Origin of the sequence: Pseudodesulfovibrio karagichevae (assembly GCF_041414475.1) — a bacterium.
Lineage (GTDB): Bacteria > Desulfobacterota > Desulfovibrionia > Desulfovibrionales > Desulfovibrionaceae > Pseudodesulfovibrio > Pseudodesulfovibrio karagichevae.
In genome coordinates this window covers 111,515-155,497 of record NZ_JBGLYH010000003.1, presented here as the reverse complement: position 1 = coordinate 155,497, position 43,983 = coordinate 111,515, and the positions used below count along the sequence as shown (strand labels likewise).

Below are 43,983 nucleotides of genomic sequence, written 5' to 3'. Positions count from 1 at the left end.
CCATGGCGAAAACGGCAACGGATAGTCTAGACATATTACTTACTCCAATTATTCCGGCTTGATGACCTTACGCGGTTTGCTCCCATCCTGGGGGCCGAGGATGCCGTCCATTTCCATCTGTTCAATGAACCGGGCCGCACGGTTGAATCCGATGCGCAGCCTGCGCTGCAACAGGGAAATGGACGCCTTGCCCTGGGAAAGCACGAACTGTACCGCTTCGTCGTACACCGGGTCGCCCGAGGCCCCGGCTACCCCGCCGGAGCCCGCGTCATTGCCCGCATTGGGGCTCCAGTCGCTGAAATCGAGCTCGAATTCCTGGGGCACGGCGTTTTTCCAGAAATCGACCACATGCGCAATTTCCGTCTCGTCCACGTACGCGCCGTGCATCCGCTTGAGCTTGCCGCCGCTCGGCTTGAAGAGCATGTCGCCCTTGCCCAGCAGCCGCTCCGCGCCCACGGCGTCGAGAATGGTTCGGGAGTCGAACTTGGAGGTCACGAAAAAGGAGATGCGCGTGGGAAAGTTGGCCTTGATCAGGCCGGTGACCACGTCCACGCTGGGCCGCTGGGTGGCCAGGACCAAGTGGATGCCCGCGGCGCGCGCCAGCTGGGCCAACCGCACGATGCACTGCTCCACGTCCTTGGCCGCGGTCATCATCAGGTCGGCGAGCTCGTCGATGATGATGACCAGGTACGGCATGTGCTTCATGTTCTCGAATTCCTCGGGAACATTGTCGCCCATTTCCTCCAGCTTCTTGTTGTATCCCTCGATGTTGCGCACGCCCAGTTGGGCCATCTTCTCGTAGCGGCAGTCCATCTCGAAGACCGCCCATTCCAGGGCGCTCTTGGCCATATTCATGTCCGTGACCACGGGATGAACCAGGTGCGGCAGGTCCGCATACGGGGCCAGCTCAATGCGCTTGGGGTCCACCAGGAGGAGCTTCACGTCCTCGGGTCCGGCCTTGTACAGCAGGGAGAGCAGGAACCCATTGATGCCCACGGACTTGCCCGCGCCGGTGGCGCCGGCCACCAGCAGGTGCGGCATGCGCGCCAGGTCGGCCACCTGGGTGGCCCCCTGGATGTCCTTGCCCAGCGCCAGGGTCAGCGGGGACTTGGACCCGGTGAATTCCTTGGATTCCAGGATTTCGCGCAGATAGACCATCTCCCGCTCGATGTTCGGGATCTCGACGCCAACGCTGTCCTTGCCCGGGATGGGTGCTTCGATGCGCACGGATTCCGCGCGCAGGGCCAGGGCGATGTCGTCGGTCAGTCCCTCGATCTTGGAAACCTTGATGCCGGGCGCCGGCTTGAACTCGAACATGGTCACCACCGGACCGGGCACCACCCGCTGCATCTCGCCCTGGACGTTGAAATCGTTCAGACATTCCTTCAACCGGTCGGCCAGGGGCTGCAACACGGCCGGGGTCTGGGAGGTCTTCTGGGCGGGCGGCGCGGTGAGCAGCGCCGGACTGGGCAAACCGCCCGGCCCCGCCGGAATCTTGGCCGCCGCCGGTTTGGCCGGGGCGGGCTTGGGCTTGGGCTGGGCCGGTCTGGGAGTCTTGACCGGACGGCCATCCTCCCCGGCGTCGAGATCCACGAACTGGAGGCCCATTTCCTCTTCGGCCGGTTCCGGCTCCATCTCCCCGGCCAGGGCCTTGGCCGCGCGGCGCTCGGCCCGCTTTTCGGCCCGTTTCTCGGCCCGGTGCTCGGCCCGCACGACCGCCCCTTCGCGGTAGATACCCCACCAACGGGCCAGCAGCGCCCAGACCGAGGCCCAGGTGAAGCCGATCACGGCCTGCAGGGAGATGATGGTCACGAACAGCCAGAGCAGGAACGTGCCCACGGGCCGCAGGTACGGCATGGTATATTTAGTGATGATGGACCGGCCGAAGAAGCCGGAGCCGATGAGGCCGTAGGCGTCCTCGGGCACGGTGAAAAACCACGGATGCATGGCCCAGGCCTCGAAGGCGACGACCAGGCCGATGATCCCGAGCCAGCGCAGGGGGGATATCTTCAGCCGGGCCACGAACCGGGCCAGACCGAGGTAGAGGAAGTACAGGGGCCAGAACACGGCCCCCATGCCGAACATTTCCACCAGAAAACCGGCGCAATAGGCTCCGGCGTAGCCAACCACGTTCTGGACCTTCCGCCCGGCGGTGACGGCCTGATTGAAGCTCGGATCACCGGGGCTGAAGGAAAGGATGCTTAAAAAAAGAAAAGCGGAGAGAAAGAGAAAGAACAGCCCGATGAACTCGTTGCCGCGTCCTTTCCGCATCTCCGTCTTGACCGTGGTTTTCCGTTGTCTCGCCATTGAGCCTCACTTGATAAAAAAGGTCCTGGGCGGCAACCCGCCCACGACCTTTTTTACGCAATTTACACAAGGTGTTGCAAGTCCGCTTTATTCGCGACCAAGGTACTCTCCGCTCCGGGTGTCCACCTTGATGACGTCGCCTTCGTTGATGAAGAGCGGAACGTTGACCTTCAGGCCGGTTTCCATGGTGGCGGGCTTGGTGGCGTTGGACACGCGGTCGCCCTGGATGCCGGGGTCGGTCTGGGCGACCTTCAGGCTGACGTTGGCGGGCAGGTCCACGCCGATGAGCTCGCCGTTGTACAGGAGCACCTTCACGGTGTCGCCTTCCTTGATGAAGCCGCCCTCCGATCCCACGTTGCCGGCGGGCACGTGCATCTGCTCGTAGGTCTCGAGATCCATGAACACGAAATTCTCGCCTTCCCGGAAGATATACTGCATCTCGGTCACGGCCATGTCCGGCTTTTCGACCTTCTCGCCGGAGCGGAAGGTCTTGTCCAGCACCTGGCCAGTCAGCATCTGGCGCAGCTTGGTGCGCACCATGGCGCCGCCCTTGCCGGGCTTGAAATGCTGGAACTCGATAATCTCGAAGGGCTTGCCGTCAATCTCGATCTTCAGGCCTGTCCTGAAATCCTTGGTTGAAATCATATATTGTCTCCAAATGGTTTCCGGGATTTCCCCGGGTATTTTTCAGTGGAATCAGCCCCGGAGCCGCTGGTACAGCGCCTGGACACCGAGGGCATAACCCAGAATCCCGAATCCGGCAATGACGCCGATGCACCTCTCGCCCATCAGGGACTTCTGGCGCAGGGGCTGGTCCGTGCGCGCCCAGATGTTGCTGATATGCACCTCCACGCAAGGGACGCCGATCCAGGCCAGGCAATCGGCCAAGGCGAGCGAGGTGTGGGTGTAGGCCCCGGCGTTGAAGACCACGCCGTCCACGCCCTCTTCACGGGCCTGTTCCAGCCGGTCGATGAGCGCGCCCTCGGAGTTGGACTGGAAATGCTCCAGCGCGACCTCCGCGCCCTTGCCGCCCATGACTTGGGAGAGGAGCTCGGGCATGTCGTCCATTGTCCTCGAACCGTATATCTCGGGCTGGCGGGTGCCGATGTGGCCGAGATTGGGGCCGTTCATGATCAGAATTTTGAGCTTGTCCATGCGTCTTCCCTTGTGCGCCGGGATAGTGTATTTCCCGCTCTCCTTGACGCGCCCCACGAAAAAAAGAACACTGGGGGCGTTCGAAAACCAATTGCCTAAACGGTACCTCTTTATGAACCGAACCATCGAGTTAGTCAAAACAATATACGAAATCAAGCAGCTTGAGGACTTTGACGAGCCCCAGATCGCCCTTGCGGGCCGGTCCAACGTGGGCAAGTCGTCGCTGGTCAACCGGCTGGCCGGGCGCAAGGCCCTGGCCAAAATCAGCTCCAAGCCCGGCAAGACGCGCAGCCTCAACTACTACCGGGTCCAGCCGGACGGCTACTTCCTGGTGGACCTGCCGGGCTACGGCTACGCCAAGTGCTCCAAACAGGAACGGCTCAAGTGGGCCAAGCTCATCGAGGCCTACATGAAGGACAACAAGCGCCTCAAGGCCGTGGCCGTGCTCCTGGACGCCAGGCTCTCCCCGCAAAAAATCGACCTGGAACTGACCAGCTACGTGCGCGGCCTGGGCATTCCGGTCATTCCCATCCTGACCAAGGCGGACAAGCCCAAACAGCGCGAACTGGCCCAGCTCCAAAAGCAGTGGCAGGACATCCTGCAGCAGGACCGCGCGCCGGTGCTCTTTTCCAGCAAGACCGGCAGGGGCGAGGAAAAGCTGTGGGACAGGCTCGGCGAATACGCCGGGCAGTGATCACGCCCGTCTGGGGATCAATCCCTCGACCGCGGTAAGGATCGCGGTCTTGAAGCCCGGCATGGCCACCCAGGCCAGACGCAGACAGGCCACCCCGCCCATGATCCCGTTGCCGAGCCAGGCCGCCATGATCGGCGGCAGCACGCCCTTTTCCCCGGCGGTCTCCCCGACCACGTGGACCCCGTACTGTACGAAAATGAGGATAAGCGACAGGCCGATATTGGCGTAGACGTTCTCCGAGAAGGTCACCAGCGTCAGGGCCAGCACCGCCATGACCACCATGGAGAAGGCGTAGGCCAGCTTGCCGTGCCAGATGGTCTGCAGCATCTCCACGTTGGAGCCCGATTCCTGGAGCCGTTTTATGGCCTTGGACAGTTCGAGCAGCGGCAATTGCGCGGTGTCGCCCTTGAGCTCCACGGCGGCGTAGGCGCTCAGGTTCTGGCGCACCGACAGGAACTGGGACGTCCGGTCCACGGTGATGAACGTTCGGGTGTCCAGTTCGTGCACGTCCAGAAGCCCCCACCCGTGGTCGTCGATGAGCGCCTTCTTGGCGGTCAGGATGCGGATGAGCTCCTGGTTGTCCGTGGTGAACTCGTAGACCGTGATGTCGCTCGCCCGGCTCTTGCTCGGCTGGGCCTCCTTGGCCAGGACGATGAACGGCCCGTCCCGGAACCACAGGTCGTGGATGGTCAGCGCGTCCAGCTGCTTCTTGCGGACGTCTTCCTTCCAGATGCGGTTGGCCTCCTGCTCGCCGAACACCCCGAGAAACTGGGAGAAAATCAGCTGTCCGGCGCTCCAGACCAGGGCGTAGATGACGAAGAAACGGATGAACCAGGCAAAGGCCACGCCCCCGGCGCGCAGGGCGAGCATCTCCCTGGACCGGTTCAGCACCCCGAGCTGGATGACCATGGCCAGGAGAAAGACCGCCGGCATGAGCTGCGACACGATGAGCGGAATCTTGACGACGAAATAGAACAGGATAGTCTGCGCGCCCAGCCCGGCCCGGATGAAGTCGTCCAGCCGGTCGAAGATGTCGGACAACAGGTACAGACTGGTGCCCACGGTCAGGCAGATGGCCATGAGATAAAGATTCTGCCGGATCAGATACCGGCTCAGGACGCCGATGATCTTCATGCCCCGGCCTCCCTTTTGCGCCCGGGCAGGCGCATGTGCATGAGCCAGTGGACAATGGAGGGCGTGCGCTCGAGGTTGGCGTAGCGCATGCCGAACAGGGCCACGAACACAAACAGGATGTCCGGTGCCCACATGCCGTATTCAGGCGAAATCGTACCCGATTCACCCATGCTCACGCCGATGGAGAACATGGTGTAGTAGACCATGAACAGCCCCATGGCCAGGAGCAGGCCGTACTGCTGCTTCAACCCCCGGAAGACCGAGGCGATGGGGATGGCGAACATGCCCAGGATGAAGCAGCCCAGGGGCAGGGTCAGCCGCTTGTAGAACTCGGTGTCCACCTTGCGGAAGAAGCGCTCGTTCTCATGCGGCACCAGGCTGTGGTCCTTGCGGATGTCCCACAACTGGAAAAACGGCATGTCCTTGGCCTTCTGCTCCACGAAGTTAAAGCCGGTCAACAACTTGCCCAGGTCGAGCTTGATGGAATACTTGCCGAACTTGAGGATGTTCAGTTCGTCGCCGCTCTGCCGGAAGATGCGCCCGTTGTGGAACACCACGTGGATTTCGGCCTGCCGGGGCCTGGAGACGACCTCGGCCTCCGGGGCGACCACAACCACCGAGGTGCCCTTGATGGAGTCGTCGCGGACAAAGGCGAACTTCAGTTCGCCCTTCTCGTTGTCCACCTGGTGGGCGTAGAAGGTGATCCCCGGAAATTCCTTATTGAACACGCCAGGTTGTAGGGCGAACTTCGAGTGGGTCTTGGCGAAGTAATAGAGCTTGGTCTTGAACATGTCCATGCCCCAGGCCAGCCCCCAGAAGGAGATGAAGAAGGCGAACAGCGTGCACAGGGAGCAAAAGAGCACGGGCGCGGGGAGCATGCGGTACAGGCTGACCCCGCTCGCCTTGAGGGCCACCAGTTCGTTGTCCGTGCTCATGCGCAGGAAGGTCAGAAAGACGCTGAGCATGGTGGCGATGGGCGTGATCAGCAGCAGGAAAAAGGGCGTCAGGTAGAAGAACAGCTGCAGGATGTTCAGGAATCCGATGTTCTGGGAAAGGAACAGGGAGCGCAACTGCAGCATCCTGCCCACCAGGATGAGGCCCAGGAGACAGGAGACGGTCAAGCCGAAGAGCTTGAGCAGTTCCAGGAAAAGCTGACGATTGAGAAGTTTCACCGGGAGGAATCAGCCCTTGTTTTCCTTGAAGAAACGCAGAAGGAACTCCATGTCCCTGGGACCGAGGTTGAAGCGGACGCCCGCCTCTTCGATGAGCACGGGGAGTGCCCTCTCGTCTCCATTGTCCCGCATCTCGCAGATCCAGGCCACGGCTTTGCGGGTCAATTCGCTCTGAGGCATTATGGTCGTCATGGATCGCTCCTGGGGTTGAACATGTTTCCAGCGAAAGGGAATACACCAGCTTCCGAGGGGTTGCAAGACGGCATCAGTTGGTCTAGACCCTAGCGTATTGCGCGTCCGAACCCCATTCAGCTCCTGAGGATCATATGGCACCGTGGTATGTTGCGATCATTCTCGGCATTGTCGAAGGCCTGACCGAGTTCCTGCCCATCTCGAGCACCGGCCACCTGATCATCGCCGGGCACCTCCTGGATTTCACCGGCCCCAAGGCCGACACCTTCGAGATCGTCATCCAGCTCGGGGCCATCCTGGCCGTGGTGGTCCTGTACTGGGACCGTTTCGTGGGCCTGATCTTCCCGGACAAGGAGCGCAAGTTCTCGGGCGTGTACGGCCTGTGGCTCCTGTTCCTGACCTCCCTGCCCGCCTCCGTGCTCGGCCTGCTGACCCACCACTACATCAAGGAATACCTCTTCTCGCCCTTCACCGTGGCCGTGGCCCTGGCCGTGGGCGCGGTGCTCATCTTCGCGGTCGAGGCCAAGGACTTCAAAAAGACCACCCTGACCCTGGACGAGATCACCCCCAGGACCGCGTTCGGCATCGGCCTGTTCCAGTGCCTGGCGCTGTGGCCGGGCTTTTCCCGGTCCGCGTCCACCATCATGGGCGGCATGCTCCTGGGCGCCAAGCGCACCGTGGCCGCCGAGTACTCCTTCATTGCGGCCGTGCCCATCATGTTCGCCGCCACGGGCTACGACTTCCTCAAGAACTACACCCTGTTCCAGACAGACGACCTGATCTTCCTGCTCATCGGCTTCGTGGTCTCCTTCATCGCGGCCTGGCTGGCGGTCAAAGGGTTCATCGTTCTGCTCGGACGCCTGACCCTGCGCCCTTTCGCCGTATACCGCATCGTCCTGGCGGCCCTGATTCTCCTGTTTTTGTAATATGTTCCATTTTTCAGACCGAACGGGAAATTTACACTTGCCAAGCCCGGAAAGACGGTCTATAGACTGTCCTCGCTTCGGCGAAACAAACGTGGCGAGGTAGCTCAGTTGGTTAGAGCATGCGGCTCATATCCGCAGAGTCGGAGGTTCAAGTCCTCTCCTCGCTACCACGGTAACTCCTGGAAGTCCTTAAAATCATTACGGTTTTAAGGACTTTCTTTTTGCCTTTTTTCGGGGTTTTGGATCAGTCTTCGCGAACTGGTACAAATTGGTGGTACAAATCGCCAAGCTTGTGCCCTGCGGAGTTCAAGAATTTTGCCCCGAAACGGCCTCCCTCAAAACGTCCTGCGTAGAGGCTCCGTCTACTACTTCCGTTTGGTCGTGCCCGATGACCTGAGGGACGTTTTCAACCGGCGCGAATTCCGCTACTCCCTCCGTACATGCTACCTGCGAGACGCCAAGGCCAAGGCCCGGGCCTTGGCCGCTACCGCATGGGAATACTTCAACAAGGTAAGGTCTGGAACCATGGGACATATCTCCGACGAGGAATTACAACGCCTTCTGATTGGAAGCATGCGGGAACGGCTTGATATTGAGGAGAAAACACGAATCTCGACGAATCGCCACGACTACCCGCCAGAATATCATGATGAAATCATCGGCAAGCTGCAAAAAATCCTCGCACGAGGAGAATACACGATTTCTGAGGGCAGCACGGAAGAATTCATTGAGTGGGCCGGACTGGACGTTGAACCGGAATCCTTCGACTACAAAAAACTTCTCCGGGACGTCCTGAAACGAGACATTGAATTGTGGCGCATCTACCAGCAGCGAGACCAAGGGAATTACCAGTACGAAAAGGACTACTTTCGCGATTTTACAACGCCGCAAGTCCCTGTTCCATCCACTGGTCCAACTGGCCCCCTGCTCTCCGAAGCTTTGGCAGCATTCCTTGAGGGCAATAACCAGTGGAAAGCCACGTCCTACAAGGAATATAAGACGGTTGCCGAGCTTCTCCCGGCGATCCTTGGAGACATGCCTGTGTCTCAAGTCGATCATGAGGCCATGAGGACGTATGTTGCAAAATTGAGAACTCTCCCGAAACGCAACAAAAAGCCTTACAATAAAATGAGTTGGGATCAACGCCTTGCCTGTGACGTTCCCTCGCAAGACCTCGTAACAGATGGGACGATCCAGAACTACATGGTCAACACAGGGACGTTCTTCAACTGGTGTGAAGATCAGGGATATGAAGTGGTTCCCAATGTCACCAGACGGAAGTTCAAGCTCACGAAGACCAAACGGGCCGCAACAGAACCGTTCACACCTGACGACTTGCACACGATTTTCCATTGTCGCCAGTATGTTAACGACAGTTGGCCCAAACCCTATCAGTTCTGGATGCCCATTCTCGGACTCGCCACCGGCGCACGGATCGAGGAGTTAGCCCAGTTGAATCTGGACGATGTGAAATTCCACGAAGACGTCTGGTACATCATGATCACCGACGAAGGCGAAGGACAAGACGCTAAGACGGAATCAAGCATCCGCCCTATTCCGCTGTGGCCGTTCGTGACAGAGGAATTGAAGTTCCCTGAGTATGTTGAACACCTCCGCAGGAAAGGAGAAACACGCCTATTCCCGGACCTGCCCCCGGTCACGATCAAGAACCCCAATGGAGACGACCAGCTCAAATTCGGGAAGAAGGCTAGTGACTGGTTTTCGGCCCGGAAAAGTGAGTGGGGACTCAAGCCGGAAAACCCGAAACGCCGCAAGGTCTTTCACTCCTTCCGCGCCACTCTCGCCAGCATCTGCAAACATATGGGAATCGAAGACCGCATGGCTGAACAGTTTCACGGTCACTCTTCGGGCAAATTCTCCATGACCTACGATTACTATGCGGAGCGGTTCCACGCGAAGGAGCTTTACGAAGCCATCGCAAGCAAGCTGGAATTCCCCGTTGATCTGGAACACCTCAAGAAATCAAAATATTGCAAGTAACTGACTGTGAACATAAATCAACTCTTCAACCAAATGATGAAATCTCATGCATCTGCAAATTCGCATTGAACAGGCACTCTACATCGGCCTTGTTGACTGCACTCTGATCGACCCCGAGCGGAACGTGTATTACTCGGCCTCTCTGGGCGAAACGATCACCCTGAACGAAGACGGGAAGACTTGCTCTGTTGTGAAGAATTAGCCCTAATTCTGGCTGGAAGTGCTGCCCCGGTGCCTCATAGTGGGTACCGGGGTTTCTGATTTTTTATGCGGGGCGGTGCCGGATTTGGTGGTGATTGATTTGCGGAGGGGGAGTCAGGTCGTGACTTCGTTAACGAAGATCGGGCTGATCTTGAAGAGCCAACCGGACATCTAGTCGAGCGGGAGCATGATAGTTGCTTTGGCTCCGCTTGTGTGCTGCACATTGATATCAATGAGCAGGTGGGAAAAGGACTCATCCTTCTTGAGTCGCTTCTGCTGCATCTGGGTATTGATTCCGATTGCCTCACAGATGTGCCTGATGGACACGTACTTTTCCTCACCTTCCAGCACGGCCACCAGAATCGGGGGACCGAAAACCATCACCTCTTCGTGGCGGATCGCCGCTGGGAAGTTGGTCTGCTCGACCGGGAGGCCGTCTTCGCCCAACTTGACGAGCAGTTTGCTGTCACTGATCTGGACGAGGCCGGTTTCACGAATCTTCTGAATGCACCAGAGGTGGAAGTCGGGCGACAGGTACATTGCGTAGGCGATGCCCAGATCGCCGTGGGCGTAGGTGCCGCCACGCTGGTTGCCGCCGCGATAGATTTTCACGAGAGCGGAATTGCCGAAGGCAGGATTCTGCCCTCGGAGCTTTTCTCCAAGGGTGTCAACCAGTCGCTTGGTGTCGGCATTGGCAAGCCAGTTTTTGGGCCGGTTGCGGCTCTCACCACCACACGCCCTCCACATGTTGGTCATGTTGACCATGCCGTCATTCACCTTGATGACGGTGCCTTCGTAGACTCCGTCCTTGCGGATGGCCGGGGCGATCGCTAGTCCTTCAAATTTTGATCCTAAGACGTTTTCGGGACTAGGTGGCGATCTACCATCGCCGTGCTACGAAATCGTTTACGGGGCAATTCTGAGCGAATTTCGAGCATACTGGCGGCAGCCCTGAATCCATTTTTGTGCTGGAATGCTGATCGGGGTTTGTTGTGCTTCTCTGGGAGCAATTTATTATGTAGCTGGGATAATCTGTCTTCTTGTGTGGAAGACATTTTGTACGCTGGGTCTTGTCTGTTTCCTGTTCCCAGAAAAACATTCGAAGACGAACGGTGCGAAGCACCATCGGCACGAAGTGCCGACAACAATCTGCCTTCGTTCACAAAATCACTCCAGAATTCCAAAAGGTATCACAAGCGTCTTTTTTCTTCTTATAATTTATTTATATTTTTCATTTACTTTTTCATTTTATATTCAAGATATTATTCTAGTATAATAAATAACTATTATATAGACGCTTGTGATACCCTCTTTAACGCACCTTAATCGCAGGTTCTTGCTTTCACGATCCGAACATGGTTCCAGTGCCGTTTCACTGTGGCAATCCCAAACCCAGAACGCTCAGCAACTGCCTTTTGAGTCGGCTTTCTGCCTTCCTCTCGGAGGGATTCAATCGCCAGTTCGATCGCTGGGATCGTGCCGCGTTCAACCTCGCGTTTCCGTTGCGCCCCTCTGGCCTTGCCAGCTTTTGCCGGGGAAGACACCTTGTTGAAATTTGCGATCGCGCAATACGCCGAGACTAAATCCCCAGGGTAGAACGAACGGTTACATCCACCAAGTACATCGGTATATCCCAGCAGTGGATTCGGAAACGAGTCCGTCAGCCTCTTTGCCCCTGTAAGCCTTCGAAAATTGTCTTGGCACCGCTCGTACTGATCCCAGTGCGCCGAGGCCTCTACGGGGCGATTCTGGGCGATTTCAAGGGGATGCCGCAAGACAATCTCACCGGCAACTTCACCGCCTCGTGCTTCGACTTCTGCCAGCAGATACACGAAGTACACCTCTCCACCTTCGTGGAGTTTGATGGTCGGCACAGGCACACAGGGCTGAGTCGGTTGGGCCGATTCGTCGTACACGAGAATGAAGGCTCGATGGACAGGGCCGACGTTAGCTTCCAGCATGGTCCCCTCGGCCAGTTCTTCGGCGTCAAAGACCTGCTCAAGGCTGTGCTGTACTGCCAACATGAAATGTTGTTTCACATTGTCGATCATGGGGATTCCTTGAGAAAAGCCCCGGCATGCCGGGTAACATGCCGGGGCTTGTGGAGCTGGTTAGTTGGTCGGAACGTTGCGGATTTTCGCGGCCTCGGTTTTGAGATGCTTGGCATGCTCAGGGTCAAGACGTTCAATGCGTTCCTGCTCGGTGGGATTGATCACAATCCACGGGTTAATGCCTCCAAACGCACTGGAAGTCTTCATGCCCTTTTTGCGCATGACTTCAAAGGCCTTAGCCGGGTCTTGTTTGTAGAGTTGTCCCAATTGAGTCAGGTTCATGTTCTCGGCCTCAACCGTGGCCTTTTGCTCTTTGACTTGGGCCTTTTGGCGTCCAACCTCCATGAGCTTGTCAATGGTCTGGATTTGACCGGAGAGCCTGTTCACGTCTCCCATGGTTGATTTGAGATGAATCCGGGTATCGGCTGCATCCAATTTGACCTTGGAGACTTCAGCAGCGAGTTTGGTGATCATTGCCTTCAGTTCGGCGATTTGGGTTTCCATTTACGACTCCTTAAATATGAGTTTGACCGCCTCTTCGTACATGGCGGATCGGTTTTCGGGGTGTTTGCGCAAGAGCGCGTTCATGAGAGCCTCGACTTTGCCGAGGTCCATTTCATCGGGGACGAGTATCAATCTGAGGATTCCACCCAGCAGAAGGACTCTGCCGGTGTTGATTTGGGTTATGAGGGTTGCCTCATCGTCTGGGAGGTGGGCTTTCAGCGAATTGCGGTGGATATCGACGGGGTCGAAATCATCGATGCTCTGAAAGAAATCACTATCTTTGTGACTTACCTGCCAGACGAATTGAGGGGGACGGAGGTTCTCGTTAATCTCCGTGAATTGCCTTTGCAGCCGCTTCAACGTCTGTGTCGTCTCCGACAACGCGTCCCTCCTTGAGAGCCTGAATATCAGCCTCTAGTTTTTCGATTGCGGCGGTACTTTTGAGCTTCTCCATCATCGAGAACATTTCGCGCAGGACGTAGGTGTATTTGGACCCGTCTTGCACCGGGATTTCGTCATTTCGCATGAGGCGATAGATTTTTCCGACCTCTGCCGCTACGTTGTCCAAAGTGGACAGGTCGGGCCTGTAACGCGTTTTCTTCGTAGTCATATATTGCTCCTGTCGCTGGATCGTGGCTTTACCGGGGTAGGGGGTCGAAATATTTTGGCGACAAGCGATGCCGCTCCTTGATGGCCCTCATTCCACAGGGGGGAGTCAGGTATGATTGTCTGATGGCTCTAGGCTCCTCAGTCGAGCGAACCATGCGGGATGACAACCAAGCTCCAGCCCGATCAGCATGTTTTATTGGATGGGGATCGCTAGTCGTTCGGAATCTTCAACAGTTCGCGAAGTGCTCGTTCAGGGGATGGCACATCGAGACCAGAGAGCTTGGCGATGATCAAATCTTGAAGGTCCATCGGTTTATCGATGGCGAAGCACCGAAGCCCGCTTTCCCAACGCGGCAGCACCACGGTTAGAGCGGCTAACATGAGACGGCTGAACGGTGCGCCGATCTGCTCAGCTATTTTCGCTACTCTGTCGAAGATTTCTGTGGGCAAAGAGATGTGTTTGCTTTTGGTGTCGGTCATTCTTGTTTCTCCTAGAGGTTGATCTGTTGTACTTTCATTCCGAACGCTAAGGCGACCTTGGCACCTCTTGCCGGGTCGCTCTGTGTGATGGAATCGAGCGTGTGTTGGAAATCCATGACGATCAGATTCAGGAGAGCGGATCGAGAGATGCTGTAGGTCTCCGAGAAACCGTCGAGAAACGAAATCGTGTCTGGCCTGAGGACGTATGTCCGTGGCTTGGATTTGTGTTCACTGGTCATGTGAACCTCCTTGCGTATTTATGGGTTAAATATGGTGGGCCAAATGAAGAAGGGCGCAGCCCTCAATGGACTACGCCCTTCCAACCCGGAATCCCGAATCACCCGATCGAGAAAAAGGAGTATCGCGCCTATAATACGTATACAATCGAGCGACGAATTTTTACACGGAGAATTCTTGCCGACTGGAGTTATCCCTGTGCTGGCGTGGCTTTCGAGACGACAAATTTATTTTTTCGAGACGCGATTTTAGCCCACAATCCACACCTTGCTCGACCTCATCACAAGTACCAGCTTCGGACATTGATCGAGGTGAAGGCATTGACGCGCCCCCACTGTATATAACGCACGAGCAACCACTTTTTTTCACGGACTGCAAAAGCAAGAAGCCCTAGAACCATTGCGGCTCTAGGGCTAAAAGAGATTTTGCATTGCAATTTTCAGGCGGTTTCATCCTGAGTCTCGGTCATGTCCAGCGCCTCTCGATATGTCTTTGCGATCATTAACCGCACGACTTCTGATTGCGACGTATTCGGAGACTCAACCTCCACCTTGTCCATGATCTTCTGGAACTGGTATGCTGCCGCTCTGTCCAGCGTCACTTTGAGAGTACGCCCACCCGCTTCCTTGACACTCTCTCGATACTTCTTTTGACGTGCAGCGGCCTTTTGCCTCTGCTCCCGTTTGGTCAGTTTTGCCACACTATTACCTCCGTTACGGATCACGCGCTAATTGACGTTATGCATCACACCATTATCCACGTTACGCATCACACAACTACTAGCGTTACGGATTACGGTCAAGAATACGTTACGGATTACGGTCAACAACGCGTTACGGATTACGCTTGACAAATACTCCAAACAGAGCTTATCAAATTCCCTAACGAACGTAAGCGAATTTGGTAACAGCCAATAAGGACGATTCCCATGAACGGCAACTTCATATCCTACCTCCGAGTCAGCACACAGAAGCAAGGCCGTTCCGGTCTTGGCATTGAGGCTCAACGCGAAGCCGTGAACAACTATCTCAACGGAGGCAACTGGGAGCTTCTTGGAGAGTTTGTGGAAGTCGAATCCGGCAAGAAGGATGACCGCAAGGAGCTTGCCAAAGCTCTTGAACGTTGCAAGCTCACGGGGGCCACTCTCGTTATCGCCAAGCTCGACCGGCTTTCTCGTGACGCACACTTTCTGCTCGGCCTTGAAAAGAGCCGTGTGAGCTTTGTCTGCGTTGATATGCCGGATGCAAACAACTTCACCGTAGGCATCATGGCACTCGTCGCCCAGCAGGAACGCGAGATGATCTCCAAACGGACTAGGGAGGCTCTGGCAGCAGCGAAGGCTCGTGGCGTCAAGCTGGGCTGTCCTAACGGGGCTGCTCACCTTCGACACTACGGCAACGAGCTTGGAGTGAGGGCGATCAAAGAAAATGCCGATGCACGAGCCGAGTCATTGAGAGCGACCGTGGAGGACATCCAGAGAAATGGCGTTGTGTCCTTCACCGGGATCGCGAAGGAACTGAACTCTCAGAAGATCAAGACCGCCCGTGGCGGCAAGTGGCACCCTTCCAGCGTGAAGAGATTACTGGAGCGGTTGATATAACGGAGCTGTATCCAAAGCAAAGGCCTTGGTGGACATGTAATCGTGTCCACCAAGGCTTTGTCGTTATATAACGCGCTACAATTTATTCTTCAACAACTGCATACTTGATTGCCGCCTCATCAACTTGGATTACACTGATCTTTGTTGACTTGAACCGAATGAATTTTGCGCCTATTGGGTATGTCAAATTCTGGTAGTAAGCTGGGCGAGCCATATCATCTGGTGTGTACTCCCTATAGAGGAAGTTTATCGAATCAGATGACATACCGGTATAAACGATTTCGTAATTTATGAAACCCGATGTCGTATCAATTTCTTTCTTCGTTTCTTTGGCAAAAGTCGTATTGACAGGCATTATTCCTATCTTTCCGTCGCCAACAGCCACTCCAGTATTGTAAATAAACGCACTGCCACCATGATAGTGTCCATCTTCGCCAACAGGTATAAGAAGCTGATTGTTCCATGTAGACTGGAGCAAAGTAAACGTCCTCATCTTATCATCTGTCACCATCCCGACTATGGGAATCGGCACACCCTCTTTCCCCTTAAGAAAAGTATACTGATTAAATGTAATTGAAAAGTCATACGAGGGCACTAAAGAGTTCGTCTGAATGGTCTTCTCGTAGTAGTCTTTCACTCTAACTATGGCTTCGCCGACATTTGCTGTTATCGACTTATTTAGTTCGTAATTCTTGATGAACACATGATTTTGTTTTGAATGATCTGAAACAACTGGGTCCATAGGAAACGTCTTTGGAGCGCATCCGTATACAGACAGAAACATAGCAATTAGCACAAGTAACTGATAAACAAGCCGAGGCATACAGACTCCTTTAAATAGACATTTAACTAGTATATTTATAAATAAATGTAACAGATGGACACGGAGCATAAATCGCAATTAATAGTTCGCTCCACGGCCACCAATTGCAACAGCATCTACGATGCCATAGTTAAGTTTGCATCAAATATTTCGCGTGCCCTTGCAGCGTGGATATCGCGAACAACCCCAAAATTTACCGTAACGCCCTGAACGTTGCCGCATTGAGGAACCACAACGCGGGCAGGTGGGGGCACTCGATGCGACAACTGTTCGTGGTGGCGTAGGTGCTGTGGCCTGGGATATTTGGGAAGATAGCGGCGTGAAGCTGATCGGTGGTGTCATCATCAGCGAGACGGTTGATGTCGGAATCGAAGCACCCAACTCGTGCAGGTCTTGTTCGGCTTGGGCGCGAACAAGAAGAGCGTCGGTCAGCGCCTTGTCGCTTCTGGCCTTGGTGGGCAATGCGTCTAGCCGGGCCTTGGCGTTTCGCAGGGCCCCCAGCCCGTTGCGAATCGTGGATTCCAGCTTCGCCTTTTCTGCCGCGAACCGTCCGCGTATCGCCCTTTGGTCGGCAACATCCTGAGCGTTCGGCGTCCGGTCATACTTAAACCGGGACTCATGTCCCCGCCGCCATGCCAGCAGCTTGCCGGTCATCACGTCACCGAACCCCGGCACTCGCAGCACGGCGGAACGGTTCACATCGGCGGCAGTCTCGATTCCGAAGGATATCAGCGTGGCCGTTTTCGCCGGACCGATACCGGAGATATTCGCGCGTCGGACGGAGAAACGGTCAAGATAGGCCTGTCGCTGGCGTGACTCCCGGTTGGATTTCATCACCATGAGTTCGTGGGCAAGCGCGTCGTCATGACCTTTGTAGGCGCGGATTGCGGCATCCAAATCGCCGCGCACCTTCACAACCTCAGTCATGCCGTTACGCTTAACAAAGGCATTCAACTCGCGCTGTACCCTGTTATCGGCATTCTTGAAGGCCTGTTGAAACGGGCCGGGGTCAACTTCACGGTTGGAGAAGATGAGCCACCCCCAGATTGCCAGCCCGATCCACACAAACCACGCCGGGGCGACGGAGATGAAACCAGTGACTGCGCCGCCCATCATCAACAAGCCCATGAAAGCACGCCCGCGCTTTCCGTTCCTAGCTTCGCTCAGTGCATTGCTGGCACCGCGCGGCGTAGCCGCAGCGGGAAGCAAGTCCGCGACCGTTGGGAAGCGAAATGCCAGAATCTCACGGATAGCCTGTTCTGTGCCCTGCGCATCAGTCGGGATATTCGTTTCCACGGCGGTCAGGTCCGGGAACATATCAAAGCAGCTGTTGGCGGTCAGCTTACACCAGATACACCCACCGGCGGCGCTGGGATAGTAGTGTGTCTTGACCTTGCTACAGTGGTTCAGTGAGCCTTTCAGAGCATTGAGGGCATGGATCCAGTCCTGCGCTCTCGGGCGCGCGTCCGGTGCCAGTCCGAATGCGTTCTCGAATGCACGGGAGACAGCATCAGGAAACATGTCGAGTGTCAGCGCACCGGGTGGCGGCGTTGTCTGTGTTGCCGCCTGCCGGATGAGCGAAAAGGCAAATCGGTTCTGGGCGATGGCTTCACCCATGGAAATGTCCGGCCCATTGTAGCACCCAGCGTAGGGGTGACGGCCCATGAAAAGAAGGTGGAAGATCGCAACCGCCAGCCCGAAATTGTCGTGCTCTATGGTGCGCTCTACGTTTTCGAAGCGAATTCCGTGCAGTTCTGGCGGAGTGAATTCAGGAACGCCAACAACACAAGGGTAGGTCTTACCATTTCGCCGAAACTGAAAGCTGTCGGCATCAATGAGGGCAACTGTGGCGTCCTGCGCCACAAGCACGCCGGAATGGTTCAAATCGCCGATGACACATCCCGTCTGGTGCACCTTTCCAACGGCGCGCGCGACGTTCAATGCAGCATGGACGAGAAACCGATAATCCGACTTCGGGAAATGATGCTGGCGGGATTTCGGGCTGTAGAGTTCATGTAGCTCACGGTGTGTTGGCACCAGCCGCATAGCGAACCCAAGGAATTCACCAGTCGTCGATGTTGCCACCTCCACAGGATACGCTACCAGAGTCGTCGCTTGACCAAGCCCCTCGGCGACCATGGCCCGTATTTTACCCTCGCGGCTGTCTCGCTTGTTCGGCTTGTAAAGCTTGACCGCCAGATCAGACTTCTCACTCAGGCGAAAGACGTCACCTTCGTTTCCACCTCCCAGCCTTTCTCCAACAGTGAACCGTGCCTTTCCTATGACTACGCTCGGCACGGTTAGCCCCCGGATATTAGGATGAGCGTCTTGTCATCATCCGTGCGTTCGCAGACCGATGAACCGGCGAGATATGTGGCGAGCTTTGCCGATAGTTCGACAAGGCGGCCCTCACCCGATGCGGCATCCACCGGTCGAAACATGGGGTCGAAGAACCGGGCGTGCGCACTCTGTTCCAGATGCGACAACGCCAGATCGCCGACACCATCGGAGAACAGTGCGAATGCATCGTGTTTGCGTGGGTGGCGGGTGATGTTCAGGCGCGGTTCGGGATCATCGGTCAAAAAGTAGGTGGTGGACGCATATTCGCCGTTCTCGGGCCAACACAGCGCCTCCCATTCGGTGTCTTTCCGACCGACAACGGCGCTATCGCCGATGTGGAGCGTTACAGCCTCATTCGGCGTGACAACGATTGCCGCCAACGTCGCGGCGAATTGCCGGGGTGTAGATTCTCGCCGGGTAGCTATTGCCGATATTCGATCCCGCAGTTCATCAATCCAATCCGCCAATACTTCATTGGACGGCATGTCTGGATTGACGCGAACCCATTCTCGGAATCGAACCGAAAGGAAGCGGCAAGTAAGCCATGCGCCGTATGCACCAAATTTGGCGCTGCCTGCGCCATCCGAAACAACAGCAAAAATACCGCCGTTTTCGAATGCGGCAACAGTGTAGGCATCTTGCAGCCTGCCATTATTCTGAATGTGCGACGTTCCGATTACGGACGCGGACGCCCACCGCCAAGCCACAATTTCACTCTGCAACAGCCCAGCCGTTCGGGGCGGCTGGGTTTTCGAGTGGGACGGCATCACCAGGGTTGGACTGAGAGACAGCGCTTAGGGAGCTGGACAGCCACTGGAATAGCTCCTTGAAGGCCAACCCTTTCAGCTTGAGCGGCTGGCGTGTGGCGATCTGTCCAAGAACGTTCATATCCGCCTGGTCCACCCCTACAGCATAAAACATGAATTCCTTGCTCTCTTCGCCTTGGTGCACCCGTCGCTTAGCCTCTTCCCAACTATCGGTCGGGGCACCATCGGTAATAAGGAACACCCACGGGCGGTAATATTTAACACCATTCTCGCGGTAGCGATCTTTACGCTGACGGAGCATGGTGAGCCCAGTCACAATCGCTTCGCCCATCGGCGTCGCATTGTCCGCCACCAGTATTTCGGGATAGAAGTGATCCACTGTAGCGAAGTCGGATTTGACCTCAACTGGCCCAAAAGTGACCACAGCTAATTCCACGCGTTTTGCGGCCACGGTGTCGTTCATGAGTTCTTGGCGCAAAGTAGCTAACCCTTCATTTAATTCCGAAATTGGCTTGCCGCTCATGGAATAGGATGTATCTAATAGGAGTATTACAGGGCATCTCTGCTCTGGGTTTTCCGCGAATTCCGCATCGCTGAATGGTTGTTGATCAAATTCACTCATGGAAATGACGCCCCCTTCACCCAGTTAATTTTAGTTTTGTGTTGCAGTGTCAATTTTACAGTAATTTTAGACGTTCCTTTTTAGTGTGCCCTTTGTCGCTACTCTCGTCAATCGTAACCGTCCGGAGAAATAACCTTTCCTTACATTTTCTGTTTTCTCCTGTTTGCCAGACGCTTCATCAGAACACTGATACCTTCCGGGGCGATATTTTCAGGTTCAGGAGATCAGGAACCAGATTGAGAACGGCGAGGAGAAAAGGGGCTGGCCGAGGAGTACGGGATCAGCCGCCAGCCCTTGTATCGGGTGATGAAGCTGTGACAGCATCTGCCTGACACGAATTAAGGCCTTGGTGGACAGAGCATCCATCAAGGTCTTTTTTGATGCCAAATGGACACACATGACCGCTCATGACTTTGTCGAGTTGAGGCATACCCTAGATGGACGGAGCTTGCTTATAAGGTGGGGGCCACGCATCTGGTAAAGGAATCAAAATATTGATAAGGGAGTTGAAAACATCATGTAATAGGGGGCGATAGTGGAGAAAGAGCCACAACGCACAATCAGAGAAGTCATGGTTGAAGGGGATCGAGGGAACCTGTTGCGCGTTGAAGACCTCCAGGCCATGTCTCCCTACGAGTGGGGAATACTTCGGGACAGCATATCTAACCGGCATACTGGCGGTGAAGGCATATCGATGTTGTGCATGAAGTGTAAACACCCAGTATACATCCGGGCTTACAACTCTTTTGGGATGACTCTTCCCGGCTTTGTGCATTTCGATGGAAGCCCGACTTGGTGTCAATGGTATCAGGGAAAAAACAGAACCCCAGACAGCCTAAAGGCACAACAGTATAACGGCCAACAAGAGTCTCCAGAACATGAGATGTTATGCGACAAGATTGGAGAGCTTGCAGCACTGGACAAACGGTACATTCGACATGCTATCAACAAATATCATAAACCAAAGCATAATGAAAACGCCAGAAAGCCAGACGTATATGTTGAATGGGAAGAATATGGGCCATTCGTAATCGAGCTACAGTTGTCCAGCACATTCCAGACAGAGATATCTGGAAGATGCACGTACTATTCAAAAGAGAGAATACCTCTCATATGGGTTTTGCATAATATACATGAATATGTCAGCATTCCACAATCTGTTAAAGACGTCGTTAGACGACACCGAAATAATGCTTTTGTGATCGACAGAGACTCCATACGAGGATCATACGACAAAAATACGCTGGTATTTAAGCGATATCTGCTAAGCGGGGATTCTTTTGACTCCCCGGAACTTGTTACAATTGATTCACTGACAGTACCAGAGAAGCAAACACTTCCCTACCACGAAGACCATTTAGCTCCAGCACTGAGAGCCAAAATCGACGACCGCCGATTGCCTTTCTTCACTTTTTTCAAGCAATGGAAAAAGAAATCGACACACCCGAAAGACATCAAGCGCATTCTGGATACACTCAAGGAACAAGTACCAGAAGACTTCATTTTCATGATCGCTGCTACTTTCTCAATCGTAGCAACGCTTTCGACAGGTATTGACAAGAATTATGCATCGAACGATCCCAATGTACGAGCCATGCTCAACAGCTACTTCAACGGGAACCGACTAGCTCGATATGCAGACATGATGGAGTTCATCCTTGGGCGAGTCAAACCAACTTCAAGCACCTGTCCCGACATAACCACTCATGCAGTAAACAGGAATATCGCTCTGAGGAAAGATGACACTGAACAAGTCGGCATTGAAAGCAAAGAATGGAAGGCAATGGAGTGGTTGCTTCCAGAGGTCTTCGACGAGTGCGAGCGAGAACTGCTACGATTTACAGAACAACTTCCCTGCTGGGTGCAGGAGTAACAGCAATACACAGTCATATGTAAAACAAACAATATTGACTGGCTAAACAATGAACAAATGAAAACTCTAAATAGAAGAGAACACCCCACGCATCAGTTCTTCATGGAGCCGTTCTTTTTCAGGGGCATACCACGTTAACAGCTTGTCCAATAATTTTGTCCTCAATTCAGAACGACTATCGCAAAATCTTTCGAGAGATGTGATTTCTGTGATACCACGATCAACCCATCTACGATAGTAATCTTGTTCTTCCTTCACATCTGGAAAATGCTTGGCTAGGAATTCTTCATCAGCCCAAGTCAATGGTGATTTGGAAAGGATTGGCCTATGCAGTTCCTCTGCACCTGCCTTAAAATACCTTGTCTTGTCTCCCCCGCATAATATGAATTCGATCTCAGCAGAAGCATCAGTGTTCAACAACTCTGCCAGATACTCTTTTGTCCAGAACGGGCATCTTGCGTGCCGTCGAAAGTAACCAAGAGCATAACTTCCCACAGCCCTCATGCTCGACCCAACAAAAAGGCATCTCTCATGCAACATGACGGAAAAAACTCCAGGGCGTGTCAATTGTAGTCGGTATTCATTGGTCCATTGCCCACTTTTCAACAGGACTGTGTCGGCTTCGAATTCCTTTACCCCAACCGTGTACATTTCAAACGGGCCGAAATCCATACTGCACCTCATTTTGGAATTTGCTGGATCATCAGCAATATTTGCAGGCTTGTCCAGCTATCACAAAATATCACTACGCATCCCCTTGACCACTGCTCCAAGTTAGGGCTACAAAATCGAAAAGGTTGACGGAGAGAGCGACCTCGACAAACCATTGAAATTGTTCTCTTAAATTAACTGCGAATCGACTTCCGAGACCCCGGAGAGACGCTCTCCTCTCCTCGCTACCACGAATGAAACGGAAGCCCGTGAAATCAGATTGATTCCACGGGCTTCTTCTTGTCTTTTTCAATCTCCATCAACCGTCGTCTGACTGCGGCGCGATGCCCCCTGTCTTGTTTACCCAGAAAGGATCAGAACCTGTCGAACCCGTCGCCTTCGCCCCCGGCGTGCAGGGCGGGGGTCGCCTTGCGCACGGTCACCCGGGAAGCCGGGCCCGATCCGCTGCCGTCGATGGTGAAGTAGGCCACCGTGCTCTTGAGGTGCTCGGCCTGGCTTGCCAGCTCCTCCGAGGTGGACGACATCTCCTCCGAGGCCGAGGCGATCTGTTGGATGACCTGGTCCAGTTGATGAATGGCGGTGTTGACGCCTTGCGCCCCGGCCTGCTGCTCGTTGCTTGCGGCCGTGATTTCCTGGATGAGTTCCGCGGTATGCTTGATGTCCGGAACCATCTTGCCCAGCATCTCGCCCGCCTCCTCGGCCACCTGGACGCTCGTTGCGGACAGATCGCTGATCTCCGCGGCGGCGATGCCGGAGCGTTCCGCCAGCTTCCTGACCTCCGCCGCGACAACGGCGAAGCCCTTGCCGTGCTCGCCCGCCCGGGCCGCTTCGATGGCCACATTCAGGGCCAGGAGGTTGGTCTGCCGGGCGATTTCCTCGATGACCGAAATCTTGTCGGCGATCTCGCGCATGGCCTCCACGGTCTGGGCGACCGACTTGCCGCCCCGTTCCGCGTCGACTGCCGAACGCTGGGCAATTTGCTCGGTTTCGCGGGCATTCTCGGCGCTCTGGCTGATGTTGCTGACCATCTGCTCCATGGACGAAGCGATCTCCTCGACATTGGCCGCCTGCTCGGTGGCCGCCTGGGCCAGGCTCTCGGCCGTGGCCGACAGCTCCACTGCACCGGAGGCCACACCGTCGACCGTGGATCAGACATCGCTGACCACGCCCCGTAGCGTTGTGCCCATTTCCGACAGATCCTTTGCAAGAACGGCAACTTCGTCCTTGCCGGACACGGAGATGGAAGCCGTCAGATCGCCACCGGCGACCTGTCGCGTGAAGGTGCCGCTTCGGACGATGGGATCGGTCATGGACTTGGCGATCCGCCAGCCGCCCAGGGCGAACAGGACCGCGATGACGAGCCCGATGACGGCGGTGTTGAGGACGGCCGCGTTGGACGCGCTCATGATCTCCTTGCGCTCGATGAGCGCCACGTACTTCCAGCCGGAGTCCGGGGAGACATAGACGCTGCCGAACATGGTCACCCCGCCGATGTCGAGGCCTTCGACCAGGCCCTCCTTTGTTTCGTTCAAGGTCGAATAAGCCCCACCCAGCTCACCCATCTTCTTGAAAACGAAGTCCTTGTGCCTGGGGTCTGCCAGAACGGTTCCGTCGTTCTGGACGATCATCATGTAACCGGACTTGCCGATCTTGATGTTGGCCGCGATTTCCGTGAGCTTTGCCAGAGACATATCCACGGCGGCAATGCCCACGAGCTTTCCGGAACCGTCGTGTACCTTGGCAACGACGCCGATGTTCGGCACTCCTTGGGTGGTAATATAGGCGCTGAGCAGCGTCACTTCCGTGGCCGACTGCTTTCCCTGTACATACCAGGGTCTCTTTCTGGGATCATACTTGTTGCCCATGTTCTCGCTGGGGGACTGGGTATAGCCGCCATCCTCGAGTCCGGCATAGACATAGGCGAAATCCGGATGGGCCTTCATCAGACGTTCAAAAGTATCGAATGCGGAACGCTCCTTGGCGCTCATTCCATCATGCAGGACGGGATTGTCCCCGGCCGGGAGGTCGAAATAACGGGTCCATTCCCCCATTCCCCCGGTCAGGACGGGCAGGGACGCGACGTATTTCGAGATCTCGGCAGGCCCCTTCAGCATCTGCGCGACAAAGCCGTTCACAACGCGCAATTCCTCCTGCGATGACATCCTGAACTGCTCCGAAACGGTGCCGCTGACCTGCAGGGAAACCACGCTGGAAATGACAACTACGGACACAAAAACAGGAACGATGATCGATAAAACGAACTTGGTCCGAATCTTCATGGCAACTCCCCCCCGAAATGACATTTGATCAGATAATAACCTGTACCGCCCGGCAAGCTATTATATTATCCTTTTCCAAACAATATTCGGCAGAGCCGGCAACGGCTCCTCGCGGTTCCTGCCTTCGACTCCATGAAGCCCGCACTCCCCGCTTCCTCCCGGATGATAAAGAAAATTCTTGAAGGCTGCCTCGGACCACCCAAAAAAGCCCGCACGGTGAACCGTGCGGGCTTTTTTGGGTTGATGCAGTGCTAGACCGTGAATTTAGTTACCCAGAAATCATGCAGGTTACAGAAACTCGTGGCGTAGTATTCGCCCTTGGGCGGGAGGTCATACGTGGATACCGGCTTGTCCTTGGGCGTGAAAACCTGGGCTCCGATGACCTTGCCGTCCGCACCAACTACCGTGTGCCGGACGATGAAATGGTCCTCGCTCATGGGGTGCTTGGTCTGCACGGTGAGCTTCCCGTCCGCCATGCTCACCTGGGGCAGGTGTATCGGGGCTTTTTTCGCCCACTGGCCGGGATCGTCGGCCGTGTAGACGATGTTCGAAGGAAACGGGCCGGTTTCGGCCAAGGCCTTGCGCACGCCAAGGGAAAGCCCGGCCGCCAGGGCCAGGGCCGATTTGATGAAAACGCGTCTGTTCGTCATGATGCCTCCATGTGGAAATGATTATTGTCCCCACCTTAACAGCATCCGGCCGACATGCAAGCCATTCTCCGGGGAAAAATGGATTCTCCCTCCTTTTTATGAACATTGTCGGCCAACCGTCACCGACTCTCGCCGGACGGAAAAGGTCCCTGAACTCTTCGTGATTCCAGGGACTCCCGTTCACCTATTTGGGAAGGCCGAGGCGGCCCCGGACCGCGCCGCACCGCAGCATCAGCCGACAAACGCGAGATAGACGTGCTCGTAGGCCATGTCTGCAGCCACGAGGAAGAGCATGGCCCCCATGACGTAATTCAGGTATTTAAAATACCGTGCGTTTTGGATACGCCGGGAGACCAGAGCCCCGATGGCCGCATAGGAGAGGGGCGCTCCCACGCTCAAGGCGCCCAGCGCCAGGGACCACCCCGCCACCGCCGCCCCCCCGATCCCGGCGGCCGGGAACTGGATCGTGGTCACGGGCAGCACCACCATGAACGCCTTGGGGTTGAGCAACTGCATGAACAGGCCGTCCTTGAAGTCCATGGCGGCGACGGGCTTCCCGCTCCTCACCAAATCCACATCCGAGGACACGACCTTCCAGCCGAGGTACAGTATGAAACAGGTTCCGAGCCCGGCGATGACCGGCAGCATGGAGCCGCCGACCACTGCCGTCCCGGCATAGCCCACCAGGGTGAACCAGAAGGCCAGGGCCGTGCCCACGCCAAGGCAGAACGGGACGTGCGCGGACGGACTGCGCTGCATGCCGCAATTGAGGCTGAGGATATTGACCGGACCGGGGGTATACATGACCCCGATACAAAACAGGAAGATGCCGAGCATGGGAACCTACTTGGTGAATTGGATCTGGTACTGGCGGGGCGTGAGGCCGTAGGCGCGCTTGAAATGCCGATTCATGTGGCTGACGTCGAAAAAGCCGAACCGGGCGGCCACGTCCGTGGATGGCGTGCCCTGGGCGAGCTCCTCCCGCACCCTGTTGATCCTGTGGTTGATGACGTACTGGTGCGGGGTGAGCCCGAACTGACTCCGGAACAGGCGAATGAAATGGTATTTGGACAGATGGGCGGCGCGGCTCAGATCGTCTATGGAGAGGTCGTCCCCGATGTTGTCGTGGATGTAGTCCCGGGCCCGGAGCAGGAGCGCGTCCTTGCTGTCGGTCCAGCCGTCCGGTCGGTACAGGCCAATCCGGCTCGTCAGCCGCCGGGCCAGGCCATACAGGCAGGACTCGATCTCGAGCCCGCTGCGGTTCGGGGCCTCCACCAGCCGGGCCGTACGCAGGATGAGCGCGCGCAGGACCGGGTCCGAGAAATTGATCTCCCTGGCGCGATACTCCGCCAGACAGCCATCGGCCGCGCTCCGGGCGAGACCGTTGAACATGACCGGGTCGAGATACAGCATGGTGTATTTCAGTGCGGTTTCATCCCCGGGATTGCCGTTGTGCGCCTCGTCCGGGTTGAACAGGATGATGTCGCCGGGCGAACTGCGGAACCGCTCCCCCTTGCAGGAGAACTCCTGCAAGCCGTCCAGGGTCACGCCCATGGCCACTTCCTCGTGGGCGTGCCTGCCGTAGGCGAAATCCGACATGACCGCGTTGAGCACGGTCACGCCCAGGTCCCGCCCACTGTTGACGAATTGAAACGTATTGTCTTTGGCTGCCGACATCCCTAGCCCTCTGTTCCGTCCGTGATACCCAACTCCCGCGCCCAAGGCTTGGACAAAATTGCGCAGTTGCCCCACGCCCGCGAATCGAGACCGGACTATCCATGAAGTAGCCACTGCGCCGCAGCCGTCAAGCATGCTCCTCCGTCCCCGCGCCCCACCTGTTCCGGGTGAGTCTAGACTCCGGACGGGAGGGCCTTGGATTCCAACCTGCCGGACTCACAAACGATCCGTGTCCCCATTCCAAACAATGCGCAAACCACCATATTTTTATCTAGAGTATATCTAGACTTTCTCTAGATTAGATGCATTCATGCGATAAAATTCACTTTTATCCATGAATATTGCTCGAATGCTCTTTTCGGAAAAAACACCGGTTTTGGTTGCCAAACGGTCACCAGAACTTATATAGGACATGTCCCGAACGGTTCTTTGAAATGGGGGCGCACTGGTTTCGACGGGGATAGTTGAAGCCGAAGCCGCAGGTCGAGGTTGGTCGATGGCCTCGTTAAAATCGACCACAAAGATAATTGCCAACGACAATTACGACTACGCAATGGCTGCTTAATTGCAGAGTTGCACCTGACAACATAGCTTGTCACGATTCACCCGCCGACGCCTTATAAGCGGAATGAATCGTCAAATCATAGGGCTAGCAAGCCGAGGTTCGATCCCTGCCGGAGCTGCGAAACACTCAAAGGATCTAGTTCGATGGCCGTCCGGCCCGGAGCAAGCCATCGAGCGAAACCTTAATCCGGACCTAAACCTGTAGACGCTTTCGCGGATCGTTCTCGGACGGGAGTTCGACTCTCCCCGCCTCCACCATTTCTCGAGAAGAAAAGGCCCTGCCGACATCGGCGGGGCCTTTTTTCGTGGTCAAGGCCCCGCCACGTTGGGTGGCCAGGCAAGAAGGAATCGGTCAGGCGATCACCTTGGGCTCCAGGTACGTCTCGAGCCCCCAGCGGCCTCCGGCGCGGCCCAAACCCGATTCCTTCATGCCCCCGAGCGGAGCGGCCGGTCCGGCCACGACCGCGCCGATCGTATCGTTGACCACGACCATGCCCGCGCGGATGCGACGGCCTATCCGCTGGGCCCGGTCCGGGTCGGCGGAACTGATGAAGGCAGCCAGGCCGTACACCGTGTCATTGGCCATTTCCACGGCCTGTCCCTCGTCTTCATAGGCCATGACCGCGATCACCGGACCGAATATCTCCTCCTGGGCGATTCGCATGGACGGCGACACCTTGGTGAAGATCGTCGGCCGCGCATAGTACCCCACCAGCCCTTCCGGATGGCCAGGTCCTCCGGCCAGCAGTTCCGCCCCCTCGTCCAGGCCGGACCGGATGTACGCCTGGACCGTATCAAACTGCTTCCGGCTCACCAGTGGGCCGATGAACGAGTCCGCATCGCGGAGGTGCCCGATCTTCAGCTTGGCAACTGCGCGCTTCAGGCTCGTCTCCACCTCGTTCAGCCGATTTTTCGGCACCAGCAGCCGGGTCCCGGCGTGGCAGGCCTGTCCGCTGTTGGAAAACCCGATGACAAGGGCCAGGGCGACGGCCTTGTCCATGTCGGCGTCGTCCAAAATGACGTTGGGCGATTTGCCCCCCAGCTCCAGGCAGAACCGCTTCATGGTCCCGGCCCCCAGCGCAGCGATTTCCTTGCCCACGCGGGTCGAGCCCGTAAAGTTGATCATGGCCACATCCGGGTGCCCGCACAAAATCGGTCCCAGTTCCTCGCCCCGCCCTTCCACGACGTTGACCACGCCCGGCGGGATGTCGGCCTCCCGAATGCACCGGCACAGGAGCTCCGTTTCAAGGCCGTTGTTCTCGCTGGGCTTGACGACCACGGTGCATCCTGCCGCGATGGCCGGGGCCAGTTTGCCGCAGATATGGCCGTAATCGGCATTGAAAGGCGTGATGGCCCCCACGACGCCCACCGGCTCCATGACGACCAGCTTCTGGCCCGCCGTCATTTCAAAAGGATAGTCCCGCAAGGTTTCACGGGCCTCAAGAAACGCGTTCGCCGCGGCGCGCGTCCGGCCCACAGTAGCCGTTATGGGAGATCCGTATTCGAGGATCGCCGTTTCAACCAGCGCGTCTTCCCGTTTTTTCAAGGCCTCGTGCAGACGAAGGAGCATCTCCCCGCGCTCGGCGACCGACGTCGTTGAAAAGGTCTTGAACGCTTCTCTGGCCGATTCGACGGCGTCCAGCATATCGCGCTCATCGCCCAGGACCGTCCGCCCGATGATTTCCGCCGTGGAGGGATCGTACAGATCGAACAGGTCGGTGCCCCGAGTGGGTTTGAACTCCCCGTTGATGAACGATCGGTCGATGGTCTTCATTTTCTCTTCTCCTCCCGCAGGCAAACCTTGATGCACAGGGCCATGCGAGCCATGAATTCCTCGTGGGACAGCCCCGGCTCCTTCCAGCTCAGACCGCACACGAACAACACTTGAGCGATATCCGACGCGAAAACAGCGGATTCCCTGCCCGCCGCCGCAATGGCCCGGGCGATCTCGCGTCGGTACATGGCCTGGTACTGCTCGCCGTCCTCGTTCGCTATCCGCAGACCGGCCACGGCCACGTCGAGCGCGCCGCTCGCAAAGGTGTCCTTGTGCCGCCCGAACCATACCTCCATTGCGGTCAGAAGCCGGGCCGAAAGTGGCTGGCCGGGCTGCTCCAGATACGCCCGTACCAGGCCCAGCCCCTGGTCCAGATAATAGCGGAGGCTTGCCTGAAACAATTCGTGTTTACTGGAGAAATGCAGATACAGGCCCTGCTTGGACAGATCTGCGGCAGCGGCTAGGCTCTCCATGGAACTCTTCCTGTAGCCCAGACGGCCGAACACGTGGATGGATTCGGCCAGGATACGTTCTCTGGTGGATTTCTCCAAATCGATTGCGTTATTCATGTTGACCATAATGACCTAAACGGTAAAGCTGGTCAACATTGCTTGCAGGGCACACGCCCGCTCCGGATACAGGCGGACGCATGGAACAAGACATCCCGTCTTCCCCTCGGGGAAACGGGATGCTCCCGGCCACAATGAACGAGGCTCTTGGTGCGGGATCAGCGGCCTACCACTTGGAGCGGCCGGGCGGGAGGAAGAAGAATTCCACGCGGCGGTTGGCGCGGCGGTTTTCCTCGGACGTGCTCGGCAGCAGCGGCTTGGAGCCGCCGTAGCCCACGGCCTTCATGCGCGTGGCCGGGATGTCCGAGTGCTCGAGGATGAAGCGCAGGCAACGGGCCGCACGGGCGGCGGACAGGGCCCAGTTGGAACCGTACTGCCTGGACTCGGGCGCTTCGCCGTCGGTGTGGCCCCGGATGACCACATTGAAGTCGGTCTTCTTCATGGCGTCGATGACCATCTCCAGGGCCTGCTCGGCCTCGGCGGTCAGCTCCACTGACCCCTTGTCGAAGACCACCTGGTTGCTCAGCCGGAGCATAACCCCCGACTTGTCCGAGCTGACCTTGGCCATGTGGGTCAGGTCCTTGGCCCGGATGGCCTTCTTGAGTTCCACCCCGAGCTCGACTATCTGCCTGTTCTCCCGGACGCTCGCACGCTCCTTGAAGGACGTGTCGGCATACGGAACGGACAGGGCGGAACTGTCCTCGTACTGGACGCCCAGGGCCTCCTGGATGGACCCCATGAGCTTCCGGAAGTTGGTCACGTCCTGGTTGGTGAAGGACAACAGCAGAACGAAAAAGCACAACAGCAGCGTGACCATGTCGGCGAAGGTGGCCATCCACGGCGGAATCCCCTCATCGGGCTTGGGCGGATCGGACTTGGGCCCTCCGCCCTGCTGTTCCATCGCTTCCTTTTCTGCCATATTCCCTTGTTCCTACCAGGCGTCCCGTTGGGGCATGTGCATGTAGAATTCGACCCGCTGGTTCCTCAACCGGTCCGTCTCGGTGTCGTTGGGCACCTCGGGCCGGGTGTCCGCGTAGCCCACGGCCTTGGCCCGATTGATCTCGAACCCGCCCTTGTTGACGATATAGTCCAGGGCCACGGCCGCGCGCGCCGCGGACAGCTCCCAGTTGGACGGATACTTGGCCGTATGGATGGGCCGGTCGTCCGTATGGCCCCGGACCACAAGATTCAGCTTGTAGTCCTTGAGGACCTTGATCACCGCGTCCAGTATCTGTGCGGCCTCGGGCCGGAGTTCGGCGGTGTGGGGCTTGAACAGCGCGGCCGAACTGGCGCTGAAGACCACGCCGTCGCGGTCGGCGCTCACGCCCGCCCCTTCCTTGAGCTTCACGTCCATCTTCTCGATCATGGATTTGACGCGCATGACCACGGACAGGAGCATCCGCTGGTCATGGGAGATGGACGAGGCCATCTTCTCGATCGTCTCGGAACTGGTGTTGAACTGAGCCATCTCGTCGGAGACCGCCCGGACCTCCTTGACGCCGAAGGCCCCCTTGAGCGAGCCCAGCGCATCGCGAAACTTCTCCTCGCTCTGCTGGGCAAAGGACAGGAGGAGCACGAAAAAACACAACAAAAGCGTGACCATATCAGCGAAGGTCGCCATCCACGGCGGCAACCCCTCGTCGCCCGGCGGGTCTTCCGGCGGCTTTCTGCGTATGACTTCTTCGGCCTTGGCCATGGATTCTCCGCGTGCCGGAAACTAGGTCGTTTCGCGCAGGGCCGGGGACAGGAAGGCCTGCAGCTTTTCCTTGACCACCGACGGGTGGTCGCCGCGCTGCAGGGAGGAGACGCCCTCGATCATGATCTGCATGAACAGGACGTCCTCGGCGGACCGCTCCTCCAGTTTGGTGGCCATGGGCAGGAACATGACGTTGGCCATGATGGCCCCGTAGAAGGTGGTCAGCAGGGCCACGGCCATGGCCGGGCCGATGGACGAGGGATCGGACAGGTTGGAGAGCATGTTGACCAGGCCGATGAGGGTGCCGATCATGCCGAAGGCCGGGGCCATGGTGCCCATGCCCTTGAACACGGCCTGCCCCTGCCGGTGGCGCTGCTTCATGAATTCCAGCTCGATCTCCATGACCGACCGGACCAGGCTCTCACTGGAGCCGTCCACGACCAGCATCACGCCCTTCTTGAGGAACTGGTCGTCGATGTTGACCTTTTCCAACGCGACCAGACTTTCCTTGCGGGCCGTGTCGGCCAGGGAGGTGATCAGCTTGATGATGTCCTGCGGGTCGGCCGACTTGAACAGGAAGGTCTTCATGCCCACCTTGAAGGCGTTGATGACCACGCCCATGGGGAACATGATGAAGGTAACGGCAAAGGTTCCGCCGATGACGACCACCACCGAGGGGATGTCGATGAAGCCCGCCGCATTGCCGCCCATGAAGATGGTTGTGATGACCAGGGCGAAGGCCCCGACCAGGCCTATAAGAGTTGCGATATCCATATGCTATTTCTTGCTCTTTGCAGCTGAAGCGCCGATTTTTACTTCACCGTTGTCATGGTAGAAGAAGACATCTTCCAAAAAATCATCAACCTTGTAATACGCCGAACCAATACATATTTCCACGCCCGGCTTGACCACGCCCGGGACCATGACCCGGCACTCGTCCAGCCTTTCGGTGGCGTAGATGCCGTCCCACAACTTGACCTTCATGTTCTTGAGCAGGTCCAGCTCCTTGCGGGCCGACTCCAGCCTGGGCTGATATTCGGCGCGAAATTCCTCGCCCTTGTTCAGGATCTTCTCGAAGGAGGCGATATCCTCGTGCAACACCTTGATCCGCGCGTTGTACCGCTGGTCGGCGAAGAGCAGCGAGGGCTTGTATCCCAGGACCAGGGAGGTGTCGGTGTCCATGCCGCCCCCGAGCTGCTCGCCCACATAGATATAGCTGTAGGCGCAGATGTACCCGCCGGTGAGCCGTCCGCCCACGGCCAGCCGCCTGCCCGCATAGACGTCGCAATGCATCAGCGCGCCCTTGATCATGATGTCGCCGCCCGACTGCAGGGTCGCGTACTCGCAAAAGGCCAGCTTCATGTCCTTTCCGGCCTTGAGCAGCGCCTGTTTGCCGCCCTTGACCCCGCCCCTGCAGTCCAGATTGCCACGGGCCTTGATGGTCGCTCCATCCACCTGGTCGTTGACCCGCACGTCCGTGGCCTCGATGGTGAAGCCGCTGCGCACGGACCCCTCGACCACCACATTGCCCACGAAGTCCACATTGCCCGTATGGTAATCGATGTCGGAGTGGACCGTCAGCGGGTTGCGGACGAGAATCCTCCCTTCCTTGTAGCAGACGTAGCCGTCCACGGCCGCAAAGAGCTTGTCCGGGGCATTTCGCTTGATGCCTGTGCCCTTGCCCGCCGGAAAGGATTTCTCCTCGGACACGAAGCGCTCGTCCAGGTCCTCTCCCGCCTCTTCCACGGGAATCCATTCCGCGATGAGATCCCCTGCGGCCACATTCACGACGAATTGGCGCTCGTGATGGTCCACGCTGCCGTCCGCCTGTTCTTCCGGCTTGAGCTTGGCCGGGTCCCAGTCAGGGTCGAAGTAGTGTTTCAGGAAAAACGGCATTGCCCCTCTGGAGGATTAGATGGGAAGGCCGACCGCCCGCCGAGGCGCAGGACAGCCATGAAGACTCAAGCAAACCGGCCTGTTACAAGCCTGATTCAAGACAACGGGATCGTATTGAATTATCGACTTTGCGTCAATGATTATCAACTTTTGCGCACCATGCCCAATACTTGTCATCAAATATTGCCTTACCCTAAAGAAAACGTTGATTGCGCCGATATTGAACGTAAGAGGCATATTAGGTTGGGATGATTCGTGCAACACCAGGGAGGGAGACCATGAATATCCCCATGATGAACATCGACATGAAGCAAGAGCTGCGCTCGGAGAGCGTTGTTCCGACCAAGGCTGTGCATAAGCCGTCCGTCCAGGACGGCTCGGCCCGGCGCGATGACGTTGTCGTGGCGCAGGACAAGGCTCAGCCGGACAAGCACTCCGACACCCCCACCAGGGAAGAACTGAAGACCTTGATCGCCGAGGCCGAAAACAGCCTCGAGTCCAAGAACATCAAGTTGAAGTTCAACGTCCTGGAAAACAACGACACGATTCAGGTGGAGATCGTCGACTCCGACGGGAAGACCATCCGCAAGATTCCGGAGGACGACCTGCTCAAGCTGACCAAGTCCCTGAAGAGTCTCGGACAGGGGTTCCTGGACAAGATGTCCTAGGCCGACCCGCACGCAGCCACGGATCGCGCCCCAGTTCACCGGCTGGGGGCGTCTTTGGCGCTGGCCCCTTTCTCATGGGCTTGCCAACCACCGGGAGCTCGGGCATAGTCAAATGGTACAATGCCCAACCATGGAGGCAACCATGTCGGACATCAGCATATCCACGGACACGATCCAAAGCATGAGCCTGGACAGCCAGCTGCTCGGCCCGGAGTCCCTCGGCAACTACCGCGACGAGATCGGTTCGGGCGTCAACACCGTGGGCGGCCCGGACAACCGCGAACAGACCGTGGCGGGGCTGGAGGTCACCTCCCGGACCCAGGACTACCTCGGCGCGGGCACGGACTTCTCCTCCACCGGCACGGACATCGACATCCAGCAGACCATGCACCAGCTCGCGGCTCAAACCGGCATCGGGACCATCGCCGACAAGATCGCCTGACCCCCCTTCCCCTGAAAACGAAAAAGCCCCGGCCAGAACGGCCGGGGCTTTTTTTATCGTCGTTGCGCGCAGGGGGCTACCACTGCTTCTTGCGCTGCTTTTCCAGGGCCGCTTCCTGCTCCTCGAAGGTGGCGAAACCGGCGTGGTGCATGGCGTCCGCCACGGTGTTGTGCCAATCCCAGCTGGCGTAGATGACCGGCTTGTGGAAGGTGGCGCGGAACTGCTCCATCTCCTGGCGGTAGAACTCCTCCTTGGGGGTCTCCATGTGGTCGCGGAGCTGTTCGCTGAAGCGGTCGAGCTCGCCTTCGTACCATTCCATGAAGTCCTCGGGGGACTTGTACTTCTTGAGGATGTGGCCGTAGCTGTTGGCCTCCAGGAGCTCCTGCAGCTTGACCATGTGCTGCTTCTTGAGCCAAGCCCCGAGATCGCTGGTCTTGATGTTCTCGGACTCGATCTCTGCCATGTCCAGCTTGGTCTGGTGGTAGGTGTCGGGCACGACCGAGGCGGACACGATGCCCGCGATGGCCACCAGGCCGCGCAGGATCACGGAGTTGGACACGCCCTGGCCGCAGAAGCCGACCTTCTTGCCTGCCTTCTGGCCCGCGAAGATGGCGGACAGGATGGCCCAGACGACCGCCGGGTCCTCCTCGTCGTAGATGTGCTGGAGGCTGGCGTTGTCGCGGTCCGTGGCCAGAACCATCTGGGTCATGTCGTTGGAACCGATGGAGAAGCCGTCGACTTCCTTGAGGAATTCCTTGCACAGGATGGCGTTGCTCGGGATCTCGGCCATGAGGATGACCTTGAGGTCGTCCTTGCCGGACTCCAGGTTGTGGACCTGCTTGAGGTAGCGCTTCATGGAGCGGGCCTCTTCCAGGGTGCGCACGAACGGGAACATGATGGACAGGTTCCGGCCGCCGTAGATGCCCCGGGCCAGCTTGAAGGCCTCGAGCTCCCAGTCGTGGATGTTCCGCGAGACGCCCCGGTAGCCGATCATGGGGTTGTCCTCGTGGGCCTCGAACAGGGAGCCGCCCAGCAGGTTGCGGTACTCGTTGGACTTGAAGTCAGTGGTCCGGTAGACGATGTTGGAGCCGTAGAAGGCCATGGCGAACAGGGCCAGTCCCTGGGACAGGGTCTGGATATAGTTCTCCTTGCCGGTGGTGTAGCCGCGCGATTCGAGCAGGCGGCGGATGCGGTCGGGCAGGGTCGCCACTTCGTCCATCTCGGACTTCAACCCCATCTTGAGGGCCACTTCCTCGCGCAGCCGGGTAATCTTGTCGAGATGGGCCACGAACTCGGGATCCTCCTTGAGACGGGCAACATACTCGGACACGGTCTTCTCATGCTGCTGGCGGATCTTCCACGCCTCGGTGCGGACCGACGGAGTCGGCTCGAGCATGTCGTGGTAGCCCAGGACCACGGCCACGTGGGCCTCGGGGTCGATGGAGGTCTTGAGCACGTCGAGGCGCTCGGTGGCGTGGGAGATGTGCTCGTCGAGCTTGTGGTCCATCTCGCGCAGGCGGCGGTGCATGGCCAGGACCTCGTCCGTGCTGCGGGCGCCCTCCTGCTCGGCCAGGGACTCCATTTCGCGAGCCAGGCCGGTGATCAGGCCGACGTACTCACGCAGCTTCAGCGGCATGGTGATCAGACCGGAATCCAGCTGCTCCTTCATGACCTTGGTCAGATGGTGGTCCATCTCCTGGAGTTTTTCCTCGACCAGGTCGTTGAGGACGTCCTTGTCGTAGGCCTCGAGCGCCATGGGATGGACGCCGATGTTGCCGAGCATGAACTCGGCGCGCAGCAGGCCGACCTCGAAGTCGGGCACGTTGCGCAGGCGGGACAGGAACAGGGCCTGGCCCACGTCGGCCAGGATCAGGCCGACTTTGGTCTTGGTGGCGGGCAGTTCGCTGACGTTGATCTCGCCGCCAACCTCGACCAGGGGCAGTTCGCCCCGGTAGACCTTGCCCCGGGAGCCGTCCACGGTAACCTGCTGGCCGTCCATGGAGCGCAGGGCCTCAAGGCGCTGGATGCCGATGATGGCCGGAATGCCCAGCTCGCGCGAGGTGATGGCCGCGTGGCTGGTGTCGCCGCCCACGTCGGCCAGGATGGCCGAGGCGATGCGCATGCCCGGAACCATGTCCGGGTCGGTGCGCTCGGCGGCCAGGATGTCGCCCTTGTTGATCTTGTTCAACTCCAGGGCGGAACGCAGGTACTTGACCGTACCCTGGCCCGCGCCCCGGGACGCGCCGTTGCCTTCGAGGATGACCTCGGCCGAGTCGATGGCCTTCTTGTCCACTTCGAGGCGGCGCATGAAAATGGTGTGCGGATGGAATTCGAAATCCTCGTTCCAGCGGGTCTCGGGACGGGCCTGCACGAACCACAGACGGTCGGTCTTGTCGATGCAGAACTCGGTGTCCATGATCATTCCGCCGTAGGCCCGGGAGATGTTGCGCACGCCCTGGGCCACGGTCTCGGCCTGGGCGATGGACAGGGCCCAGCGGAAGACCTCGTTATCGGCGACCTTGACCACGTGGGTGCCGCTGCCGTCCTCCTTGTAGACGATCTTCTTCTGCTTGCTGCCCATGTAGCGAATGACCACCTCACGGCCGCCGTCGCGCTGGAAGACGTAGAACTTGTCCGGGGTGACCATGCCGCCGACGACCGCCTCGCCCAGACCGTAGCTGGCGTCGATGGACACCAGGTCGTTGCGGTCGGTGCCGCGGCAGCCGGTGGCCGTGTCCGCGCTGAACGCCGTGCCCGAGATGACCGGATTGATCATCCGCATGATGCACACGGACAGGGAGGTGTGCTCGATGGCCCACTCCTTCTTGGCGGTCTCGGCGATGGAGTCGTCGCCGGTCTTCTCGGCCTTGGTGATGGCGTCGAGAATGGCCTCGCGGCGGTAGGTCATGGAGCGCAGGTTGTAGGCCGAGGCGCAGTCCCAATGGTAGGCCTCGAGGCACTCGTCCTCGCCCACTATGTTAAGGTAGGTGTCCTGGAGTCCGGCAAAGGCCTTCTTGCGGCTGTCCTCGCCCGCCGCCGAGGAGCGCACGGCCACGGGAACATCGTCCAGCCCGGCTTCCTTGCAGATGGACTTGTAGGCGGCCTTTACTTCCTTGCCGACCTCCTCGGGCATTTCCACGGATAGGATGGCCGACTGGACCAGGACCGAGCGCATGCGCAGCTGGTCGATGCCTTCCGGCGAGGTGGCGAAGCCCTCGACCACGTTGTTGATGAAGGTGCGCAGCCGGATAGGCGTGCCGGACTGTTTCTTGGACTCCTCGCGGATCTTCTTGCCCACTTCGCGGACGAAATGCTGGAGGTAGTCGGAGTCCTCGTTGACCGCGTCGGAGTACCAGTCCGTCTTGTTGTACTCCTTGTCCACCGTGGACCGGACCACGGCGGCGTTCACCTTGGTCTCGTCCAGGAGAATATGAAATGCATTGGAGGAAATGGCCCGGAACTCCGGGGCGCGGATGCCCGCCACCTGGCTGATGATGGCCGTATTGTAGTTCTTGCCGCCGACCAGAAGTTCGGCGTCCTCGCCGATCTTCTTGATTTCGGCGCCGTTCAGGACGAGCTTCTGCTTGAGACTCTCCACCTTGGCATCGGGCTTTTTGACTTTGGCCGCCGGTGCGTTATCCGTTGCGTCATTCTTGGCTTTGGCCATCTCTTCCTCCTGGTATAACCGTGCTGGTCGGACGACGTGTCTACCTTGTCCATACCCTGAATCCACGGCGCTTTCTATTTTGAATCATCAAAAAAGAACAATCAAAACCTGAGTTTCGAATTTCCGCTTACAGGGTTATTTACCGCTTCGTCAACGAAACAATTGGTCCAACCACTATGCCAATTTTTCCAATTTAACTATCCAAAAACAGTCCGGAATTGATCGTCCGCTAATTCTATGCGACCCAAAAAACAAAGGCCGACGCGCCATTAAAGCGCGTCGGCCGATTCATTCTCGACATTGGCCCGCCGAGGGACGGCGAGTGGTCGAATCAGACCAATTCTATTGGCTATGTTATTTTTTTTACAGTTTCTGGCCGCAGTTGGGGCAGAAGTTGCAATCCTCCATGGGCACGTCGACCTTGCAGGTGGGACAGGTGCCCGCCTCGGGTCCGAGCTCCACGAGCAGCTCCCCTTCCACCACCGGGATCATCTTCTTGTCCTCGGTGTAGTTGGCGGACTTGATGACCCGGCGGACCATGCCGCTCACCGGCGCCAGGACCGCCTTCTCCTGCTTCATGATGGAGATGTTGAACAGCTCCTCGCCCGCCTTGACGCGATCGCCGGGGCGGACGTGGGTGACCCACAGGTCGCCGTTGCTGGGCGAGCCCACGTGGCAGACGTTGGCCGGGTCGGCCATCTCGGTGGCGTCCTTGCCCCCGACCTCGGCCTCGGCGACCTTGACCTGGTGGCTCATGATCTCGGAGTCGAGCACGTAGCGGACCACGGCCATGCCGTTCTCGTCCGGCTCGGAAATGTCCAGGATGCGCATGAGGTGCGGCTTCTTGCAGTTGCCCTGGAACTCCAGAACCTCGCCCTTCTCCAGCCCCTCGAACCAGACGTCCACGGGCAGGTTGTTGACGTTGCCGAACTTCTCGCAGAAGTCGATGGTCTTGATGGCGTCGCCCGGATGGTTGAGATACATGATGAACTCTTCCTCGGAGGGCTGGCGGTGCAGGCGGGACTGCAACGCCTTCTTCTCGGCCACCAGATCCACGTCCTTGAGGGTGGTCAGCGGGGACGCCTCGGTGCGCTCCTTGATGGCCGTCTCCCAGCCGGAGCCGAACGCGGACTGGTAGACCCAATCCTCCGGGAACCCCAGGGGCAGCTTGCCGAACTTGCCGAGCAGCAGGTTGCGGAAGGCGTCGTTGGAGTCGCGGTACAGGTCGAGCCGCGCCTCGCGCTCGAGATCGGTCAGTTCGTCCTCGCGGCACAGGGTGACCACGTCCAGCATGTTCAGCAGCCGCCGCACTTCCCGTGCGCCGCCGCGCTTGTACGCCCCGGTCACGGCCAGGAAGGCGGTGTTCCAGGTGATCTGGGAGCCCGGGGTGACGTCGTGGTAGCGGACCACCTTGCGGGTCCCCTCCAGGAACTTGAGCATGTACGGCAGCAGCCTGATGTAGCCCTGCTTGAGCGCACCTTCCTGGGAGGAGGACGTCGCGCCGCCCGGCATGCCGTGGCGGACCACGTCGTGGTCGATGCCCTGGAAGTACGGAGCGGTATAACGGTCGTAGTACGGCATGATCTGCTTGAGCCGGAAGTTGGTGGCCCGGATCATGTCCTTGTCGAGATGGGTCTTGAGCCCGATCTCGTCCTCGATGTAGGCCGCCGTGGACAGGACCTCGCCCTGCCCGTACCAGCGCACCGATGCGCCGATGGCCACATCCACGATGTGCGCGCCGGCCTCGGCGGCCGCGCCCATGGTCGGGACGAACAGGCCGTCGGTGTAGTGCCGGTGGCTGTGAATGACCAGTTCGGGATATTTCTTGGTGATGGCCGAGATGAGCTCGCGCATGAACCTCGGGGGGCACACGCCGCCCATATCCTTGAGGCCGAGGATGATCATCTTCTCGGCCTGCTTGGGGGTCACGCCCGCAGCCTCGGAACACATGCGGATGATCTCGTCGGTCACGGTCATGTAGCGCTCGACCGTGAAGCCCTTGGCCCAGGACAGGGAGATGGCGGGCTCGAAGATGTTCCGCTTCGAGTTCATGGCCACCTCGGCGAACGGCCGCATATTATCGACATGGTTCAGGAAGTCGAAACAGCGGATGACTTCGTAATGCTCGTTGATCATCTCGCCGGTCAGCCGCATGACGTTCTTGGGCTGCGGTTTGTAGCCCAAGATGTTGGTGGACCGGATGAGAATCTGCTTGAGGGTGTCGGGCGCGAACTTGTTCCACTCGGCCGCCTCGGTGAACGGATAGGTCATGTTGGCGAGCATGGCCACGTGGAAGTGCGCGCCGCCGCCGTTCTCCAGGGAGAAGAAGCCGCATTTGTCGAGCGAGGGGCCGATGATGCGGTCCTCGGCCAGACGGAACCGGTTGCCGCTGTTGGACTGGGTGATGTCGCGGGTAGTGGTGTCCGTCATGTGGATGATCCCGGCCTCGCGGTCCGTGCGCAGGGTGTCCAGGATGGCGTCGCGGTCCATCTTGCGCGAGAAACGCGGCTCGAACCAGGAGGACACCTCGGGCGGCTTGGCCAGGTGGAACCGGCCCACCCGCTTGTCCTCGCGGCCCCGGTATTCACCGAGCTGGACGAACTTGTTGTAGCCCTGGGCCGAGATCTCGGCCACCAGCCGGGTCAGGCGCAGGGAATCCGGCTCGCGGTCGGAGTAGTCCATGAGCTCGGCATAGTTCTGGCGGACGAAGTTGGTATCGTAGTCCGCCTCGATGAACTTCAAATGGTCGATGATCTTGCGGTGGAAGGGAATGGTCGTCTTGACCCCGCCGATCATATACTCGCGCAGGGCCCGGCTCATCAGGGCCACGACCTTCTTCCAGGAGTTGCCGTAGGCGATCAGCAGGGCGGCCGCCGAGTCGTAGTTGGACGGGAAGCGGTAGCCGTCGCCCACGCAGGAGTCGATGCGGATGCCCTGCCCGCCGGGCGAGACGTACCGGGTCAGACGCCCGGAGTTGGGTTCGAAATGCTTCTGCGGGTCCTCGCAGTTGATGCGGCACTGCATGGCCCACTGGAACGGCTTGGTGTTCTCTTCGTTCAGGCGCAGCTTGGCCCCGAAGGCGATGGCGATCTGCTCCTCCACCAGGTCGATGCCGTAGCGGCACTCGGTGATGCCGTGCTCCACCTGGAGCCGGGTGTTGACCTCGATGAGGTATGGTACGCAGTCCGCGTCCACCAGGAACTCGACGGTGGCCAGGGAGTAATAGCCTACGGCCGAAACCAGCCGCCGGGCGTACTCCTTGAGCCGCTCGCGCAGTTCCGGGGTGAATTTGGGCCACGGGGACGGGGTGATCTCGATGAGCTTCTGGTGGTTGCGCTGGACCGTACAGTCGCGCTCGTCCAGGCAGAACACGTTGCCGTACTGGTCGGCGACGACCTGGATCTCGATGTGGCGCACCGAGGTCAGCAGCTTCTCGACATACAGGCGCGGGTTGCCGAAGGAGGCCTGGGCCAGGGCCGAGGCCTTGGAAAAGGCGTTTTCCAGGTCCTCTTCCTGATAGACTTCGTAGATGCCTCGGCCGCCGCCGCCGCCCTCGGCCTTGAGCATCACCGGGAAGCCGATCTCCTGGGCGATCTTGCGCGCCTCGGGGATGGACACGGCCCCTTCGGAGCCGGGAACCACGGGAACGCCCTGCTCGATGGCCAGCTTGCGCACGGCCACCTTGTTGCCCAGGACGCGCATGGGCTCCTGCTCGGGACCGATGAAAATTATCCCTTCCTTGGCGCATTTGGCCGGGAAGGAGTCGTCCTCGGAACAGAACCCCCAGCCGGGATGGATGGCCACTATGTTGTTGGCCTTGGCCTCGTGGATGATTCTGTCCTGATCAAGATACGCACGGGGATCGGAGCCGAGCATCAGGAGCTCGTTGGCCCCTGAGGACGCCGGAGAGGTTTTATCGACGTCGGTGGCGGTCATTATCGCCTTGGCGTTGAACATTTCGGTTATGGAACGGCAGATGCGCCTGGCCGGGATACCCCGGTTGGCCACCAGTATCCGCTTCCCCTTGACCTCTTCAAGTACCTGTTCAAAGGACTTCGGCTGCATGAATCTCACTGGTCTCCTACGACAGAAATGACTGAAAATACCCTTATGCCCGTCCCGCCCCATGCGGAACATGGAGAGGAAATATCGACCCCGAGTAGAGCACCGATTCTTCTCCGCCACGACGCAGAACAAGTCCACCATTCAAGGAAAGGCCCGCCAAGAGAGCCTCATAGGAGCTATCATCTCCTTCCTTGACCAAGATAGTTCGTCCGAACCAGGCGAGTTTGCTCTCGAACATAGAGATGAATCGAGGGGGTGGAATCTCGTCGAGCATTACTGCATACACGTTTTTCCCATGGTTTACAAGCTGATCGAGGAGGGCTACGGGGCCCGCCGAAAAGAACGGCAGCCGGATTTTCGCGGCTGGCGCCGAATGATCTTCGCGCATTTGCGAGTCCTCCGGACAGTCGGCGAGATTCAGGCCCACGCCGACGATGGACGTGCCGTTTCGCTCTTCGATCAACATTCCGCCAACCTTCCGTCCATCCTGAAGAATGTCGTTCGGCCACTTGACCCGGAGGTCCGCCCCCAGACCGCTCAAGACCTCGCTGACCACGTGCCCGACCACCAGCGGAAGGAGGGCGGACAGGGCGTCGGCCCACGGTCCTTCGGCGGGCGCGGGCGGGAGCACGATGGAGGCGTGCATGTTGCCCGCCAGGGACGCCCACGGGCGCCGCAGCTGTCCCCTGCCCTGGGTCTGCCGGGTGCAGATCACCGCGCCCCACGGGCCGAGCAGCCCGTCGGCCGCCAGCTGGGAGGCCAGTTCCATGGTGCTTGAGCAGGTTCCGGCCACGACCACGGTGCCGTGCGCCAGCCCGCCCCCCTTCTGCCAGCCCTCGGGGACTTCAGCCTCGTCCGCCGGCGTCCAGGGGCCGTACTCCCGCAGGTCGGCCTGCCAGAGCGGATGCGCCGGCGGCTCGCTGGCGGCCGCCGGTTCCATGAGAAAAATTCCTTGTGGAAGCATGGGTTACCTTGTGCTACACGTGGGCAATGAAAGTGTACCTGGCTGGCGGCGCGGTCCGCGATCTCCTGCTCGGCAGGCCCCTGCACGACAGGGATTACCTGGTCATGGAATCCACCCGCGAGGAATTCCGCCGGGCCTTTCCCGGCGCCCGCGAGGTGGGCCGGACCTTTCCGGTCTTCCTGGTGGACGGCCTGGAATTCTCCTTCCCCAGGGCCGGTTCCCTTGATGAAGAATTAGAATCCCGCGACCTGACTGTCAATGCACAACTGCTCGACCAGGACGGCGAACTGATCTGCCATCCGCAGGGATTCGACGACCTCGCGGCGCGCATCCTGCGCCCGGCCTCGGCCCATTCCATGACCGACGACCCCCTGCGGGTCCTGCGCGCCGCCCGTTTCGCCGCCCAACTGCCGGACTTCACCGCCCATGCGCAGCTCATCCAAGCCATGCGCGAGGTCGGCGCCTCGGGACGGCTCGAGGGCATCTCCGCCGACCGGGTGGTGCCGGAACTGCGCAAGGCCCTGGAAAGCCCACGGCCCGGAAACTTCCTGCGGGTCCTGGCCGAGGCGGACTGCCTCCTGCCGTGGTTCCCGGAATTCGAAGCGGCCCGGTCCATTCCGGCTGGCCCCCCGCCCTATCACGACAGCGACGTGCTGACCCACACCTGCCGGGTCATGGACGACCTGGCCGGAGACCCGGTGGCCGTCTGGAT

General features: G+C 58.3%; 39 protein-coding genes, 1 tRNA gene, 1 other RNA gene and 2 pseudogenes (1 of these 43 running past the window's edge). 10 read left to right on the top strand and 33 right to left on the bottom strand.

Annotated features, from left to right (window positions below; all coding sequences use genetic code 11):
- Positions 1-48: 48 nt before the first annotated feature.
- From AB6M95_RS02390 to AB6M95_RS02380, 3 genes are all read right to left on the bottom strand, one after another.
- On the bottom strand, positions 49-2,307 hold the full coding sequence (locus AB6M95_RS02390; protein WP_371385130.1) for a DNA translocase FtsK: 2,259 nt from the start codon (positions 2,305-2,307) through the stop codon (positions 49-51).
- An 87-nt stretch (positions 2,308-2,394) separates the two neighbouring features.
- Entirely contained in the window at positions 2,395-2,952 is a 558-nt protein-coding gene (gene efp / locus AB6M95_RS02385) for an elongation factor P (protein WP_371385129.1), read from the bottom strand.
- A gap of 51 nt (positions 2,953-3,003) precedes the next feature.
- Positions 3,004-3,462 (bottom strand): type II 3-dehydroquinate dehydratase, encoded by a 459-nt coding sequence (locus AB6M95_RS02380; protein ID WP_371385128.1) that lies wholly within the window; start codon positions 3,460-3,462, stop codon positions 3,004-3,006.
- A gap of 112 nt (positions 3,463-3,574) precedes the next feature.
- Here AB6M95_RS02380 and yihA point away from each other — a divergent pair, with 112 nt between their 5' ends.
- The gene (yihA, locus tag AB6M95_RS02375; RefSeq protein ID WP_371385127.1) at positions 3,575-4,156 is read left to right on the top strand and encodes a ribosome biogenesis GTP-binding protein YihA/YsxC; all 582 of its coding nucleotides are present in this window, start codon (positions 3,575-3,577) and stop codon (positions 4,154-4,156) included.
- On the opposite strand, the gene AB6M95_RS02370 is transcribed toward yihA, so the two are convergent.
- From AB6M95_RS02370 to AB6M95_RS02360, 3 genes are read right to left on the bottom strand one after another with little or no spacing between them, the layout of a single operon-like run.
- Entirely contained in the window at positions 4,157-5,290 is a 1,134-nt protein-coding gene (locus AB6M95_RS02370) for an LptF/LptG family permease (RefSeq protein ID WP_371385126.1), read from the bottom strand. It lies immediately after the preceding gene.
- On the bottom strand, positions 5,287-6,462 hold the full coding sequence (gene lptF / locus AB6M95_RS02365; protein WP_371385125.1) for an LPS export ABC transporter permease LptF: 1,176 nt from the start codon (positions 6,460-6,462) through the stop codon (positions 5,287-5,289). The genes AB6M95_RS02370 and lptF overlap by 4 nt, the downstream gene beginning before the upstream one ends.
- Positions 6,463-6,471: 9 nt before the next feature.
- On the bottom strand, positions 6,472-6,654 hold the full coding sequence (locus AB6M95_RS02360; protein ID WP_371385124.1) for a hypothetical protein: 183 nt from the start codon (positions 6,652-6,654) through the stop codon (positions 6,472-6,474).
- A gap of 134 nt (positions 6,655-6,788) precedes the next feature.
- Here AB6M95_RS02360 and AB6M95_RS02355 point away from each other — a divergent pair, with 134 nt between their 5' ends.
- The 3 genes from AB6M95_RS02355 (at position 6,789) to AB6M95_RS02345 (ending at position 9,581) form a co-directional block, all read left to right on the top strand.
- Entirely contained in the window at positions 6,789-7,580 is a 792-nt protein-coding gene (locus AB6M95_RS02355; protein ID WP_371385123.1) for an undecaprenyl-diphosphate phosphatase, read from the top strand.
- Between the two features lie 93 nt (positions 7,581-7,673).
- Positions 7,674-7,750: transfer RNA gene (locus AB6M95_RS02350), tRNA-Met, on the top strand.
- A gap of 145 nt (positions 7,751-7,895) precedes the next feature.
- Positions 7,896-9,581: a DUF6538 domain-containing protein gene (locus AB6M95_RS02345; RefSeq protein WP_371385122.1), complete on the top strand. Its 1,686-nt coding sequence runs from the start codon at positions 7,896-7,898 to the stop codon at positions 9,579-9,581.
- 372 nt (positions 9,582-9,953) lie between these two features.
- Here the strand turns inward: AB6M95_RS02345 and AB6M95_RS02340 are convergent, their stop codons facing one another.
- The 8 genes from AB6M95_RS02340 to AB6M95_RS02305 all read right to left on the bottom strand — a co-directional run bounded on the left by AB6M95_RS02340 (position 9,954) and on the right by AB6M95_RS02305 (position 14,363).
- Positions 9,954-10,559, bottom strand: coding sequence for a KilA-N domain-containing protein (locus AB6M95_RS02340; protein ID WP_371385121.1), 606 nt, complete (start codon positions 10,557-10,559; stop codon positions 9,954-9,956).
- A gap of 545 nt (positions 10,560-11,104) precedes the next feature.
- Positions 11,105-11,833 carry a hypothetical protein gene (locus tag AB6M95_RS02335; protein WP_371385120.1) on the bottom strand — a complete coding sequence of 243 codons (729 nt, stop codon included), beginning with the start codon at positions 11,831-11,833 and terminating at the stop codon, positions 11,105-11,107.
- A gap of 60 nt (positions 11,834-11,893) precedes the next feature.
- Positions 11,894-12,337: a hypothetical protein gene (locus tag AB6M95_RS02330; protein ID WP_371385119.1), complete on the bottom strand. Its 444-nt coding sequence runs from the start codon at positions 12,335-12,337 to the stop codon at positions 11,894-11,896.
- Entirely contained in the window at positions 12,338-12,718 is a 381-nt protein-coding gene (locus AB6M95_RS02325; RefSeq protein ID WP_371385118.1) for a hypothetical protein, read from the bottom strand.
- Complete coding sequence (locus AB6M95_RS02320) at positions 12,663-12,947, bottom strand: hypothetical protein (RefSeq protein WP_371385117.1); 285 nt, start codon at positions 12,945-12,947, stop codon at positions 12,663-12,665. Before AB6M95_RS02320 ends, AB6M95_RS02325 begins: the two co-directional genes overlap by 56 nt.
- Before the next feature lie 209 nt (positions 12,948-13,156).
- Positions 13,157-13,426 carry a hypothetical protein gene (locus AB6M95_RS02315; RefSeq protein WP_371385116.1) on the bottom strand — a complete coding sequence of 90 codons (270 nt, stop codon included), beginning with the start codon at positions 13,424-13,426 and terminating at the stop codon, positions 13,157-13,159.
- Between the two features lie 11 nt (positions 13,427-13,437).
- Positions 13,438-13,665: a hypothetical protein gene (locus tag AB6M95_RS02310; protein WP_371385115.1), complete on the bottom strand. Its 228-nt coding sequence runs from the start codon at positions 13,663-13,665 to the stop codon at positions 13,438-13,440.
- A gap of 437 nt (positions 13,666-14,102) precedes the next feature.
- A complete protein-coding gene (locus AB6M95_RS02305) occupies positions 14,103-14,363 on the bottom strand; it encodes a hypothetical protein (RefSeq protein WP_371385114.1) in 261 nt (86 codons plus the stop codon).
- Between the two features lie 228 nt (positions 14,364-14,591).
- On the opposite strand from AB6M95_RS02305, the gene AB6M95_RS02300 reads away from it, so the two are divergent.
- Complete coding sequence (locus AB6M95_RS02300) at positions 14,592-15,263, top strand: recombinase family protein (RefSeq protein ID WP_371385113.1); 672 nt, start codon at positions 14,592-14,594, stop codon at positions 15,261-15,263.
- Positions 15,264-15,345: 82 nt separating this feature from the next.
- Here the strand turns inward: AB6M95_RS02300 and AB6M95_RS02295 are convergent, their stop codons facing one another.
- The 4 genes from AB6M95_RS02295 to AB6M95_RS02280 form a co-directional block, all read right to left on the bottom strand.
- Positions 15,346-16,086, bottom strand: coding sequence for a hypothetical protein (locus AB6M95_RS02295; RefSeq protein WP_371385112.1), 741 nt, complete (start codon positions 16,084-16,086; stop codon positions 15,346-15,348).
- Between the two features lie 141 nt (positions 16,087-16,227).
- A complete protein-coding gene (locus AB6M95_RS02290) occupies positions 16,228-18,384 on the bottom strand; it encodes a topoisomerase DNA-binding C4 zinc finger domain-containing protein (RefSeq protein ID WP_371385111.1) in 2,157 nt (718 codons plus the stop codon).
- 2 nt (positions 18,385-18,386) lie between these two features.
- Positions 18,387-19,148 (bottom strand): PP2C family serine/threonine-protein phosphatase, encoded by a 762-nt coding sequence (locus tag AB6M95_RS02285; RefSeq protein ID WP_371385110.1) that lies wholly within the window; start codon positions 19,146-19,148, stop codon positions 18,387-18,389.
- The gene (locus AB6M95_RS02280; RefSeq protein ID WP_371385109.1) at positions 19,138-19,815 is read right to left on the bottom strand and encodes a vWA domain-containing protein; all 678 of its coding nucleotides are present in this window, start codon (positions 19,813-19,815) and stop codon (positions 19,138-19,140) included. Before AB6M95_RS02280 ends, AB6M95_RS02285 begins: the two co-directional genes overlap by 11 nt.
- Positions 19,816-20,386: 571 nt before the next feature.
- Here AB6M95_RS02280 and AB6M95_RS02275 point away from each other — a divergent pair.
- Positions 20,387-21,688 carry a DUF6035 family protein gene (locus AB6M95_RS02275; RefSeq protein WP_371385108.1) on the top strand — a complete coding sequence of 434 codons (1,302 nt, stop codon included), beginning with the start codon at positions 20,387-20,389 and terminating at the stop codon, positions 21,686-21,688.
- Positions 21,689-21,754: 66 nt separating this feature from the next.
- Here the strand turns inward: AB6M95_RS02275 and AB6M95_RS02270 are convergent, their stop codons facing one another.
- The 6 genes and pseudogenes from AB6M95_RS02270 to AB6M95_RS02245 all read right to left on the bottom strand — a co-directional run bounded on the left by AB6M95_RS02270 (position 21,755) and on the right by AB6M95_RS02245 (position 26,966).
- On the bottom strand, positions 21,755-22,360 hold the full coding sequence (locus tag AB6M95_RS02270) for a hypothetical protein (RefSeq protein WP_371385107.1): 606 nt from the start codon (positions 22,358-22,360) through the stop codon (positions 21,755-21,757).
- Between the two features lie 353 nt (positions 22,361-22,713).
- A pseudogene (locus tag AB6M95_RS02265) lies at positions 22,714-23,721 on the bottom strand (methyl-accepting chemotaxis protein); the annotation flags it as partial.
- Positions 23,722-23,769: 48 nt separating this feature from the next.
- Positions 23,770-24,522, bottom strand: a pseudogene (locus AB6M95_RS19720) (cache domain-containing protein); the annotation flags it as partial.
- A 368-nt stretch (positions 24,523-24,890) separates the two neighbouring features.
- Positions 24,891-25,289 carry a desulfoferrodoxin family protein gene (locus AB6M95_RS02255; protein ID WP_371385104.1) on the bottom strand — a complete coding sequence of 133 codons (399 nt, stop codon included), beginning with the start codon at positions 25,287-25,289 and terminating at the stop codon, positions 24,891-24,893.
- Between the two features lie 231 nt (positions 25,290-25,520).
- A complete protein-coding gene (locus AB6M95_RS02250) occupies positions 25,521-26,126 on the bottom strand; it encodes a LysE family translocator (RefSeq protein WP_371385103.1) in 606 nt (201 codons plus the stop codon).
- Between the two features lie 6 nt (positions 26,127-26,132).
- Complete coding sequence (locus AB6M95_RS02245) at positions 26,133-26,966, bottom strand: AraC family transcriptional regulator (protein ID WP_371385102.1); 834 nt, start codon at positions 26,964-26,966, stop codon at positions 26,133-26,135.
- Between the two features lie 436 nt (positions 26,967-27,402).
- On the opposite strand from AB6M95_RS02245, the gene ssrA reads away from it, so the two are divergent.
- Positions 27,403-27,788: a transfer-messenger RNA gene (ssrA, locus tag AB6M95_RS02240) on the top strand.
- Positions 27,789-27,882: 94 nt separating this feature from the next.
- On the opposite strand, the gene AB6M95_RS02235 is transcribed toward ssrA, so the two are convergent.
- The 6 genes from AB6M95_RS02235 to AB6M95_RS02210 all read right to left on the bottom strand — a co-directional run bounded on the left by AB6M95_RS02235 (position 27,883) and on the right by AB6M95_RS02210 (position 33,465).
- Positions 27,883-29,304, bottom strand: coding sequence for an aldehyde dehydrogenase family protein (locus AB6M95_RS02235; RefSeq protein WP_371385101.1), 1,422 nt, complete (start codon positions 29,302-29,304; stop codon positions 27,883-27,885).
- Positions 29,301-29,873 (bottom strand): TetR/AcrR family transcriptional regulator, encoded by a 573-nt coding sequence (locus AB6M95_RS02230; protein WP_371385100.1) that lies wholly within the window; start codon positions 29,871-29,873, stop codon positions 29,301-29,303. The genes AB6M95_RS02235 and AB6M95_RS02230 overlap by 4 nt, the downstream gene beginning before the upstream one ends.
- Before the next feature lie 166 nt (positions 29,874-30,039).
- The gene (locus AB6M95_RS02225; protein WP_371385099.1) at positions 30,040-30,792 is read right to left on the bottom strand and encodes a flagellar motor protein MotB; all 753 of its coding nucleotides are present in this window, start codon (positions 30,790-30,792) and stop codon (positions 30,040-30,042) included.
- A gap of 12 nt (positions 30,793-30,804) precedes the next feature.
- Entirely contained in the window at positions 30,805-31,569 is a 765-nt protein-coding gene (locus AB6M95_RS02220; RefSeq protein WP_371385098.1) for an OmpA/MotB family protein, read from the bottom strand.
- A gap of 21 nt (positions 31,570-31,590) precedes the next feature.
- Entirely contained in the window at positions 31,591-32,343 is a 753-nt protein-coding gene (locus AB6M95_RS02215; protein ID WP_371385097.1) for a motility protein A, read from the bottom strand.
- A 3-nt stretch (positions 32,344-32,346) separates the two neighbouring features.
- Entirely contained in the window at positions 32,347-33,465 is a 1,119-nt protein-coding gene (locus AB6M95_RS02210; protein WP_371385096.1) for a flagellar assembly protein A, read from the bottom strand.
- Positions 33,466-33,743: 278 nt separating this feature from the next.
- On the opposite strand from AB6M95_RS02210, the gene AB6M95_RS02205 reads away from it, so the two are divergent.
- Together AB6M95_RS02205 and AB6M95_RS02200 are read left to right on the top strand one after the other, a co-directional pair.
- On the top strand, positions 33,744-34,133 hold the full coding sequence (locus tag AB6M95_RS02205; RefSeq protein ID WP_371385095.1) for a flagellar protein FlaG: 390 nt from the start codon (positions 33,744-33,746) through the stop codon (positions 34,131-34,133).
- A gap of 142 nt (positions 34,134-34,275) precedes the next feature.
- A complete protein-coding gene (locus tag AB6M95_RS02200; protein ID WP_371385094.1) occupies positions 34,276-34,575 on the top strand; it encodes a hypothetical protein in 300 nt (99 codons plus the stop codon).
- A 76-nt stretch (positions 34,576-34,651) separates the two neighbouring features.
- Here AB6M95_RS02200 and AB6M95_RS02195 read toward each other — a convergent pair whose 3' ends face one another.
- From AB6M95_RS02195 to AB6M95_RS02185, 3 genes are all read right to left on the bottom strand, one after another.
- The gene (locus tag AB6M95_RS02195) at positions 34,652-38,242 is read right to left on the bottom strand and encodes a PEP/pyruvate-binding domain-containing protein (RefSeq protein WP_371385093.1); all 3,591 of its coding nucleotides are present in this window, start codon (positions 38,240-38,242) and stop codon (positions 34,652-34,654) included.
- 363 nt (positions 38,243-38,605) lie between these two features.
- Positions 38,606-42,307 (bottom strand): pyruvate carboxylase, encoded by a 3,702-nt coding sequence (locus AB6M95_RS02190; protein WP_371385092.1) that lies wholly within the window; start codon positions 42,305-42,307, stop codon positions 38,606-38,608.
- Positions 42,308-42,350: 43 nt separating this feature from the next.
- Positions 42,351-43,247, bottom strand: a complete 897-nt coding sequence (locus tag AB6M95_RS02185) for a biotin--[acetyl-CoA-carboxylase] ligase (RefSeq protein WP_371385091.1) — start codon at positions 43,245-43,247, stop codon at positions 42,351-42,353.
- A gap of 50 nt (positions 43,248-43,297) precedes the next feature.
- Here AB6M95_RS02185 and AB6M95_RS02180 point away from each other — a divergent pair, with 50 nt between their 5' ends.
- Positions 43,298-43,983: the 5' portion of a tRNA nucleotidyltransferase/poly(A) polymerase-related protein gene (locus AB6M95_RS02180; protein ID WP_371385090.1), read on the top strand. It continues 418 nt past the right edge of the window; the window shows 686 of its 1,104 coding nt (coding positions 1-686); it begins with the start codon at positions 43,298-43,300; its stop codon lies off the right edge, out of view.

Excerpts from the sequence above, each read along its gene's own strand:
- AB6M95_RS02335 (WP_371385120.1), bottom strand. The coding sequence starts at position 11,833 with ATGATCGACAATGTGAAACAACATTTCATGTTGGCAGTACAGCACAGC.
- AB6M95_RS02275 (WP_371385108.1), top strand. The coding sequence starts at position 20,387 with ATGGTTGAAGGGGATCGAGGGAACCTGTTGCGCGTTGAAGACCTCCAG.
- AB6M95_RS02250 (WP_371385103.1), bottom strand. The coding sequence starts at position 26,126 with ATGCTCGGCATCTTCCTGTTTTGTATCGGGGTCATGTATACCCCCGGT.
- AB6M95_RS02280 (WP_371385109.1), bottom strand. The coding sequence starts at position 19,815 with ATGAGTGAATTTGATCAACAACCATTCAGCGATGCGGAATTCGCGGAA.
- AB6M95_RS02255 (WP_371385104.1), bottom strand. The coding sequence starts at position 25,289 with ATGACGAACAGACGCGTTTTCATCAAATCGGCCCTGGCCCTGGCGGCC.
- AB6M95_RS02380 (WP_371385128.1), bottom strand. The coding sequence starts at position 3,462 with ATGGACAAGCTCAAAATTCTGATCATGAACGGCCCCAATCTCGGCCAC.
- AB6M95_RS02215 (WP_371385097.1), bottom strand. The coding sequence starts at position 32,343 with ATGGATATCGCAACTCTTATAGGCCTGGTCGGGGCCTTCGCCCTGGTC.
- AB6M95_RS02205 (WP_371385095.1), top strand. The coding sequence starts at position 33,744 with ATGAATATCCCCATGATGAACATCGACATGAAGCAAGAGCTGCGCTCG.
- AB6M95_RS02230 (WP_371385100.1), bottom strand. The coding sequence starts at position 29,873 with ATGAATAACGCAATCGATTTGGAGAAATCCACCAGAGAACGTATCCTG.
- AB6M95_RS02270 (WP_371385107.1), bottom strand. The coding sequence starts at position 22,360 with ATGGATTTCGGCCCGTTTGAAATGTACACGGTTGGGGTAAAGGAATTC.
- AB6M95_RS02300 (WP_371385113.1), top strand. The coding sequence starts at position 14,592 with ATGAACGGCAACTTCATATCCTACCTCCGAGTCAGCACACAGAAGCAA.
- AB6M95_RS02320 (WP_371385117.1), bottom strand. The coding sequence starts at position 12,947 with ATGACTACGAAGAAAACGCGTTACAGGCCCGACCTGTCCACTTTGGAC.
- AB6M95_RS02225 (WP_371385099.1), bottom strand. The coding sequence starts at position 30,792 with ATGGCAGAAAAGGAAGCGATGGAACAGCAGGGCGGAGGGCCCAAGTCC.
- AB6M95_RS02185 (WP_371385091.1), bottom strand. The coding sequence starts at position 43,247 with ATGGAACCGGCGGCCGCCAGCGAGCCGCCGGCGCATCCGCTCTGGCAG.
- AB6M95_RS02390 (WP_371385130.1), bottom strand. The coding sequence starts at position 2,307 with ATGGCGAGACAACGGAAAACCACGGTCAAGACGGAGATGCGGAAAGGA.
- AB6M95_RS02315 (WP_371385116.1), bottom strand. The coding sequence starts at position 13,426 with ATGACCGACACCAAAAGCAAACACATCTCTTTGCCCACAGAAATCTTC.
- AB6M95_RS02295 (WP_371385112.1), bottom strand. The coding sequence starts at position 16,086 with ATGCCTCGGCTTGTTTATCAGTTACTTGTGCTAATTGCTATGTTTCTG.
- AB6M95_RS02220 (WP_371385098.1), bottom strand. The coding sequence starts at position 31,569 with ATGGCCAAGGCCGAAGAAGTCATACGCAGAAAGCCGCCGGAAGACCCG.
- efp (WP_371385129.1), bottom strand. The coding sequence starts at position 2,952 with ATGATTTCAACCAAGGATTTCAGGACAGGCCTGAAGATCGAGATTGAC.
- AB6M95_RS02200 (WP_371385094.1), top strand. The coding sequence starts at position 34,276 with ATGTCGGACATCAGCATATCCACGGACACGATCCAAAGCATGAGCCTG.
- AB6M95_RS02355 (WP_371385123.1), top strand. The coding sequence starts at position 6,789 with ATGGCACCGTGGTATGTTGCGATCATTCTCGGCATTGTCGAAGGCCTG.
- AB6M95_RS02235 (WP_371385101.1), bottom strand. The coding sequence starts at position 29,304 with ATGAAGACCATCGACCGATCGTTCATCAACGGGGAGTTCAAACCCACT.
- AB6M95_RS02310 (WP_371385115.1), bottom strand. The coding sequence starts at position 13,665 with ATGACCAGTGAACACAAATCCAAGCCACGGACATACGTCCTCAGGCCA.
- AB6M95_RS02330 (WP_371385119.1), bottom strand. The coding sequence starts at position 12,337 with ATGGAAACCCAAATCGCCGAACTGAAGGCAATGATCACCAAACTCGCT.
- yihA (WP_371385127.1), top strand. The coding sequence starts at position 3,575 with ATGAACCGAACCATCGAGTTAGTCAAAACAATATACGAAATCAAGCAG.
- AB6M95_RS02370 (WP_371385126.1), bottom strand. The coding sequence starts at position 5,290 with ATGAAGATCATCGGCGTCCTGAGCCGGTATCTGATCCGGCAGAATCTT.
- AB6M95_RS02245 (WP_371385102.1), bottom strand. The coding sequence starts at position 26,966 with ATGTCGGCAGCCAAAGACAATACGTTTCAATTCGTCAACAGTGGGCGG.
- AB6M95_RS02360 (WP_371385124.1), bottom strand. The coding sequence starts at position 6,654 with ATGACGACCATAATGCCTCAGAGCGAATTGACCCGCAAAGCCGTGGCC.
- AB6M95_RS02190 (WP_371385092.1), bottom strand. The coding sequence starts at position 42,307 with ATGCAGCCGAAGTCCTTTGAACAGGTACTTGAAGAGGTCAAGGGGAAG.
- AB6M95_RS02195 (WP_371385093.1), bottom strand. The coding sequence starts at position 38,242 with ATGGCCAAAGCCAAGAATGACGCAACGGATAACGCACCGGCGGCCAAA.
- AB6M95_RS02210 (WP_371385096.1), bottom strand. The coding sequence starts at position 33,465 with ATGCCGTTTTTCCTGAAACACTACTTCGACCCTGACTGGGACCCGGCC.